The following is a 42,982-nucleotide window of genomic DNA, read 5'->3' on the forward strand; positions in this document are numbered from 1 at the left end:
GGCCCCGTGTGTCGGCGATCCCGGCGGCCGGTCCAGAGACGTTCCGAGGAGACAGCATGACGATCGGGCGCGCCGCCCACCCCGAAGGCCCCGCGTCCGCCGCGGCGGTCGGGCTGCGAGGGGTCGGTCACGCCTACGGCACCGGCTCCAGGAGCGGCCCCGGTCACACGGTGCTGCGCGACGTCGCGCTCGACATCTCGCCCGGCGAGATCGTCGCCCTCCTGGGGCCGTCAGGATGCGGCAAGTCCACCCTGCTCAGGCTGGTCGCCGGGCTGGAGACGCCGGGGACCGGCACGATCACGGTGGACGGCCGCCCCGTCACGGGCATCGACGAGCGATGCGCGGTGGTCTTCCAGGAGCCCCGGCTGCTGCCCTGGCGCGACCTGGCCGGGAACGTGGCGCTCGGCCTGCCCCCGGGCACCGGCCGGGCGCGCGGCGCGCGTGTCGTCCGGCACTGGCTCGACGTCGTCGGCCTCGACGGCTTCCACCGGCACCGGCCCCGGCAGGTGTCCGGCGGCATGGCGCAGCGGGCCGCCCTCGCCAGGGCGCTGGCCAGGGAGCCGGGCGTGCTCCTGCTGGACGAGCCGTTCGCCGCCCTGGACGCCCTCACCCGCCTGCGCATGCAGGACCTGCTGTCCGACGTGCAGCGCGACGCCGGCACCACGGTCCTGCTCGTCACCCACGACGTGGACGAGGCCCTGCACCTGGCCGACCGCGTCGTCCTGCTCGGCGCCGAGCCGGGCCGCCCCGGCGCGACCGTGGTGACCGTGCTCGGTGTCGCCAGCCCCCGGCCGCGCGACCGCGCCCGCCCCGATCTCGCCTCACTCCGCGCCGACCTGCTCGAACGTCTCGGCGTGCCCCGTCCCACCCGTACCGAGGAGCCGGCTCCGTGAACCACCGCCGTCCTCGGCCCCACCTGGCCGAGGAGCCGCACCCCATGATCCACCGCCGCACCCTGCTCGCCGCCACCCTGCTCGTCCCGCTGGCCGCCTGCGCGCCGGGCGAGGGCGGCACCGCCGCCGCGGGCCGCCTGCGCCTGGACTACGCCTACTACAACCCGCTCAGCCTCGTCGTACGACGGCAACGCTGGCTGGAGAACGAGCTCAAGGACACCACGGTGACCTGGGTGCTGTCGGCCGGCAGTAACAAGGCCAACGAGAACCTGCGCGGCGAGAGCATCGACGTCGGCTCCACCGCGGGCGCGGCGGCGCTCCAGGCCCGCGCCAACGGCACCCCGATCAAGACGATCGGCGTCTACACCCGTCCGGAGTGGACGGCGCTCGTCGTGGCCGGGGACTCGCCCGTCACGCGGGTGGCGCAGCTCAAGGGCCGGAAGGTGGCCGCCACCAAGGGCACGGACCCGTACTTCTTCCTGCTGCAGGCGCTGCGGGAGGCCGGGCTCGGGGCCACGGACGTCGAGGTCGTCAACCTCCAGCACGCCGACGGCCGGACCGCGCTCGAACGCGGCGACGTGGACGCCTGGGCGGGCCTGGACCCGCTGATGGCGCAGAGCCAGGTGGAGGCCGGCGCCAAGCTCCTCTACCGGAACCCGGCCTTCAACTCCTACGGCTTCCTCAACGCCCGCGAGGGCTTCCTCGCCGAAAGTCCGGACCTCGTCCAGAAGGTGCTGGACGCCTACGAGCGGGCGCGCGCGTGGATCGCCGCGAACCCCGACGAGGCGGTCCGGCTGCTGGCCGCGGAGGCGAAGCTGACGCCCGAGGTCGCCACGGTCGTGCTGCGGGAACGGACCGAGGTCGGCATCAGCCCGGTCCCGGGGGCCGAGCAGCGGGCGGTGCTGGAACGCATCCTGCCGACGCTGGTGGCGGAGAGCCAGGTGCGTTCGGAGCAGGAGGCCAGGGCCGCCCTCGACTCGCTGTTCGCGCCGGAGCACGCCGAGAAGGCGCGGGCGGCGTCGTGACCGGGCAGGCCGTGGAGCGGGCGCCGGCGCGGGCCGCCGGGGACGAGGAGCGCGCTCCCGCCGCCCGCCGGCTCCGGCCGGGCCGGCGGGCCGCCGGGCTGGTGGTGCCGCTGGCGCTGCTGGCCGCCTGGCAGCTCGCCTCCGGCGGCGGCCTGTTCACCCCGGCCCAGCTCCCCTCCCCGTCGGCCGTGCTGGCGGCGGTGGCGGAGCTGATCCGGCGCGGAGAACTGTGGCAGCACGTCGCGATCAGCGGGCAGCGCGTGCTGCTGGGGTTCGCGGCGGGCGCGGCGGCGGGGCTGGCGCTGGGCGCGGCGGTCGGCCTGTACGGTCCGGTCCGGGCGCTGCTCGCGCCCAGCGTGGCGGCCCTGCGCGCGGTGCCGTCGCTGGCCTGGGTGCCGCTGCTGGTGCTCTGGCTGGGCATCGCCGAGGCTCCGAAGATCGTCCTGGTGGCGATCGGCGCGTTCTTCCCCGTCTACACCACCGTCTCCACGGCCCTGGCCCACGTGGACCCCCACCTGGTCGAGGCAGGCCGGGCGTACGGGCTGCGCGGGGTGGGCCTGCTCACCCGCGTCCAGCTCCCGTACGCCGCGCCCGCCGTCGTCGCCGGGCTGCGGCTGGGCCTGGCGCAGGGGTGGCTGTTCCTGGTCGCCGCGGAGCTGATCGCCTCGTCGATGGGGCTCGGGTTCCTGCTGATCGACAGCCAGAACACCGGCCGCACCGACATCCTGCTGCTGTCGATCCTGCTGCTCGCCCTGCTGGGCAAGGCCGCCGACGGGCTGCTCGGCCTGGTGGCCGGCCCGCTCACCCGGCGCTCCGGGTGAGCGGGCGACCTCTCAGAACAGGCCGTTGACCGGCGGCTGCGCGCCGGTGAGGCGGTAGGCGCCGACCACGGCGGCCTTCCAGGCGCGCGGGTTGTGGTTGGTGACGGTCCTGGCGTTGCGCCAGTGCCGGTCGAGGTTGTGCCGGCGGGCCACCGCGGAGCCGCCGCCCACGTCGAACAGCAGCTCGGCCGCGCGCAGCGCCGACTCGGCGGCGACGTACTGGGCCTGCGCCACCTCCACGGCCGCCTCGGTGAGCAGGTCGGGCGCGAGCTCGCCGGCCCAGGCCCGGTCGATGGCCGCCGCGGCGCGCAGCACCGCCGCCTCGGCGGCGTAGGCCCGTGCCGAGATCTCGCCGACGGCGTGCCGCACGTACGGGTCGTCCACGGAACGGGCGGCGTCGCTGTGCTGGATCGGCCGGGAGCGCTCACGGGCGAAGGCCACGGCGTCGGTCAGCGCGTTGCGGGCGATCCCGGCCTGTACGGCGGCCAGGTAGAGCTGCATGAACGCGCTGACGGGCGAGCGGCCCGCCGAGCGCGGCGGCGGCTTGGCGAACTCGCCCGGGTGCACCTTGACCCCGTTGAGCCGGGTGGTCCCGCTGGCCGTGAGCCGCTGGCCGATGCCGTCGAAGTCGTCGACCAGCTCCAGCCCCTCCCGGTCGCGGGGCAGGGTGAAGAACACCTTCTCACCGGAGTCGTCCACGGCGGCGGCGCTGATCCAGTCCGCGTACAGCGCGCCCGTGCTGTAGTACTTGCTGCCGTTCACGACGCCGTCGGCGTCGATGCGGGTGCGCACCTCCCCGCTCGCCCCGCCGACCTCCCACCCCGCGTTGCCGAACACGTCGCCGGCCAGGAAACGCGGGAACCAGCGCTCCCGCTCCGCGGGGGAGGCGGTGAGCAGGTGCTCCACCCGGCCGAAGCCGGGCCGCAGCGCCTGGGCGATGTTGGAGTCGGCGGCGGCCAGGGAGACGAGGAAGTCGAACACCTCGGCCACGCCGGCGCCCGCCCCGCCGTCGGCGACGGGGATGCGGAAGGTGAGCAGGCCGGCGGCGGCCAGCGCGCGGATCTGGGCACGCGGCAGCTCGCGGGCGAGCTCCCGGTCCCCGGCCCCGGCCGCCAGCTCCGGCAGCAGCTCGGCGGCACGCCGCCGCAGCTCGTCGAGCCCGCTCATCGGCCCTCCACCGAAGCACCCATCGGGCTCCGCGCAGGGCCGCTCCTCGGGCTTCGCATCCGGACGGTCATCGGGCTTCGCGTCGGGCCGTTCACCGGGTGCCCGCCGCCGCGAACGGGACCCCGACGGGCGCGGCGGGCGCGGGGTCGGCCGGGTGCCGCCACAGGCCGCGCTCGCGCAGGATCGGCAGCACGCCCTCCCCGAACCAGTACGCCTCCTCCAGGTGCGGATACCCGGACAGCACGAACTCGGTGAGCCCGAGCCGGTGGTACTCCTCGATGCGGTCGGCGACCTCGGCGTGGCTGCCGACCAGCGCGGTGCCCGCCCCGCCGCGCACGAGCCCGACGCCCGCCCACAGGTTCGGGTAGATCTCCAGGTCGTCGCGCTTGCCGCCGTGCAGCTCCAGCATGCGCTTCTGGCCTTCGGACTCGCTGCGCCCCAGCCCCGCCTGCACCTTCGCGACGGTGTCCGGGTCGATGCCGTCGAGCAGCCTGCGGGCCTGCGCCCACGCCTGCTCGGAGGTGTCGCGGGTGATGACGTGCAGCCTGATGCCGTGCCTGAGCGTACGTCCTTGCGCGGCGGCCAGCCCGTTGACCCAGGCGATCTTCTCGGCCACCGCGGCGGGCGGCTCGCCCCAGGTGAGGTAGGCGTCCACGTGCCGGGCGGCGACCCGGCCCGCGGCGGGGGAGGAGCCGCCGAAGTAGATGTCGGGCACCGGCTCGGGCAGCCGGTTGAGCCGGGCCTGCTCGACCTGGACGTGCTCGCCCGCGAAGCTCACCGTCTCGCCCCGCCACAGGGCCCGCACCACGTGCAGGAACTCGTCCGTACGCGCGTAGCGGGTGTCCTTGTCCAGGAAGTCCCCGTACGCGCGCTGCTCGTGGCTCTCCCCGCCGGTCACCACGTTGAGCAGCAGCCGTTCGCGCGAGTGCCACTGGAAGGTGGCCGCCATCTGCGCGGCCAGCGTGGGGGAGACCAGCCCGGGGCGGAAGGCCACGAGGAACTTCAGCCGCTCCGTGGTGTCGGCCAGCATGGCGGTGGTCAGCCAGGCGTCCTCGCACCACGCGCCGGTGGGCGTCAGCGCGCCGACGAAGCCGGTCTGCTCGGCGGCCTGCACGATCTGCCGCAGGTAGGACAGGGTCGCCGGGCGGGCGCCGGAGGCCGCGCCCGCCGGGAGCCCGTGGCCGCCGCCCACGACGTCGCGGCTGTCGCCGTACGTGGGCAGGAACCAGTGGAACGTCAGGGTCATCGTCGTCTCCTAGAGCAGGCCGTGCCGCGGCGGGAGCTGGCCGTTGAGTACGTAGCGCCCGATGTGCTGGATCTTCCAGCGCGCGGGGTCGTGCAGGGTGTGCGTGCGGGCGTTGCGCCAGTGGCGGTGCAGGTTGAGCCCGTTCAGGCTGGACCGGGTGCCGCCCAGCTCGAAGATCGCGTTGCCCAGTTCCACGGCCACCGGGTCGGCGAACGCCTTGGCGGCGGCCACCGCGATCGAGGCGGAGGCCGCCGCCTCGTCGGTCAGGTCGCCGCGCGCCGGGTCGCCGGCGGCGTCGAGGGCCGCGGCGGCGGTGTCGAGCAGCGCCTCGGCGGCGCGCACCTTGACGGCCAGTTCGCCGGCCCGCTGGATGACGAGGGGGTCGTCGGCCGCGCGCTCGTGCCCGCTCTCGAACCACGGCCTGGCCTTGGCCCGGACGAACTCCAGCGCCTCCTCCAGCGCGCCCGCCGCGATGCCGACGTCGATCGCGGTGTGCAGGAGCTGGGCGAACGCGCCGTGCAGTTGCGGCCCGGCGAACGTCAGGTGGTGCGGCACCACCCGGTCGCCGGGCACCTGGACGTCCTCCAGGCGTACGGTGCCGCTCGCGGTGGTGCGCTGGCCCATGCCGTCCCAGTCGTCCACGACGGTCACGCCGGGGGCGTCGCGCGGCACGTACGCCACGTGCAGCGTGCCGTCCGCGCGGCGGGCCAGCACGGGGATCCAGTGGGCGAACAGCGCGCCCGTGCTGTAGTGCTTGACGCCGTTGAGCAGGAAGCCGCCGCCGGGGGCGGCCGTCAGCGCGGTCCGGTAGTCCTGGACGTGCTTGGTGCCGGCCTCCGACTGGGCGTTGCCGAAGCGTCTGCCGTCGAGCACCTCGGCGAAGAAGAACTTGCGCTGTTCGGGGGTGCCCTGCCGGCGCAGGACGTTGACGTAGACGAAGTGGCTCTGCGGGATCTGGGCGATGTTGGGGTCGGCGGCGGCCAGCAGCCGGAACACCTCGGCGACCGTGCGGGCGCTCACGTCCGCGCCGCCGTAGGCGCGCGGCACGGTGATCGCGAGCAGGCCGCGCTCCGACAGGCGGTCCAGCTCCGGTCCGGGCAGGCGGCGCTCGGCGTCGCGGGCGGCCGCGCCGGTCGCGAACCCGGCGGCCAGCTCGCGCGCCGCCGAGAGCGCCTCTGCGTCGTCGGCGATCACGTTGGTCATGTTGTTTCGTCCGTTCTGCGTGTTACGTTATGGTTCACCGTAATCCCTGCAATGCAGGTAGGCAATACCTGTTAAGGACCTCCCATGCTCACCCGCTCCACCACGCTGCTCGTGGCCGCCCTGCTGGCGGCGACGCTGACCGCCTGCGGCACGAACGCCGCCCCCACCACCACCGGCGGCGGCACCGGCCCGAAGTCCGGAGGCACGCTCGTGCTCGGGGAGAACGCCGACGAGCCTGCCTGCCTCGACCCCCACCAGCTCTCCACCACGAACACCACCGTCGTCGGCCGCCCGATCTTCGACTCCCTGCTCCGCCAGGACGCCGACGGCACGCTCAAGCCCTGGCTGGCCTCGGCATGGCAGGTCTCGGCCGACGGCCTGACCTACACCTTCACGCTGCGCGAGGGCGTGCGCTTCCACGACGGCTCGGCCTGGGACGCCGAGGCGCTCAAGCTCAACCTGGAGCACATGCGCGCCCCGGCCACCAAGTCACCGCTGGCCGCCGCCTACATCGCGCCCTACGAGGACGCGAAGGTCGTGGACGAGCGCACCCTCGAGGTCCGGCTCGCCTCGCCCTACTCGGCCTTCCTCAACGTGCTCGCCCAGTCGTACCTGGCGATGATCTCGCCCAAGCAGCTCAAGGAGGACCCGGCGAGCACCTGCGAGCACCCGGTCGGCTCGGGGCCGTTCGTGTTCGACGCCTGGGCCAAGGGCCAGGGCATCACCTACCGCAGGAACCCCGACTACGCCTGGGGGCCGACCCGCACCGGACCCGCCCACCTGGAACGCCTGGAGATCCGCTTCCTGGCCGAGGACGCCACCCGCTACAACGCGCTGCTCGCCGGCGAGGTGGACGTGATCGACAACACCCCGCCGGCCAGCGTCGAGGACGTCAAGGCCAACCCCGCCCTCGCCTTCACCTCCCTCGACCGGCCGGGTCACCCGTTCTCGGTCTGGCTCAACACCGGCCGCGCCCCCTTCTCCGACGTCAAGGTGCGCCAGGCGCTCACCCGCGCGGTGGACCGCAAGGCGATCATCGACAGCGTCTCGTTCGGCCGGTGGACGGTCGCCACCGGCTTCCTCACCCCCTCCACCCCCGACCACGCGGACGCCGGCGGCCTGGCCCACGACCCCGCCGAGGCGGCACGGCTGCTCGACGAGGCCGGCTGGCGCGAGAAGGGCGCGGACGGCATCCGGGTCAAGGACGGCGAGCGGCTGACCGCCACCGCCCTGGACACCGGCGTGAACCCGCAGAACACCCAGATCCTGGTCCAGACCCAGGCCGCCGCCGCCAAGGCGGGCATCGAGATCAAGATCGAGAACGTCCCGGCGCAGGTCTCCTCCGAGCGCACCGCCAAGGGCGACTTCGACGTCTCCGTCGGCATCTGGACCACCAACACCGCCGACGTGCTGTGGATCCAGTACGCCTCCGGGAACATCACCACCTCCGAGCGGCGCGGCCAGAACACCACCCGGCTCGACGACGACAAGCTCGACGACCTGCTGGAGCGGGCCAGGGCGAGCACCGACGCCGCCGGCCGGGCCGCGATCTACGGCGAGGCGCAGGCCCGGCTGCTCGGCCTCGCGCCCGCCATCCCCCTCTACGACCGCCCGAGCCTCGTCTCCTCCAGCACGAAGGTGCACGGGCTGACCTGGGACCACGCCTACGGCGCGGTCACCTTCCAAGACGCGTGGGTGAGCTGACACATGACCAAGACCCCCCTCGCCCTCCTCACGGCGGCCCTGCTCGCCGTGTCCCTGGCGGGATGCGGCACCACGAGAGACGCCACGGGCGGCACGACCACGACCCCGAAGTCCGGCGGCACGCTGGTGCTGGGCGAGAACGGGCAGGAGCCGCCCTGCCTCGACCCGCACGGCAACTCCAGCTCCGACGGCCCGGTGAGCACGGTCCCGGTGGCCGACTCGCTGGTCTGGTTCGACGCCGACGGCACGATCCAGCCCTGGCTCGCCGACAGTTGGGACATCTCCGACGACGGCCTGACCTACACCTTCACGCTCCGCCAGGGCGTGACATTCCATGACGGGGCGGCCTGGAACGCCGAGGCGCTCAAGGTCAACTTCGAGCACATGCGGGACCCGGCCACCAAGTCACCGCTGGCCGCCGCCTACATCGCGCCCTACAAGGACGCGCAGGTCGTGGACGAGCACACGCTGAAGGTCACCCTCAGCTCGCCGTACCGGCCCTTCCTCGACATCCTCGCCCAGGGCTACCTCGGCATGATCTCGCCCAAGCAGATCAAGGAGTCGCCGCAGAGCATCTGCCGGCATCCCATCGGCTCCGGCCCGTTCGTCTTCGACACGTGGGCCAAGGGCCAGAGCATCACCTACCATCGCAACCCCGACTACAACTGGGGCCCGAAGGGCGCCCGGCACACCGGGCCCGCGTACCTGGAGAAGCTGGAGATCCGCTTCCTCACCGAGGACGCCACCCGCTACAACGCGCTCGCCTCCGGCGAGGTGCACGCCATCGACTTCACCCCGCCGCAGAACGTCGAGGACGTCAAGGCCAACCCCGACCTGGGCTTCCTCAGCGCGATCAGGCCGGGACACCCCATGGCGTTCTGGCTGAACACCTCGCGGCCCCCGTTCGACGACGTCAAGGTACGGCGGGCGCTGCTGGCCGCCGTGGACCGGGCGTCCATCATCGAGGGCGTCTCCTTCGGCCAGTACCAGGTGGCCCAGGGCTTCGTCACCTCCGCCACGCCCGGCTACGCGCGGGGCCTGGAAGGCGCCATCACCCACGACCCCGCCCAGGCGGACAGGCTGCTCGACGAGGCCGGCTGGAACACCAAGGACAAGGACGGCATCCGGCTCAAGGACGGCAGGCGGCTGACCGCGTACTTCCCCATCGCGGCGAACTTCCCCGCCCAGCGCATGCAGATCGCCGTCCAGACCCAGGCCGCCGCCAGGAAGATCGGCCTGGACATCCAGCTCCAGACGCCACCCGAGCAGGAGCTCACCGACCGCACCGTCAAGGGCGACTACGACCTGAGCTCCGGGCTGTGGGCCACGAACACGGCCGACGTGCTGTGGATCCAGTACTCCTCCAAGAACATCACCACCCCCGAGCGGCGCGGCCAGAACGCCGCCCGCCTCAAGGACGCCGCGCTCGACGACCTCCTCGAGCAGGCCAGGCGGGCCACGGACCCCACCGAGCTGTACAACCGGGCGCAGGCCAGGCTGCTCGAACTCGTCCCCGCCATCCCCTTCTACGACGACCCGCGCCCGGTCGCCTACCACCGCAAGGTCCGCGACCTGGCCTTCACGCCCGCCTACCCGTCGCCGTACTTCTACGACACCTGGCTGGACGAATGACCACCCTGAGATTCATCGGCTGGCGCCTGCTGGCCGGGGCCGGCGTGCTGTGGGGTGCGGCGACCCTGACCTTCCTGGTGGTGCACTTCACCCCCGGAGACCCGGCCGAGGCCGTCGTCGGGGGCGAGGGCGCCGCCCCGACACCGGAGGTGCTCGCCCAGGTCAGGGCCGAGTACGGGCTCGACCTCCCCTGGTACCAGCAGTACGCCGCCCACCTGTGGCGCATCGTGCGCGGCGACTTCGGCACCTCCTACCGCCTGCACACCCCGGTCACCCAGGCCATCGGCGAGCAGGCCGCCGCCACCGTCGAACTGGCGCTGGCCGGGGCCGCCACGGGCCTGACCCTGGCCGTCGCGGTCGCGCTGGCCACCGCCAGGCGCCGCCGCTGGCTGCGCGGCCTGGCCTCGGCCGCGGAACTGGTGGCGGCCTCGACGCCGACGTTCTGGCTGGGCATCGTGCTGCTGACCGTCTTCTCCTTCGGACTGCGGCTCTTCCCCGCCACCGGCGGCCAGGGCCCGGCCTCGCTCGTGCTGCCCGCGCTGTGCCTGGCGCTGCCGATCGCGGGCGTGCTCGGCCACGTGCTGCGCGAGTCCCTGGAGGAGGTCCTGGACGAGCCGTTCATCGTCAGCGCCCGCGCCCGGGGCCTGGGCGACGCCGCCGTACGGGTGCGGCACGCGCTCCGGCACGCCATGACCCCGCTCGTCACGATGACCGGCTACTGGGTGGGCGCCCTGCTCGGCGGGGCCGTCGTCACCGAGACCCTGTTCACCCGCCAGGGCATCGGCCGGCTGCTCGTCTCGGCCGTGAACGCCAAGGACCTGCCGGTCGTGCTCGGCGTGGTGCTGCTGTCGGCCCTGGTCTACGTCGTGGTCAACCTCGTCGTGGACCTGCTCTACCTGGCCATCGACCCCCGGCTGAAGGAGGCCGCGTGAAACGCGCGGGCGTGTACGCCGCCGCCGCCGTGCTGGCCGTCCTGGTGCTGGCCGCGCTGGCGCCGGAGCTGTTCACCGCCCAGGACCCGCTCGCCGTGGACAGCGGCGGGACGTTGCGCCCGCCCAGCGCCGGGCACCCGCTCGGCACCGACGAGAACGGCCGGGACGTGCTGGCCCGCATCGTGCACGGCACGCGGACCTCGCTGCTGCTCGGCTTCGGCGCCGTCGCCGTCGCGCTGGTCTTCGGCGGGCTGCTCGGCCTGGCCGCCGGGCTGGGCAACCGGCTGGTCGAGGGCGTGGTCATGCGGCTGTCCGACGTCGGGATGGCCTTCCCCGAGCTGCTGCTCGCCCTGGTGGTCATCACGGTCGCGGGCGGCGGCACGTCCAACGCCGTCCTGGCCATCGGGGTGGCCGGCATCCCGAACTACGCCCGCCTCGTACGCGCCCAGACCCTGGCCATCCGCCGCTCCGGCTACGTCGAGGCGGCGCACGCGCTGGGCCTGTCCGCGCCGCGGGTGATCCTGCGGCACGTGCTGCCGAACGCCGTCAAGCCGGTGCTGGTGCTGGCCACCGTCGGCGTCGGCACGGCGTTGGTGGCCGGCTCCGCGCTGAGCTTCCTCGGGCTCGGCACGCCGCCGCCGGAGCCCGAGTGGGGCTCCATGCTGTCCACCGCCCGCAACTTCATCTCGCGGGCCTGGTGGTACGGCGTCTTCCCGGGCGCCGCGATCACGCTGACGGTGATCAGCGTGACCGTGGTCGGCCGGGCACTCAGACTGCGATCGGAAGGGAGGGCCTGGTGAGCCTGGTGAAGGTGGACGACCTGCGGGTCGCCTTCGGGGCGACGCCGGTCGTGCGCGGGGTGTCGTTCGAGATCGGGGCGGGGGAGTGCCTCGCCCTGGTCGGGGAGTCGGGCTCGGGCAAGAGCGTCACCGCCCGCACCCTGGTCGGGCTCACCGGCGAGGGCGCGCAGGTGAGCGCGGCCGGGCTGGCGTTCGACGGGCAGGACCTCACCCGGCTGCGCGAGCGCGGCTGGCGGCGGCTGCGGGGCGCCCGGATCGGCTTCGTGCTCCAGGACGCGCTGGTCTCGCTGGACCCGCTGCGCAAGGTCGGCAAGGAGATCGAGGAGGTGCTGACCGCCCACACCGCCCTGTCCGGGAGCGAACGCAAAGCCAGGGTGACCGAGCTGCTCGCCGCCGCCGGCGTGCCGGAGCCCGGCCTGCGGGCCGGGCAACTCCCGCACGAGCTGTCCGGCGGGCTGCGCCAGCGCGCCCTGATCGCCACCGCGCTGGCCGCCGACCCCGAGCTGGTCATCGCCGACGAGCCCACCACGGCCCTGGACGTCACGATCCAGGCCCAGGTGCTCGACCTGCTGGCCGGGATCAAGGCCCAGGGCAGGTCGCTGCTGGTGATCAGCCACGACCTCGCGGTGGTGGCCAGGCTGGCCGACCGGGTGGCGGTCATGAAGGACGGCGTGATCGTCGAGCAGGGGCCGACCGGCCGGGTGCTGGGGCAGCCCGCCCACCACTACACCAGGCGGCTGCTGCGCGCGATCCCGGCCGAGCACACCAAGGGCACCCGGCTGTCGGAGACCGGGCCGCGTCCCGTCCCGGCCGCGCCCCGGCGGGCCGCCGGCGACGTCGTGGTGCGGGCCGAGGGCGTCGGCAAGTCGTTCGGCGGCCGGCCGGCCGTCCAGGACGTGTCGTTCACGCTGCGCGCGGCCGAGACCCTCGGCATCGTGGGGGAGTCCGGCTCCGGCAAGACCACCACCGCGCGGATCGCGCTCGGCCTGACCGCCGCCGACACCGGGACCGTGGAGGTGCACGGCCGGCCGTGGACCCGCAAGGACCGGGCGCTGCGCCGCGACGTGCAGATCGTCTACCAGGACCCCCTGGCCGCCTTCGACCCCCGCTACACGGTGGCCAAGGTGCTCGCCGAGGCTCTGGCCGTGGCCGGCGTGCCGCGCGGACGCCGCCGCGAGCGGGCCGTCGAGCTGCTGGAGCTCGTCGGCCTCGGCGCCGAGCACCTCGCGCGCCGCCCGCTGCGCCTGTCCGGCGGGCAGCGGCAGCGCGTGGCCATCGCGCGGGCCCTGGCCCCCGAGCCGTCGGTGATCGTGTGCGACGAGCCCGTCTCGGCGCTCGACGTGTCCGTCCAGGCGCAGGTGCTCGACCTGCTGGAGGACGTGCAGCGGGAGACGGGCGTGGCGTACCTGTTCATCTCGCACGACCTGGGCGTGGTGCACCACCTGTGCGACCGGGTCCTGGTCATGAAGGACGGCCGCGTGGTCGAGGAAGGCCCGGTCGGGACCGTCTTCCGCGAGCCCGCGCACCCGTACACGAAGGAACTGGTGGCGGCGGTCCCGAGACTGGCGGCGGCGTGACATGGCACATGTGATCAAGACCGACGACGAGGCGATCGAGGTCGCCCGCGAGCTGGCGGCCGGCTTCGCCGAGGGGGCCGCCCGGCGCGACGCCGGGCGCGTCCTGCCCGAGGCGGAGGTCGCGGCGCTCTCGGACAGCGGCCTGCTCGGCATCACCGTCCCCGCCGCGCACGGCGGCGCGGGCGTGCGCACCGCGACGCTCGGCGCGGTCATCAGGGAGCTGTCGGCGGCCGACGGCAGCATCGGGCAGATCCCGCAGAACCACTTCTGGTACGTCGACTCCCTGCGCGAGCACGGCGCCCCGGACCTGCAGGAGTTCCTGTACGCCGAGGTGCTGGCCGGCCGCCGCCTCGGCAACGCCGCCGTGGACGCCCGCGGCCCCGGCGGGGAGCGCGAGCGCGTCACCCTGCGCCCGCACGAGGACGGCTACCTCGTCTCCGGCCGCAAGATCTACTCGACCGGCGCGCTGTTCGCCCACTGGATCCCGGTGACCGCGCTCGACGAGGGCTCCCACCGCGTCGCCTTCGTGCCGCGGGACGCCCCCGGCCTGACCGTCGTGGACGACTGGGACGGCTTCGGCCAGCGCACCACGGCCAGCGGCAGCGTGCTGCTGGACGACGTCTACGTGCCGGCCGGCCGCGTCATGCCGGTGCGCCGCGACGGCGTCACCACCTTCCGCAGCTTCGGCCTGCTCATCCACGCCGCCATCGACACCGGCATCGCGGAGGGCGCGCTGGCCGACGCCGCCGCCTTCCTGCGCGGCTACACCAAGGGCGGCTGGCCGGGCGCGCAGGCCGAGAAGGTCGTCGAGGACCCGGTCGTCGTGCAGCGCTTCGGCGAGCTGGCCGTGCTGACCAGGGCGGCCAGGGCGCTGCTGGAAAGCGCCGGCGACGCGGTGGACCGGGCCCGCGCCGCCGCCCCCGGCGACTTCGAACGGCTGGCGGACGAGGCGGCCGTCGCCATGGCCGCCGCCCGCGCGCAGGCCGACCGGGCCGCCCTGCGCGTCACCGGCGAATGGTTCGAGCTGGCGGGGGCGAGCGCCGTCCGTGCCCCGCTCGGCCTGGACCGGCACTGGCGCAACGCCCGCACCCACACCGTCCACGACCCACGCCGGGCCAAGGTGCACGACGTCGGCAACTACCACCTCAACGGAATCGCCCCCAGGAGCCACCCCCGATGAGCGGCATCATCCACTTCAACCTCTTCGAGATGAACTGCGTCGGCCACATCCAGCACGGCCTGTGGACCCACCCCGCCAACAACCGTCACCGCTACACCGACCTGGAGTACTGGACGGACCTGGCCAGGCTGCTGGAGCGCGGCCTGTTCGACGCCGTCTTCCTGGCCGACGTCGTCGGGGCCTACGACCGCTACCGCGGCGGCCCCGAGACCGCCGTCCGCGAGGCCGTGCAGATCCCCGCCAACGACCCGCTGCTCGTGGTGCCCGCCATGGCGGCCGTGACCCGCCACCTGGGTTTCGCCGTGACGTTCTCCACCACCTACGAGCCGCCGTTCGCGCACGCCCGCCGGATGTCCACCCTCGACCACCTCACCAAGGGCCGCGTCGCCTGGAACGTGGTCACCTCCTACCTGCGCAACGCCGCCCGCAACTTCGGCCTGGCCGACGAGGTCGAGCACGACCTGCGCTACGAGATCGCCGAGGAGTACCTGGAGGTCCTGTACAAGCTGTGGGAGGGGAGCTGGGAGGACGACGCGGTGCTGCGCGACCGGGAGCGGCACGTCTACGCCGACCCCGCCAAGGTGCACGCCATCGACCATGTGGGCCGGCACTTCCAGGTCGCCGGGCCGCACCTGTCGGAGCCGTCGCCGCAGCGCACCCCCGTCCTCTACCAGGCGGGCAACTCCGATCGCGGCAAGGAGTTCGCGGCCCGGCACGCCGAGGCGGTCTTCACGGGGGCCGCCTCCCTGGAGGCGCTGCGCGACGACATCGCCGACACCCGCCGCCGGGCCGCCGCACACGGCCGCGACCCGGCGCACATCACGTTCTTCCCCAGCGCGTCGGTGATCGTGGCCCGCACCCAGCGGGAGGCGGACGCCAAGGTCGCCGACCTGCAACGGCACATCAGGCCGGAGGGCTTCCTGGCGCAGCGGGGCAGCGGCATCGACCTGGCCGCCTACGACCCGGGCGAGCTGATCGACGACATCGTGGCCCGCGGCGGCGACTTCACCGAGCGGGCCGTGCGCCCGCTGGTGGGCCGGGGCCTGCGGGTCGGCGACGTGCTCGGCTCCGTCGGCCGGATCGGCGGGGGCGGCCCGTTCTTCGTCGCCGGCCCGCCGGAGCGGGTCGCGGACGAGATCGAGCGCTGGGCCGACGAGACCGGCGCGACCGGGTTCAACCTCATGCAGTACCTGTCGCCGGGCACCGCCGAGGACTTCGTCGAACTGGTCGTGCCCGAACTGCAGCGCCGGGGCCGCTACCGGACGTCGTACGAGGACACGACGCTGCGCGAACGCCTGCTCGGCCCTGGCGTGCACCGGCTGCCCGGCGGCCACCCCGGCGCCGCCTACCGCCGGGCCGGGAGGGCCGCCCTGAACGGCGCCTGATAGGCCCACTGCCAGGCCAGTTCGAGCGGCCCGCGCTCGAACCGGCGCAGCCACAACGACGACAGGACCATGAACAGCACGCAGATCCCGGCCCAGCCCACCGGCACCCACCAGGGCCGCAGCCCGTCGAGGCGGGCGGCCAGGCCCAGGCCCCAGCCGTAGCAGAGCACGCCGGCGGCCAGGTTCTGGAACACGTAGCAGGACAGCGCCGTGCGGCCCACCCCGGCCAGGCCCCGGCGCAGCACGCCCGGCGCGCCCTTCATGCCGAGCACGATCGAGGTGACGAGCGCCAGCAGGCCCAGGGAGACCAGCGGCGCCACGAGGTAGCGGTCCACCATGAACCAGGCGGGGCCGGCGAAGGAGGTGAGCAGGTTCAGCGGCACGCCGAGGCCGAGCCCGGCCGCGATCAGCCGGCCGCGCAGCCGGGCCCCGCGCTCGTCGAACACGCCGGCCCGCAGCAGGCGGGCGCCGAGCAGGAACAGCACCACGCCCATGGGCACGATGAGGATCAGCTCGGCCCGGAACACCACGGCGTTCTCGAGCCGCAGGCGCACCTGCTCCGTCCACCCGCCGGGGTGGACGGGCGGCGCCCCGGCCGGTCCGGACGGTCCCGCCGTCGTCAGCGCCAGGGTGGCCAGGCCCACCAGCGACAGGTGCAGCGCGCCGGCGGCGGCCATCCAGGCCGTGACGGCCCGCTCACTCCTGCCGATCAGGTAGGCGACGATCATGGAGGTGAGCGCGTAGCCCATCAGCACGTCGAACTCGAAGACCAGGACGAAGTGCACGGCCCCCTCGGCCAGCAGCAGCGCCGCCCGCCAGAGGTAGCGCCCCGGCCAGGTCAGGCCCCTGCGCACCGCGCTGCGGTACTGCAGCTCCAGGCCGACGCCGAACAGCAGCGTCAGCATGCCCAGGAACTTGCCGTTGGCCAGGAACCGCAGGAAGGTCTCCACCGCGCCGCCGGCCGCGGCGGAGCTGAGGAACGCGGAGGGACCACCGGGATCGGTGAAGATCCAGATGTTGGTGCCCAGCGTGCCGAGGATGGCCACGCCGCGCAGCACGTCGAGTGCGCCGATGCGGTCGTTCACACCTTCAACTGTGCGGGCGGGCGGGCCCGCCGCGATCGTCCCGGGGAGCGAAATCGCCGGTACATCGATGGATGTACGGCCCGCGACTTCGGTCGCGCGGACGGCCCCGGGACGTGTCCTCGGAGCCGCCCGCGCGGGGGGTCACGCCTCCACGCCGGACTCCTTGGCGGCGCGGTCGATCGCGGCCAGTTCGTCGTCGGAGAAGCCGAGCCCGTCCACGGCCGCCACGTTCGCCTCGAGCTGCTCGGGGCTGGAGGCGCCCACCAGCACCGAGGTGATCCGGGGGTCGCGCAGCGCCCACGCCAGCGCGAGCTGCGCCACCGTCTGGCCGCGCGCGGCGGCCAGCTCCGACAGCGCCCGCACGAACGCCAGCACCTGCGGCGTCACCCGGTCGGGCGTCAGGAACCGGCCCTCGGCCGCCCGCGAGCCGGCCGGGATGCCGTCCAGGTAGCGGTCGGTCAGCAGGCCCTGGGCCAGCGGCGAGTACACCACGCAGCCGACGCCCTCCTCCTCCAGCACGCCCAGCAGCGACTGCTCGATGCGCCGGTTCAGCATGGAGTACGGCGGCTGGTGCACCAGCAGCGGGGTGCCGAGCGAGCGCAGCAGAGCGGCGATCTCGGCGGTGCGCTCGGGGGAGAAGTTGGACACGCCGACGTAGAGCGTGCGGCCGGTGCGGACCATGTGGTCGAGCGTGGCGGCCTGCTCCTCCAGCGGCGTCTCCTCGTCCTCGCGGTGCAGGTAGAAGATGTCGACGTAGTCGAGGCCGAGCCGGGTCAGCGAACGGTCGAGGGTGGCCAGCAGGTGCTTGCGCGAGCCGCCCACGCCGTACGGGCCGTCCCACATGGGGTTGTAGCCCTTGGTGGTGACCACGACCTCGTCGCGCAGCGAGCGCGGGAGGAGCCGGCCGAAGGCGGCCTCGGCGGCGCCGATGGGCGGGCCGTAGCGGTCGGCGATGTCGAAGTGGGTGATGCCGAGGTCGAAGGCCTTGTGCAGGATCGCGCGCTGGCTCTCGAGCGGCCTGCCCTCGCCGAAGTTGTGCCACAGGCCCAGCGACACCGCGGGCAGGAGGAGTCCGCTGCGGCCGCACCGGCGGTACGGCTGGCGTTCGTAATCCAAGGGGGGACCTTCCACAGAGAGCGTAATGAAACGTTTTACGACCCCAAGTTAAGCACTTTCTCCACCACGTCCGCCGCCGCCGGAGCGCCGCCCGCCCTGGCGATCTCCGCCCGCATCCAGCCCACCCGCTCGCGCACGGACGCGTCGGCCGCGACCTTCTCGACCGCCGCCCACAGCTCCTCCCCGGTCACGCCGTCGCCGGGCAGCGCCCGGCCCAGGCCCAGTTCGTCGATGCGGTCGGCGTTGGCCCGCTGCTCGGCCATCTGCGGCACCGCCACCATCGGCACCCCGAAGTGCAGGCTCTCCATCGTGCTGCCCATGCCCGCGTGCGTCACGAACGCCCGCGCGTGACGGAGCACCGCGAGCTGGGGCGCGTGCCGGTGCACCTCGACGTTGGGCGGGATCGGGCCGAGCGTCGCCGGGTCCACCTCGCCGACGGCCAGCACGACGTGCCACGGCCGATCCCGCGCGCCGCGCAGCACCTCGCGGTAGAAGTCGGGACGCTTGTTGTAGCCGGTGCCGAGCGAGACCAGCGCCACCGGCAGGCCGTCGCCGGGCGGCTGCCAGCCGCCCTGGTAGGCGCGCTCGGTCAGGCCGGGCCCGACGAAGACGTAGCCGTCCCCGAACGTCTCGCCCGCGTACTGGAAGGCCCTGGGCAGCGTCACGAGCCGGGCCGCGGCCCGGTCACCGCGCAGGAACGCCTGCACGTCGCGGAAGCCCTCCTTGCGCAGGAAGGAGGCGAGCCGCACGGCCGCGCGCAGGAAACCGAGGCTCAGCCCGTTGACGGTGGTGTACTCGTCCTGCATCGACCAGTGCGCGTTGCTCACCAGGTTCGGCCAGTTCTCGACCGAGGGGACCTGCCAGCGGGCCGCCAGGATCCGCCCCCACCAGCACATGGTGCCGTCGTGCACCACCAGGTCGGGGCGCTCACCGCCGTCGAGCTGCGCCAGCGCCGACCTGGTCTCGTCCAGCAGCATGCCCATCGCCTTGACCAGGCCCTTGCCGTGCATCTGCGGCACGTCGTCCAGCCCCAGCGCGTCCCACGACGAGGTCCAGGGGATGATCTCGGCGCCGGTCTCGGCCACCCGGCCGGCGTTGGACTCGGTGGTGGCGTAGGTGACGCGGTGACCGCGCCGGACCAGTTCGGCGGCCAGGCCCAGGGTCGGGTTGACATGACCGGCCCCGATGGGGGCGTGGAACGCTATTGTTGCCATACCGCTGTATTATAATACAGCGGTATGAACAAGGAGGGCCATGCCGAAGAAGGTCGATCACGAGGAGCGCCGCCGCCACCTCGCCGAGGCCGTGCTGCGCATCGCCGGGCGCGACGGGCTCGGCCAGGCCAAGCTGCGTGACGTCGCGGCCGAGGCGGGCGTGTCGCTCGGCACGGTGCAGCACTACTTCGCCAGCAAGGACGAGATGCTCCGCTACGTGGTCGGCTACCTGGGCGAGGCCGTCGCCCAGCGGATCATGACGGGCATGGCGGAGCCCGCCGGCGGACGTCCGGCGGGCTCGTTCCTGCTCTCGATGGCGGTCGCGGTGCTGCCGCTCGACGACCGCCGCCGCGCCGAGCGCCGTGCCGGACAGGCGTTCGCCGGCCTGGCCGCGGGCGTGCCCGAACTGAACGAGGATCTGCGCCGCGGCGACCGGTGGCTGCGCGGCCGGATCGCGGAGCTGATCGAGCAAGGGACGCGCGACGGCGAACTGCGCGACGGCCTCGACCCCGCGCACGAGGCCGTCGTGCTGATCGCCCTGATCGACGGCCTCGCCTCCGGCCTGCTGACCGGCGTGCGCGAGCCGTCGCAGGCGCTCGACGCCGTCCGCTACCACCTCGACCGACTCGCCCGCCCGGTCTGAGGTGGTGCGGCCTGAGGTGGTGCGGCCGGACTCGGTCGCTATTTCCAGGTGGCGTCGATCGTCGTGGCCGAGGAGCCGGTCGTGTGGACGCGGTTGCCGCCGCTCTCCCAGGTCACGTTCCCCGAAGCGTCCTTCTTGATGAACTTGTACTCGAAGGAGGTGTTCGCCGGCAGCGTCACCGTCGCGCTCCACACCGGGTACCCGGCCGACGACAACGGGACGGCCTCGCCGGTGTTCCAGTTCTTCAGCGCGGGGATCGAGCCGACGAGGTAGACGTTGGTGCCCCAGGTGGTGGTGGCGTTGACGTTGAAGGTGACCGGAACCTGGTCGGGCGGGGTGGTGGTGCCGCCCGCGACGATCGCGACCGCGCCCTTGGCGGGCACCGTCACCGTGGCCTGGCCGCTGCCGTTCACGCTCACCGCGCCGGTGCCGGTCACGCTGGCGTACGTGCCGGCGGGCAGGCCGGTGGCGAACGTGCCCGCGTACGAGCCGGAGCCGTTGTTGATCGCGATCCAGCCCTTGGCGCCGCGGCTGAAGGCGATCACGTTGCCGTTCGGGGAGTTCCAGCCGGTGACCCCGGTGCCCCTGACCGCGTTGTGGAAGCCGACCATGCCGGTGACGGCCGGGTCGCGGTGCAGGCACTCCCAGCCGCTGCCGCACACGGCGTCACGGACGAACCCGTTGGAATGGGGCGGCCCCGCCTCCCTGTCGCTCCAGGTGAAGCCGTCGTACACCTGTGGCGTGCCGTAGTTCCAGGCGAGCTGGAACACGGTGGCCAGCCGGTAGGCCGCGCCGTCCTTGTAGCTCAGCGCGCTACTGCCGCGTTCGGTGTCGTGGTTGGCCACGAACGTGACGGACTTGCCCGACGGCTGCATGCCGCCCCAGCTCTCGCCGAACGTGCGCAGGTCGGAGATGTTGCCGAGGAACTTCTCGCGCAGGTAGCGGCCGTACTGGAACTCCAGCACGTCGCCGATCCCGGTGTACTGGGACGGCTGCACCGCCTCGCCGGCGCCGTAGATGACCTCCTGGTAGATGTACGGCGAGCCGTTCAGCCTGCGGTAGACGTCGCCCAGGTCGGCGGGGCTGGTGTGCTTGGCGGCGTCCACGCGGAAGCCGTCCACGCCGAGGCCGATGAGCTTGTTGAGGTAGCCGGCGATGGCGCCCCGGACGTAGTCCTCCTCGGTCTCCAGGTCGGAGAGGCCGACGAGTTCGCAGTTCTGCACGTTGCGCGCGCTGGAGCCGTAGTCGCCGTCGTGGATGAGGTTGTCGGAGTTGCCGCAGTCCTCGGAGTAGTAGTGGAAGTCGGCGGCCGAGTACAGGCCCGGGTAGGCGTACTTGGCGAAGCTGGTGCCGCCGTAGCTGGTGCTGCCCTGGCCGGTCATGTGGTTGATGACCGCGTCCGCGTAGACCTTGAGGCCGGCGTCATGGCAGGCGCGCACCATGGCCGCGAACTGGCTCTCGTTGCCGAACTTGCTGGTCAGCGTGTAGTTGGCGGGCTGGTAGATGTCCCACCAGACGGCGCCCGCCCTGGTGAGCGAGTCCTGGGGCGGCGAGACCTGCACGCCGCCGTAGCCGGCCGGGCCGAGGTGGTCGGTGCACTCCCTGGCCACGGAGTTCCAGTTCCAGCTCCAGAGGTTGGCGATCACGTCTCTGTCGCCGGGAGGGGCGGCCTGCGCCGCGTCGTTGCCCACGAGGAGGGCCGCCATGGTGCACAGGGCGGCGATGCCTGCCTTCAGTCGTTTCATCGCGCACTCTCTTGAGTGTCGGGGGGATTTCCCGGAAATTACCCAGCGCCGTCCGGCATTGCAAGAGCTTTGCTGAAACTTTCTGCAAAGCTGCAGGGCGGGGTGCGGAGAGCGCGGTCAGTCAGGTAGCAGGCGGCGCTGCTCCTCCTCGATCACCTGCCGGGCCAGCGACTGCTCCGACACGTCCACCGCGTCACCCGACGACTCGGCCAGGTCGCTGCGCCGGGCGTAGGCGTCGAACAGCTTCGTCTTGCGGCGCAGGATGTCCAGCAGGCGCTGGTCCACCGAGTCCACGGTGAGCAGCCGGTGCACCTGCACCCGCCGTACCTGCCCCATGCGGTGCGCCCGGCCCACGGCCTGCGTCTCCATGCTCGGCTTGACCTGCGGCTCGCACAGGATCACCACCGACGCCGCCTGCAGGTTGAGCCCCACCCCGCCCGCCTGCACCTGGCTGAGCAGCACCGCGTGCCCGGCGGCGGCGGAGAACTCGTCCACCATCCGCTGCCGCCGCTCGGCGGCGACGTCCCCGGACAGCGGCCCGTGCGCCCGCCCGTCCAGCGCCGCGCCCACGGCGGCGAGCACCGCGCGGAAGTACGAGTACACCACCACCTTCAGCCCGTTGGCCTCGGCGTCCGCCACCAGTTCCAGCAGCCGCTTCAGCTTGGCGGAGGTGGCCGGCTCGGCGTACGCGGCCCGGCGCATCGCCATGAAGTTGCCCGCGGCCACCGCCCGCCGGTACACCTCGAAGTCCGACCCGCTGAACTCCACCCACTCGTCGGCCTCCACCCGCTCCGGCAGCTCCGACAGCACGTCCTGCTGGTTGCGCCGCAGGTAGACGGGCGCGACCGCCTTGCGGAAGGACTGCGCCCCGGCCACCACGTCGCTGCTGCGCAACCCGGCGGCCAGCTCGGGCCGCAGGTACGCGATCAGCGTCCGGAACTCCTCCACCCGGTTCTCCATGGGCGTGCCGGTCAGGAACAGCACCCGCCGCGCCCGGCCGCACCAGGCGGCCACCGCCCGCGACCGCTTGGCCTCCGGGTTCTTGACGTAGTGGGCCTCGTCCACGACCAGCATGCCCACCTCCGGCTCCGGCCCGCCGGAGTCCGCGCCGAACCGGGCCAGCCCGTCGAGCGTGGCCACCGCGACGCCGCCCCGCCGGGCCCACTCCTCCTGGGCCGCGAGCCGGTCGGGCCCGTGCAGCGGATAGGCCCGCAGCGTGCTGCGCGCCCCGATCTCCCGCACCCAGTTGATCAGCACGCTCGCCGGGCAGGCCACCAGGAAATGGCTCTCGCCCTGTGCCCGCAGGTGCGCCAGCGCCGCGATGGCCTCGATCGACTTGCCCAGCCCCATCTCGTCGCCGATGATCACACGTTCCTGGGCGAGCGCGAACCGGGCCCCGAACGCCTGGTAGCCGCGCAGGGACACCCGCCGGTGGGTGTCGTCGAGCGGCTGCGCCGCCACCTTGGCCGCCAGATCGTCGGGCAGCAGCCCCCGCTCGGTCCCGATCGGCTCGCCGGCCAGCTCCGCCAGCAGGCCGAAATACTCGGGCGAACGGGACTCGAAGTCCGCCCACGCCTCGAAGTCGCGGGCCGCCGGGCGCAGCAGGTCGGTCGTGACCTGGGCGAGCAGCAGCCGCGTCCCGTCGGAGGCGGGCAGCAGCTCCTCGATCGCCGCCACCGCCTCGCGGGCCCGCCGCCGCCGCGCCGGCAGCGTGAACATCATCCGCAGCCTGCCGCGCGCGGGCCGCGCCTGGTGCAGCAGCGGTCCCAGCCGCCCGGCCAGGTCGCGGGCGGCGTCGAGGGCGCGGGGCAGCTCGGGCCCCACGCTCACCAGGCGGTGCAGCGCGACCACCAGCTCCGTGGTGTGGTGATCGGGCCGGTCCACGTCGAGCCGCAGGCTCGCGGCCTCGGCGGCGGCCCGCTCGATCTGCCGGGCCGCCGCGTGCAACTGCCCCGCCGTCCGCGCGCCGATCCCGGGCAGCGACTGCAGCTCGTACGGCGTGGCCTCCAGCACCTGCCGCACCGTCGCGAACCCGGACCGCTCCAGCGTGCCCACCCGCAGCCGCCCGTCGGTGACGTCCTTCAGCCGCGAGACCGGCACCGCCGCCAGCCCCGCCCTGGCCACGTCGCGGCGCAGCGCGTCGAGGGCGGACACGGCCATGGCGCGGACCGAGTCGTGCTCGCCGAGCAGCCCGCGTGCGTCGGCCAGGAGCAGGTCGGCCTTCCCGAAGTCCATCGGACCTAGGATGCCCGCACACCGGCCGGTCGGACAACGGGCGAGCGGCCGGCTCACCCGTCACGACGGGTCGAGCCAGTGCTGGATGCGTTCGATGAGATGGTCGGCGTCCACCGGTTTGGTGACGTGGTCGCTGGCCCCCGCCGCCAGGCTCTTCTCCTGGTCACCCGGCATCGCCTTGGCGGTGACCGCGATGATCGGCAGGTCGGCGTACTGCGGCATGGCCCTGATCGTCTCCGTCGCCGTGTAGCCGTCCATCTCCGGCATCATCACGTCCATCAGGATGAGGTCGATCTCCGGGTGGGCGGTCAGCGTCTCGATGCCCTTGCGGCCGTCCTCCGCGTGCAGCACGTTGATGCCGTGCAGCTCCAGCATGCTGGTCAGCGCGTACAGGTTGCGGGCGTCGTCGTCCACCACCAGGACGGTGCGCCCGGCCAGCGCGTTGTCGATCTCGCGGGCCGCCGCCGCCCGCACGGTGCCGGGCCTGACCAGGGGCAGCACGTCGCCGGGCTGGCCGACGGACAGGTGCAGCGCGATGCGCTCGCGCAACTCGTCGAGGCTGGACAGCAGCTCCAGCGGCTGGCGCTCCAGCCGGACCTCGCGCTGCGCGTGCGAGCGCCAGCTATCGTAGGCGAGCACCGGCACCCCGTGCAGGCGCGGCTCGCGGTCCATCGACTCCAGCAGCCGGTACGCCGCCCCGTCCGGCATGCTCAGATCCAGCACGATGCAGTGCCAGGGCTCCCCGGCGAGCACGGCGGCGGCCTCCTCCGCGCCCGCCGCGGTGACCACCTCCATCGTCCCGTCGTGGTCGCGGGCGCCCACGACGCTCTCGGAGACCAGCGACAGCAGCCCGTTGCGCCGCTCCTCGATGACCAGCAGCCGCCGCCCCGCCACCGGTGTCCGCTCGACCGGCGGCGCGGGCTGCCCGCATCCGGCGGTGCTGACCTCGAAGCCGGGCCGCGCCACCGGCAGGTAGAGGGTGAACACGCTGCCCTGGCCCGGCGTGCTGCGCACGGTGATCGCGCCGCCCAGCAGGTAGGCGATCTCCCGGCAGATCGACAGGCCCAGCCCGGTGCCGCCGTACTTGCGGCTGGTGGTCCCGTCGGCCTGCTGGAACGCGCCGAAGATGGCCTCGAGCTGCTGCTCGGGGATGCCCACGCCGGTGTCGACGACGCGCAGCGCGATGACCGGCCCGTGCGGGCGCACCGACGCCGGCGGCTCCGACGGCGGGGCCGGCTCGATGCGCAGCTCCACACTGCCCGTCTCGGTGAACTTGACCGCGTTGGACAGCAGGTTGCGCAGCACCTGACGCAGCCGCGAGTCGTCGGTGAGCAGCTCGGACGGCATGCCGGGCGCGGTCGTGACGCGGAAGGCCAGGCCCTTCTGGCTGGTCATGGGCCGGAAGGTGGCCTCGACGTAGTCGAGCAGCCCGCGTAGCTGCACCCATTCGGGGTTGATGTCCATCTTGCCCGCCTCGACCTTCGACAGGTCGAGGATGTCGTTGATGAGCTGGAGCAGGTCGGAGCCGGCCGAGTGGATGATCCCGGCGTACTCCACCTGCTTGGCGGTGAGGTTGCGCGTGTGGTTCTGGGCCAGGAGCTGGGCCAGGATGAGCAGCGAGTTGAGCGGGGTGCGCAGCTCGTGGCTCATGTTGGCGAGGAACTCGCTCTTGTACGTGGAGGCCAGCGAGAGCTGGTGCGCCCGCGTCTCCAGCTCCTGCCTGGCCTGCTCGATCTCGAGGTTCTTGGTCTCGATGTCCTGGTTCTGGCGGGCCAGCAGGGTGGCCTTCTCCTCCAGCTCGGCGTTGGAGCGTTGCAACTCCTCCTGCTGGTTCTGCAGCTCCTCGGAGCGGGCCTGGAGCTCCACGGTCAGCCGCTGCGACTCCTGGAGCAGCTCGTCGGTGCGCGCGTTGGCCACGATCGTGTTGAGGTTGACCCCGATCGTCTCCATGAGCTGGTCGAGGAAGGCTCGGTGCACCGGCGTGAACGCCTGCACCGAGGCCAGCTCGATCACGCCGAGCACCTGCTCCTCGACCACGATGGGCAGCACGATCACCGACGTGGGGTCGGTCCGGCCGAGCCCGGAGGAGATCGTGATGTAGCCGGCCGGCAGGCCGGTCATCGCGATCGTCCTGCGGCTGCGGGCCGCCTGCCCGACCAGCGCCTCGCCCACTCTGAACCGGGACGGCCGCCGCGGGTCCACCGGGAAGCCGTAGGCGCTGATGAGCTGCAGCTCGCTCTCCTCGGCCAGGAAGAACGCGCCGTACTGGGCCGAGACCAGCGGCGCCAGCTCGTTCATCACCAGCTCGGCCACCATGGCCAGGTCGCGGTGGCCCTGCATGAGACCCGACATGCGGGCCAGGTTGGACTTGAGCCAGTCCTGCTGCTCGTTGGCGCTGGTGGTCTCGCGCAGCGACTTGACCATCGAGTTGATGTTGTCCTTGAGGTCGGCCAGCTCGCCCTCGGCGTCGACGGTGATCGACCGGGTCAGGTCGCCGGAGGTGACCGCGCTGGTCACCTCGGCGATGGCGCGCACCTGGCGGGTGAGGTTGCCGGCCAGCTCGTTGACGTTCTCCGTCAGCCGCTTCCACGTGCCGGACACGCCCTCGACCTCGGCCTGCCCGCCGAGCCTGCCCTCGCTGCCCACCTCGCGGGCCACCCGGGTGACCTCGGCCGCGAAGGAGGAGAGCTGGTCGACCATCGTGTTGATCGTGGTCTTCAGCTCCAGGATCTCGCCCCGCGCGTCCACGTCGATCTTGCGGGTCAGGTCGCCGCGCGCGACGGCCGTGGTGACCTGGGCGATGCTGCGCACCTGGTTGGTCAGGTTGTCGGCCATGGAGTTGACGTTGTCGGTGAGGTTCTTCCAGGTGCCGGCCACGTTGGGGACGCGGGCCTGCCCGCCGAGCTGCCCCTCGGTGCCGACCTCGCGGGCCACCCGGGTCACCTCGTCGGCGAACGCGGACAGCGTGTCCACCATCGTGTTGATCGTCTGCGCCAGGACGGCGACCTCGCCCTTGGCCTCGACGGTGATCTTCTGCGACAGGTCGCCGCGCGCGACGGCGGTGGCGACCTGGGCGATGCTGCGCACCTGGTTGGTCAGGTTCGAGGCCATGACGTTGACGTTCTCCGTCAGGTCCTTCCAGGTGCCCGACACGCCCCGGACCGTCGCCTGCCCGCCCAGGTTGCCCTCGGTGCCCACCTCGCGGGCCACCCGGGTGACCTCGTCGGCGAAGGAGGAGAGCTGGTCGACCATGGTGTTCAGGGTGTTCTTCAGCTCCATGATCTCGCCGCGGGCCGAGACCGTGATGCGCTGCGACAGGTCGCCGCGGGCCACGGCGGTGGCCACCTGGGAGATGTTGCGCACCTGGTCGGTGAGGTTGCCGGCCATGAAGTTCACCGAGTCGGTCAGGGCCCGCCAGGTGCCGGCCACCCCCTTGACGTCGGCCTGGCCGCCGAGCCGGCCGTCCGTGCCGACCTCGCGGGCGACGCGGGTGACCTCGTCGGCGAAGGAGGAGAGCTGGTCGACCATCGTGTTGACGGTGTTCTTCAGCTCAAGGATCTCGCCCCGGGCGTGCACGGTGATCTTCTGCGACAGGTCGCCCCGCGCGACCGCCGTGGTGACCTGCGCGATGCTGCGCACCTGGTCGGTCAGGTTGCCCGCCATGGCGTTGACGGACTCGGTGAGGTCCTTCCACGTGCCGGAGACCGCGGGCACGTCGGCCTGGCCGCCGAGCCGTCCCTCGGTGCCGACCTCGCGGGCCACCCGCGTCACCTCGGAGGTGAACAGGGAGAGCTGGTCCACCATGCCGTTGAAGACGGAGGCGATCTCGCCGAGCAGCCCGTCGGCCTCGTCGGGCAGCCTGGTGCGGAAGTCGCCGTCCCTGACCGCGGTCAGCCCGGCCAGCAACCGGCGCAGCTCCGGCTCCTCACCCGCCTCCGCGCCGCGCTTGCCCCGCGGTGACGGCGAAGGGGACGCGCCGCCGGTGGAGTCGCCCATGATCGGTCCTCCGTACTCGCCCGGACTTGCTCAGGTAGCGGAGACACTAGCCGGACGCGCGCCGCCCGCACCCTAGCCTCAGGTTGTCATCTACCTATCACTCGTCGTGAACGCGCGATGCGCGACCGGGCGGCAGGGAGGTGACGGGCACGCTGCGCCGGGGCGTCACCTCCCACGATCGGTCCCCCCTCGGGACCCCCGCTCAGTGCTCGGCCGCCGCGGCGCGCTCGCGGGCCAGCCGCTCCTCGCCCGACAGCGTGTTGAGCGGCTTCTCCTTGATGAACAGCACCGCCACCAGCGCCAGCGCGGTCAGCGGCACGCCGATGAGGAACAGCTCCGCCGTCGCCGTCGCGTACACGTCCTGGATGACGCGGACGACCGGCGCGGGCAGCTTGGAGATGTCCGGCACGGCGTGGCTCTCGCCGCCCCCTCCGGCGGCCATCGGGCCGAGCTTCTCCGTCATGAGCGTGGTGATCCGGTTGGCCAGCACCGCGCCCAGGGCGCTGACGCCGACCGCGCCGCCCATGCTGCGGAAGAAGGTCAGCACCGAGGTGGTGACGCCCAGGTCGTGCGCGGCCACGTCGTTCTGGGCGGCCAGCACCAGGTTCTGCATCATCATGCCGACGCCGATGCCGAGCACCGCCATGTAGACGCCGAGCAGCACCGTGCCGGTCTGCCCGTCGATCGTGCTGAGCAGGCCCATCCCGCCGAGCATGATGACGCCGCCACCCACCAGGTACGCCTTCCACCGGCCGTACTTGGTGATGAGCTGGCCCGCGACCGTGGAGGAGACCAGCAGGCCGAACACCATCGGCAGGCTCATCAGGCCGGCCACGGTCGGCGACTTGCCGAGCGCCACCTGGAAGTACTGCGACAGGAAGACCGTCCCGCCGAACATGGCCACGCCGACCAGCACGCTCGCCACGGTGGCGAGGGTGACGGTGCGGTTCCTGAAGATGGACAGGGGGATGATCGGCTCCTCCGCCCGCGACTCCACCCAGACGGCCAGCGCGAGCACGATCACGCCGCCGCCCACGAGCCCGGCCGTCCACCAGGAGCCCCACGGGAACTGGTTGCCCGCCAGCGACGACCAGATCAGCAGGACGGACACGCCCACCGTGATGAGGCCGGCGCCCAGGTAGTCGACCTTGACCTGCTTGCGCACGACCGGCAGTTGGAGGGTGCGCTGCAGCAGCACGATGGCCACGATCGTGAACGGCACGCCGAGCAGGAAGCACCAGCGCCAGCCGAGCCACGAGGTGTCCACGAGCACGCCGCCGATGAGCGGCCCGGCCACGGTGCCGACGCCGAACACGGCGCCGAAGATGCCGGCGTAGCGGCCGAGCTCACGCGGCGGGATCATGGCCGCCATCACGACCATCGACAGCGCGGTCATGCCGCCCGCGCCGATGCCCTGCACGACGCGGCTGACGATGAGGATCTCCACGTTCGGCGTGAGACCCGCGATCAGGGAGCCCACCACGAACAACCCCAGCGAGAGCTGGATCAGCAGTTTCTTGCTGTAGAGGTCGGCCATCTTGCCCCAGAGCGGCACCGTGGCGGTCATGGCCAGCAGCTCGGAGGTGACGATCCAGGTGTAGACCGTCTGGGTGCCCTGCAACTCGGTGATGATGCGCGGCAGGGCGTTGGCGACGACGGTCGAGGCCAGGATGGACACGAACATGCCCACCATCAGGCCCGACAGCGCCTGCAGCACCTTTCTTCGCGACGTCGGCGTCGCGGCCACGGGATCGGGCTGCGCGCTGGTGGTTGTCATCTTTCCTCGATTTCTCGGGCGGGAGCCCGCGCTCGCGGAACTCCCCGCGGACTGCGGGTTCAGAAAAGAGTTCGATGGGTGACCGGAGCGGTCACGGATTGGGCAGGCCGGCGGCGAGCTGGGCGAACGCCTCGTCCGCCAGGTCGGTCAGCGCAAGCCGTCCGCCCGCGGCGCTCCAGCGCGTCATCGCCACCCGGACGGCCACCAGGGCCGCTCCGGTGGCCAGTTCGGGATATCCGGTCGTGCCGGGCTCGACGCCGCACCGGCGGGCGACGGCGGCCATCACCACCTGCTCGGCCTCGCTGCCGCTGGAGACCAGCTTGGGCAGCAGCGACGGGTTCTGCTCGTAGACCCTCAGCCGCAGCATCCACTGCTCGGGCCGCTCCTGGACGCGCTCCAGCTCGGAGCGCGTGATCAGCCGCAGCGCCTCCAGGACGGGCACCTCCGCGGGCACGGCCTCCAGCTTCGCGCGCAACTCGGCGGCCGAGGCCGGGCCGGGCCCGATGAGAGCGTCCTCCTTGGACGGGAAGTAGTTGAAGAACGTGCGCGAGGAGACGTCCACCGCCTCGGCGATGTCCTCGACGGTGACCGCCGCGAGGCCGCGCTCGGCGACCAGCGTCAGGGCAGCGTGCTCCAGGGCCGCGCGGGTCTCGAGCTTCTTGCGATCCCGGCGACCCAGTTCGTCAGCACTGTCGACGATGGTCACGTTGTCGAGGTTAAAGCAAAAATTTCAGGATCTGCAATGTTTCAGCGCCTGAAGTGCCGCAGATCACAGCCCCGCGAGCGGCGTCTCGGCCGCCCCCGCCGCCCGGGCGGGCAGCCCGCGGGTGCGCCTGGTCACGGGAGGCCAGGGCGGGTCTGAACGGGCATTCCACCACCTTAGGGGCGCGCGGGTGCTCGACGTGAAAGGTTAGCCTTGCCTATATTCGGGGTCGTGAATCCTTCTGAGATCCGTACGGTGACGACCGAGGCCGAGCTACGGGAGATCGTGAAAGAACCGCAGCAGACCATCTGGGACAAGGACATCGCCCGGATCGACGAACACGCCCGCACGATCATCGCCCACTCGCCGTTCGTGCTGCTCGCGACCGCGAACACCGACGGCATGTGCGACGTCTCGCCGCGCGGCGACCCCGCCGGATCGGTGCTGGTCATCGACGACCACCGGCTGGCGCTGGCCGACCGGCCCGGCAACCACCGCCTCGACAGCTTCCGCAACGTCCTGCTCAACCCGCACGTCGGGCTGCTGTTCCTCGTGCCCGGGATGAACGAGACGCTCCGGGTGAACGGCCGCGCGTCGATCGTGTCGGACGCGCCGTTCTTCGACGACCTGACGGTCAAGGGCAAGCGGCCCCAACTGGCCATCCTCGTCGAGGTCGAGGAGCTCTACATGCACTGCGCCAAGGCGTTCCTGCGCTCGTCCCTGTGGCAGCCCGAGACCTGGCCGGACCGCAAGGGCCTGCCCACGCTCGGACAGATCGCCAAGGACCACATCGGCATCAAGGGCGTGCCCGCGAAGGTGATCGACGCCGGGCTCGCCATGGACGCCAAGATGAACCAGTACTGAGAAATCGGGCTCGTGGTGAGCGGTCGTTCCGTCGGGACGTCAAGGCGGGCTGCTACGTGCGCGCGGAGTGTGGGACGCATGTTAAGGGCGCAGGGCCGGCCGGGGTGCAGCGGCAACACAGCTCAGTCGGGAGCCATGGGCTACCGCTGTTGTCCGCGGTCGGTGGCTCGGTCAACGCCCTTGTGCACCCGCACCGTGCGGTCGATGAGCTCGCGCAGCGCGCTCTCGTCGACGTTGTCGAGCCGTTTCAGGTACAGGCATCCCTTTCCGGTTCTGTGCGGACCGAGCCGGGCGAGCACTGATGCGTGCCGCTCCTCGAACCCACCCACCAAATAGACGACGAGGTGCTGCTTGCGTGGCGAGAAGCCCGCCAAGGGCCAGTCATTGGTGCGCCCACTCGTGTAGGTGTAGCGGTAGCTGCCGAAGCCGACGATACTGGGGCCCCACATCACCGCAGGCTCACCGGTCACCTCGGACAGAATCGCGCGAAGGCGCTCCGCGTCGCCCCGCCGACGTTCGTCGGAGACCCCGGCCAGGAAATCGTCCACGCTGACGTCAGTCGGGACCGTCGCCGGCTGTTTCGAGGTCACCATGACGTCATGCTCCCACACCGGTGCGACACATAGCGGTGGGCGCAGGGGAGCCCCGATCCCGATCCCGGTCGTCGCGAACCTCAGTATTACGGGCGCACACCCTGCTGCCAAGATCGTAAAGCGAGGACGAAATCCGTCAGCTCCACCTGAACGCCGACATGAGCACCAACCACTGCACGCGAATACCCGACGGCTTCAACCGCACCTGAAAGTGTCGGCCGCCGCGGTTCTCACCATCGGTGGAGCCCTACAGGTCAGTAACATTGACGCACAAACACGTCAGAATGATCAGGCGCGTCATGTGCGGCAAAATGGGCGTGGAGACGTGTGGATGAGCATGTATGCCCGCACGCGCTCGGGGGCGATCGACGGTCCCTTGGCCCTCACCCTGGATCACCGCCTGGGACCGAGTCGGGTTCGCCCTGGCGGAGGCGATGAGCCTGCGGGAACGGTGCACCCGCGCCGCCCCGGTTGCCCCGCGGCCGTCGCGCGACATGTTGTCAGGTCAGGAGGATCCGCACAGCCTGTCGAGCTCCGCGGCGTCCGTATTGATGTCCGCGATCACCTGGTTGGGATCGCCGCCGGTCATGCCGGTCAAGCGGAAGCCGAGCTCCTGGAATTCGGCAGCCAGCCGGCTGATCTTCGCCCCCACCACTCCTTGCGCGTCGAGGACCGCGCCCATCAGGTCGCGGTACGTCTGCTGAGCCGCGGCCGCCTGGCTGCTGCGGACGGTCCCGGCATTCTCGCGGTATGCGGTCAGCGCCGCCGCCGCCTCGTCGCAACCGCCGGGGCGGATCGCCGGCAGCGTTGGGGACGAGACCGGGAGCGTTCGCGTGGGTCTCGGTGGTTCAGGCGTGCCGGCCTCAGGTGATGGACTCGGGGTCGGCGAAACACGGGAGATGACCGGATCCGCTGACGACGACTGCGGGGCAGGAGTGGGGACCACCGTGCCGGCCTGAGGCGGGGTCGGCGGCACCAGGTAGGCGACCAGCGCGACGGCGGCCGCGATCGCCGCTGCCAGGGCGCTCACCGCCGTCCAGTTCAAGCGCGAGCCTGCTGCTTCGCCCACCGTGGGCGGCTGCGCTGATCCGCTTCTCGTCATGCCCTCATCGTGGCCGAGCCGCCAGGCCCGGTCCAGGATGCCGGCGTTCGCGAGCGTCTCCCTCATCGTCGGCCGGCTGCCGCACCCCGGAGACCGGCCGCTCGTTCGCCCGCCATGTTTGCGGTAACTTCCCTGAAGTCATGAGCGTCCGATGACGGCAGGGAGAGAGCGTGCCGGAGCACACGACACAGGAGGCCGACGAGGTGCGCGACACGCTGCCCGACGAACTGCGTGACACGCTCGACCGTTTTCGCGCGACGGCGGCCGAGCGCGGTCTACCGGCGGAGAACGTCGAGCGGTGGCTGCGTACCGCCCGCCGTAGCGCGATGTTGTACCCGGAGGCCGACGGCCCGGTCGTCGGCCGGCTCGGCGGCCCGCTGATGCTGCCGCCCGGCATGCCCGTGCCCGGAACCTCGGATCCGGAGGACCCCGTCGCCCATCAGCTCATCGCGACCATCGACCTGGCCGCCATCCCGGAAGGGACGACCGACCTGCCTCTGCCGTCCGACGGTCACCTGCTGCTGTTCGCGGTTCCCGAACTGGCACTGGAGGTGGAGCTCGCCGGCAGCGCGGTCCACCTCCCGGCCGGAACCCCCGTCGAGGAACGCCGGCAGGACCTCGACTACGAACTGTACGAGTACGACTCGCCCGAGGACCTGGACGCCGACCTGCGTGGCCACGGTGAGCTGCGGCTGGCGCGCGCGGTGTCCCTCCCTCTCCACGGCGGGTACCACGACCTGCATTTCCGATCGGACCTGGCCCGCGCGTGGGACGAGGCCGCGGCCGTGATGCGGCCGGCCCGGCACGTGCCACTGCAGATCGGTGGGAACGCGGCGGACCACGAGGGCTGGGGAGACCCTGTCCGTGGGTCCGCCACCGCGCTGGAGGACGAGGAGGGAGCCCCGGACGCGCCGGGGCCTGAGGACTGGGTGCTCCTCGCGCAGTGGGAGGGCCTTCCGATGGCCACGGTGTACTGGACGATGCCCCGGCAGGACCTCGCGGAGCTGCGCTTCGACCGGGTCCTCGTCCAGATGTACGCCAACCCCTGACGTCAGGCGGTGCTGCCGCGCCTCGGTCCGGGCCCGGTCGCGATGCTCGTCATGTCGGCCGGGCGGCGAGCAGGACGATGAGCGGCGACGGCGGTCGACGTCAGCCACCTCGGCGTCACCGACGACCAGGCGCGCGACCCCTTCAGGCTCGGCGCGGCGGCCTGCGCGGGTGAACTCTCGATCACTTCGCGAACGAGGACGACTTGGTCGCGCTTGCCGCCGCCGCTGGTGCTCCGCACGGGCGAGGGGCGGCCTGCCGCAAGATCGTGCCATTCGTCCATCGGGCGGCGGGTGTTTCCTTGGCGCGCGCGCGGCGCGGCCCAGGTGACGTGGGACGGGGCACGGTGTCAGCACGGTGCCGGGTTGGTGCCGGGTTGGTGCCGATGCCGTGATTCCCGTGCCTAGTGCCTCGAAGCCCGTCGGAGCATAGGCTGGCGTGATGACGGACCGGGAAGATCATGCGGCCTCCCCTCTCGACTCCAGCCCTGCCAATCCTCCTGCGACGGACGACACCGGCCAGCCCGCGCTCAAGCGAGTCATGGGTCCCGGACTGCTGCTGCTGTTCATCATCGGCGACATCCTCGGAACCGGCGTCTACGCGCTCACCGGCCAGGTCGCCGGTGAGGTGGGCGGAGCCGCCTGGCTCCCGTTCGCCATCGCCTTCATCGTCGCGTCGATCACCGCCTGCTCCTACCTCGAACTGGTCACCAAGTACCCGCAGGCCGCGGGCGCCGCACTCTACGTGCACAAGGCGTTCGGCCTGCACATCGTGTCCTTCCTCGTGTGCTTCACCGTGATGTGCTCCGGCATCACCTCCGCCTCGGCGGCCTCGCGGGCCTTCGCCGCGAACCTCGCCGCCGGCTTCGGCCTCGACGTCGGCAACGGCGTCATCCTCGCGGTCGCCCTGGGCTTCATGCTCCTGGTGCTGGCGGTCAACCTCCGCGGCGTCGGCGAGAGCGTCAAGATCAACGTCGTGCTCACCGCGGTCGAGCTGTCGGGCCTGCTGCTCGTCATCCTGCTCAGCCTCTTCTTCATCACCGGCGGGAACGCCGACTTCTCCCGTGTCGTCGCCTTCGAGACCGCGGCGGACAAGAACGTCTTCCTGGCCGTGAGCACCGCGACGTCGCTGGCCTTCTTCGCCATGGTCGGGTTCGAGGACTCGGTCAACATGGCGGAGGAGACCAGGGAGCCGGCGCGGATCTTCCCGCGCATCATGTTCACCGGGCTCGGCATCACCGGGCTGATCTACATCCTGGTGTCCATCTGCGCCGTCGCCGTCGTCCCCGTCGGGGAACTGGCCGCCAGCGAGACGCCGCTGGCGCTCGTCGTGCAGACCGCCACCCCAGGCTTCCCGATCGCCGACCTGCTGCCGTTCATCTCCATGTTCGCCGTCGCCAACTCCGCGCTGATCAACATGCTGATGGCCAGCCGGCTCCTGTACGGGATGAGCAGGCAGGGCGTACTGCCGTCCTTCCTGTCGAAGGTGTCGGTCACCCGGCGCACGCCGGGGGCGGCGATCGTGTTCACCACCGCCATCGCCATCGGGCTCATCACGTTCGTCTCGCTCGACCCGGAGAGCCCCGTCGTGTCGCTGCTGGGCGGGACGACCTCGCTGCTGCTGCTCGCCGTCTTCGCCGCCGTCAACCTGGCGGTGCTCGTCCTGCGCAAGGACCGGCAGGAGGTCAAGCACTTCAACGCGGGACGCGTGCTGCCCGTGGTGGGTGTGATCACCTGCCTGTACCTCGTGCTGCCCTGGTCCTCCGGGCGGCCGGCCGGCCAGTACGAGATCGCGGCCGTGCTCCTGGCGCTCGGGCTGGTCCTCTGGGCGGTCACCTGGCTGGCCCGCCGGAGGGAGAACACCCGGTAGCAGGCGGTCGCGGCCCGGCCGGGCCGCGACCGGCAGGGGCGGCTCGCGCGCACATGAGGTGCCGCAGCCGCCCCTTCGCCTCCACCCGGAACCCGTGCTGCGAGCGATCCAGCAGGCATGGAACCCCACTTCATGAAGGTGTTCTCATCGACGGCTCATGTTGGTCCAACCATGGCGGATCAAGGTGGGACACAACCGAGAGATGAGGGGTTCCCGGTGCTGGGTGGATTGCGGTGGCGACTGCCGACTCTCGCAGTCGTTTTCGTGCTCGCTGTCGGCTCCGTGCCTGCCATCTGGCAGGGGTGTCGTCCGATGCCCATGCCTGCTGTGGCGCACGTCGCGGCCTACGCCGACAGCGACGACGACGATGACGATGATGATGACGACGAGGGCGGCGCCAACGATGCCCGGCTGCGGCGTCCCGACCGAAATCAGCCCTTGGGCGGAGCGAGGGCCGGCAGTGGCACGGGCGCGCGGAGCACCGAGCCGCCGGAGAGAAGGGCCGACTGGCATGACGCCGGCGCCTCCCAGAGGGAGCGGACGCTGGAACCCGGCGGTGCTCGCGGCGGCGACGCCGGCCCGCAGCCGCGCGTCGTCTCCGACAACGGTGGGGTCCCCAGCACGAGCAGCAGCCAGGAGGTAGGTGGCACGTCCCGCATGGGTGGTGGTACAGCGGGCACCGGCGGCAGCCCGGCGTCCAGCGGCGCGCTGACCACCAGCCCAACGGCGACCCCCAGCGAAGCACCGAGCGACGGCGGTGATGTCACCTCTGGCGCGCCGCCGGGCAACGGCGGTGCCTCGACGTCCGGCAGCAGCATGGGCAATGGCAGCCGCCCGACATCCAGTGGAGTGCCGGGCGGCGGCACCTCCGTGGCATCCGGTGGAACGTCGGGCGACGGCAGCGAAGCGGTATCGGGCGGTACGTCGGGCAACGGCAGTGTCGTGGCGCCGGGCGGAGATCCCGGCGACGGCGATCGGGCGGAGCCGGGCGACCTCCGTGACGAGAGCGGCGACGCGGCCCCCGGCGGCGTCGATGGCGATCGCGACGGATCGGTGCCCGACGAAGGCGAGGTGGCCGCGTCCGGAGGCTCGCTCACCTCGTCGATCCAGGGCGATTTCACCGGCGGCCAGCAGCGGACCAGCCTCATCGCCCTGACCGCCATCGTGGGCACGGCGGCTGTCGTGGGAGCCGCGTACTGGCTGTTGGCCAGATACGGCCTGCAGTCGATCCCACCGAGGACGTCGCCCGCCTTCATACCCGCCGCGATTCCACCCTCCATGCCCCCACTTCCCGACAGCTTTATGCCGACACCGGAGACGAGCCATGAACACCCCCCTGACAGATCAGCGCCGGCGACGACGGAGATCAACCATCTCGAGCCCCTCGACGCGACCACGACCGCTCAGGAAGGCGACGCCCGGTCCCGTGCCGAGACCGTGACGGCTGAGCCGAGTCACCTCCAGCCACCCGACGAGACCACCACGACCCAGCCCGTGCGAATCCAGGAGCTCGACGCCCCGGCAACTGCCGAGACCGGCCAGGTCCAACGCTCCGACGCAGGTTGGCGATGGCAGCAACCATCATGAAACAGCACCCAGCAGGCACTTCGGGCCGCTTCGGACCTTGTTCCCTTCCCCGCCGGACGGCCGATCGGACGAACACCCGGGCAGCGCCCAAGCGAACGGCTCATTTCAGGGTCCCGTTGACCAGCAAGAACGACAGCACACCGGTCGACAGCAGAGCGGCGTACAGCAGGATCATGCCGACGATCAGGAGGAAGCGCCGCCATCCGCCAGGCCGGGGCGGGGGCGGAGGCGTCACGCCGTGCTCCGCTCCGTCTGACATGCTCTGACGCTAACAGGCGGCTCGGGCTTATCCGCTGAGGTCAGAGTGTGCGGCGTCCGGCCAGACGCACGAAAGACCGAGCGCCGCACACCCCGGGGACTGCCGTCCCCCTCCCTTGCCCGACGGGCATATTCCTATCAGGTAAGCGAACGGTCACGCTAGGTAATGCTCAGATCAAGTCCGGGGAATCGCGTGCGGGCGGAGACCCCGGGCTCCGCCCGCACGTTCCAGGGGCCGTCAGGCGACGACCAGCGACTCGGCCCGGAACTCGCGTCCGGCCACGATCTCGGAGACGAACCCGTCGGGCCCGACGGGGCGATCGCCGATCAGGGTGACCCGGTGCAGGGTTCGCCGGACGTCGAGGTGGTCGAGGTCCGTCGGGGCGAGATGGGCGGTGGCCCGGTTGTCCCAGAAGGCGAGGCTGCCCGGCTGCCAGCGGAAGCGGACGGTGTACTCAGGGCGGGTGATGTGCTCGTAGAGCAGGTCCAGGAGGCGTCGGCTCTCCACGGGAGACAGGCCCACGATGTGATCGGTGAACCCGGGGTTGACGAACAACACCCGCTCCCCGGTCTCCGGGTGCACACGCACCACTGGGTGGATCGACACGAGCAGGTTGTCGTTGATCCGCCGGACGAGCGTGTCGTCCCCGTCGGCCGGCCGGTAACCGGCCAGGAACCGGTGCTCGGCGCGCAGGCCGTCCACGAAGCCGCGCAGTGGCTCCGACAGCCCCTCGTACGCGGCGGCCAGGTTGGTCCACTGGGTGTCGCCGCCGAACTCCGGCACGGTCTCGGCCCGCAGGATCGAGGCGGCCGGCGGGTTGACGGCGGCGGTCACGTCGGTGTGCCAGCCGGAGTGGTAGGAGTACTGCCGCCTGCGGCGTTCGCGCTGGTCCGCGCCGTAGCGGGCCTCGTAGCGGCGCGGGTCGATGGTGAGGATCTGCGGGTGCTCCTCCGGCGGGGCGTCCTCGTGCGGGTGGGCGTGGGTGAGCTCGCCGAACTGGCGGGCGAAGGCGATCTGGGTTCCGTGGTCGAGGGTCTGGCCACGGAAGAAGAGCGCCTTGTACGTGAGCAGGGCGTGGCGGATCTCCTCGACCGTGCTCGGGTCGAGGGAGTGGGAGAGATCGACGCCGGTGATCTCGGCGCCGATGTGCCCGGCGACGCGCTTGATCGTGAGAATGGACATGCTGCAGCGCTCCTGAAGGATGGAGTGTGAAAAGGGGAGGCCGGGGATGCGGGACAGGTCACCGCGTGGCACAGAGGGCGCTCGCCTGCCGCCGGAGGTCGACGTGGAGGCGAGCCACCAGAAGCTCGCTGCTCTTCACAACGCCGATCTTGCGCGGGATTCCCTACAAATGCAATAGGGATTTCAAGATTCATGCATATTAGGTAGGAAATGTTGGCTTTTTGGTGAGTGGCGGCGCGCGGACGACTGCGGATGCGTGCCGATGGGGCACCAACGAACGCCCACCGCAGCGCGGCCTCGGCCACCACCACGACATGATCCCGCCGAGCCCCAAGCACCATCGCCACTCCCACCCGCGCACCCACATGCCCACGCCCGCGCCCGCCTGCGCCTGTCCGTTCTGGCCCACTCGCGCCTGGCCCCCACGCCGTCGGACGGCCCGCGAAATGCCGCAGCCATCCACGCCGATGCAACGCACGTCACCATCGCTTCCACGGCGGTCATCTCCGCAACCGCCACGCCGCCGCCACCGGGACCGGCGCCGGCGCTGGCAATGCTTGTCCGCATTCGGTGGCCCCTCCATGTCCGCGATCATCCGGTTGCGGCGACAGCGCCCCAGGTCGAGCCGGGACGCTACGCCCCGGCGGGGGCCTTGTCACCGCAACGGGAGCCCGTCAGAAGGCCCGCCGGCGTCCGGGATTCAGTCGCGCAGTAGCGGAAGGAGTTGGTTGCCCTGCCGCTTGATCTCCGGCAGGTAAGGGGTGTCGGAGAGGACGAAGTGGGTGATTCCGAGGGCCTGGTAGTTGCGTAGCGACTTCGCCACGTCCTCGGCCGAGCCGACCAGCCAGGTGGTGCCCGCGCCGCCCCCGCCGTACTTGCCGGGGGTGGTGTAGAGGTTGTCGTCCAGCACCTCTCCCCGGGCGGCCAGGTCGAGCAGCCGCCGCTGGCCGACGGCGGCGCGCCAGTTCGGGTCGCGGGAGACGGCGCCCTTCGCCATCTCCGCGACCTTGGCCTCGGCGTCGGCCCAGGCCTGTTCGGTGGTGTCGCGTACCAGGGTGGTGATCCTCAGCCCGAACTCCAGCGGTGGGTGTTCGCGGCCGAGATGTTCGCTGAACTGCTTGAGGCGCGCGATCCGCGCGGCGACGCCGTCGAGCGGCTCACCCCAGAAGAGCTGGACGTCGGCCTCGGTGGCGGCCACCCGCTCGGCGGCCTCCGAAGCGCCGCCGAAGTACAGCCGGGGGTGCCTGCGCCCGCCTCGCACCACGGGGCGCGGCACCACGGTGGACCCGGTGACGCCGAAATGCTCACCGTGATGGGTGACGTCCTCCTCGGTCCACAACCTGCGGACGATCCGCATGAACTCCTTGGTACGGCCGTAACGATGCGCCTGGTCGCCCTCGGTGTCGCCGTACGCCGCCAGGTTGTCCTTGCCCGACACGATGTTGATCAGCACCCGCCCGCCGGTGAGGTGGTCCAGCGTCGCGGCGGCGGAGGCGAAGTTGGCTGGACGCCAGTAGCCCGGCCGAACCGCGATCAGCGGCTGGAACGTCGTCGTCCGCGCGGCCAGTGCGGTCGCGACCGTGAAGGTGTCGGGACGGCCCCAGCCGGTGCCGATGAGCGCACCGCCCCATCCGTGCTCCTCCAGGGCCTCGGCGTGGTTGCTGAGAGTTTCCAGGCTGTTGTGGCCGATGACGGTGTCGTCTCCGCGATGGCCAGGCTTGGCCTGGTTCGGGATGTACCAGAGGAACTGGAGGCTCATACGCGTCTTCCTGTTCTGTCCGGGTTTGCGAAAACCTATTCTTCCTATAGGAAAAGTATAGTTTCTCGCGCGGCGGCGCTCCAGACAGCCGGGCGAGGGCGCGGAAGGTGCCCTTGCGTAAGGCGTCGGACTGGTGATGACGGCAAGGCGGTGCCGTTCGCGGGTGGTCGGCGGGGCCGATGGGCATCGTCGAGCGGGGATTCGTTCACTCGTGCCTGGGATGTGCCCTCGTTCGCGAGGTCGGCGTCTGTGGCCGCCGCAGCCGTTCCGCCTCGGCTCTTGCACCGGAGAACTGCCGTCGCGGGACGCTCGGAACGCCCGTCAACTGTTCAGGCGATCCCCGGCAGGCGGCGGGACGAGCAGCGACAACATCGTCCTGATCAGCACCGGCTCCACCTCCTCGGGAGCGAGCCGGCCCGCCTCCCGCTCCTGCGCGGCGCTGTGGATGATCGAGAAGAACGTCGTCACCAGCCACGGCAGGGGCAGGTCGTCGCGGAAGTCGCCATCGCGCTGCCCACGTGCGATGAGGCGCTCGACCCGCCGCAACGGGGCCTCGTGGTGCTCCCTGATCCGTTCCGTGGCCAGCACGCGATCGGCCGCCACGAACAGCCGGCGATGCCGGTCGAGGACCTCCCAGGACGACCGCAGCAGCCCTGCCATGGCCTGCGGCGCGGGCTCGGTGTCGAGCGAACCGTCCGCGAGCACGTCGTCCGCCATGCCCACCGCGTGATCGAGCACAGCGTCCACCAGCGCCTCGCGTGAGGGGAAAAGTCCGTACAAGGCGGCCCGTCCTACCCCGGCGGCCTTGGCGATGTCGGCCACGCTGGCGGCGGGGTCGGCGCTGAGCAGCCGCGTCCCGGCTTCGAGGATCGCGGCGATGTTGCGTTCGGCGTCCGCGCGTCTGGCGGGCACCGGCTCTCGTCCCGCGGACTTGACCATGCGATCACCCTACGACGCACGGTCCCCACAGCCCGGGAAGGACGCCCGGGTCGCGAGCCTGCGACCGGCCGATTTTCGAAGCGGCCCGCGTGTCTCCGCAAGGACAGACCGGGACGAACGGCTTCCGCTGGAACGAGAAGGTCGCTCTCGGAGCGGCTGAATTCTCCGGCGAAGACGCCGGCTTGCACCTGACGTGGCGTCAGGACCTAGCTTTACTGACGTGCTCGGCGAGCGGGCACGGGGCGCCTTCCTCATGACCGTCTCGCGCGCGACCGGCCCAGCCGACCTCTTCGCGACCGCAGTGTTGCGGGGACGCGCCGGCCAGCGGTCGATCGCCTGATGGCTGATCGGCATGCCGTAGCCATACCGCGTTTCGCTAGAAAGGAAGGCTTCATCGATGTCCTGTGCTCGAAAGGCTCACGCATGCACGACGTGCTCCCACCGCTGCTGGTCACTCCACCATGGGAGCGGAATCTGCCGCTGGTTCACGGGCTGCTGCCGCCCAGCGAGCGGGTCGTCGACTGGCAACCGGGTGAACGCGAGGACTGGCAGTCGAGGCAACCGAACACCCGGCCCACCTTCACCGCCGCCCTCAGGGAGACCTATGGGCTGGAGGGATGGGAAGGGGTGGTGCGGGCGTATCTGGACGGGCAGATCACCCGCGAGCCCGCCCTGTTCTCCCTGTTCACGTACGGCCCCGAAGAACTCGTCCGGCCGTTGCTGGCAGACTGGCACCCGACGCTCAGCCGCGGCTCCGACTTCTCGATCCTGCGGGCCGTCACGCTGCGGTTCGGGGCCGACGCCCACCACGTGGTGTTCCCCAATGCCAAGGCACACCGGTCGGGCTGGGCGCTGATGCCCTTGCGCGACGTCGAGGTGGCCCGGTTGATGGCCGCCTGGCTCGGTATGGCCGCCGTGCGTCACCAGGCGTGTGCGTGGCTCGATCGGCACGGGCCGGCAGCGGTGCCGTTCCTGGTGCCGGACGCGCTCGGCGTGAGGCGCACGCTTCGCGACAAGGCCGGGCCGGCGCTGCTGCGCATCGCGTCCCGGTGCGGCGACGCGGGTGTGGTGGAGGCGGCCGGCCGGTATGGCGATCACGCCGCGTACGCCGTCGAGCAGCTTCTGGACGGCGGGGGGCCTGTGGGAACGCCGCGCAAGGTCCCCTGGCTGGACATCGAGGTGCTGCCCGAGGTGCGCCTGTGGGGCGGCCGGGCGCTCCCTCGCGACTCGGTGAAGCACCTGATCGGCGCGCTCACCCTGTCTCCATGCGTCCAGCGGGACGAACTGGCCGAGAGCTGCCCGGGGCTCGTGGACGCCCTCGACCATTGTGACCCCGCGTCGCTGGCGGTGTTCGGCTGGGCCGTCGTCGAGGCGTGGAAGGCGGCCGGGATGCCGTCCGGCGACCAGTGGGTGCTCGACCAGCTCATCTGGCTGGGAGACGACGACACCACGCGACAACTCGGGGCCTTGGTGGCGAACTGTCCGGTGAGCCTGGCCAAGCACATCCCGGAGGTGCTGGGGGAGATCGGCACCGATGTGGCACTCGAACAGTTGGAGCGCATCGCGGCGCGCGCCGACGCAGGGGTGTCTCGTGCTGCCAGGAAGCGACTCGCCTGGGCCATCGAGCAGCGCCAACTCGCGATGACGTCGGTCGAAGGGGAAGCCTGACGAAGAACTCCGGGGCTTGACCATCGGGGGGGGC

At 72.0% G+C, this 42,982-nt stretch carries 35 protein-coding genes; 16 read left to right on the top strand and 19 right to left on the bottom strand.

Annotation, left to right across the window (positions count from 1 at the left end; all coding sequences use genetic code 11):
• Window positions 1-56 precede the first annotated feature (56 nt).
• The 3 genes from FAF44_RS24760 to FAF44_RS55915 are packed head-to-tail and all read left to right on the top strand — an operon-like array spanning window position 57 to window position 2,739.
• Window positions 57-893: an ABC transporter ATP-binding protein gene (locus FAF44_RS24760; protein ID WP_237105636.1), complete on the top strand. Its 837-nt coding sequence runs from the start codon at window positions 57-59 to the stop codon at window positions 891-893.
• On the top strand, window positions 890-1,918 hold the full coding sequence (locus FAF44_RS24765; RefSeq protein ID WP_237105637.1) for an aliphatic sulfonate ABC transporter substrate-binding protein: 1,029 nt from the start codon (window positions 890-892) through the stop codon (window positions 1,916-1,918). Before FAF44_RS24760 ends, FAF44_RS24765 begins: the two co-directional genes overlap by 4 nt.
• The gene (locus FAF44_RS55915) at window positions 1,915-2,739 is read left to right on the top strand and encodes an ABC transporter permease (RefSeq protein ID WP_237105638.1); all 825 of its coding nucleotides are present in this window, start codon (window positions 1,915-1,917) and stop codon (window positions 2,737-2,739) included. The genes FAF44_RS24765 and FAF44_RS55915 overlap by 4 nt, the downstream gene beginning before the upstream one ends.
• A 12-nt stretch (window positions 2,740-2,751) precedes the next feature.
• On the opposite strand, the gene FAF44_RS24775 is transcribed toward FAF44_RS55915, so the two are convergent.
• The 3 genes from FAF44_RS24775 to FAF44_RS24785 all read right to left on the bottom strand — a co-directional run bounded on the left by FAF44_RS24775 (window position 2,752) and on the right by FAF44_RS24785 (window position 6,355).
• Window positions 2,752-3,906, bottom strand: coding sequence for an acyl-CoA dehydrogenase family protein (locus FAF44_RS24775; protein ID WP_237105639.1), 1,155 nt, complete (start codon window positions 3,904-3,906; stop codon window positions 2,752-2,754).
• 91 nt (window positions 3,907-3,997) lie between these two features.
• Window positions 3,998-5,152, bottom strand: a complete 1,155-nt coding sequence (locus tag FAF44_RS24780) for an LLM class flavin-dependent oxidoreductase (RefSeq protein WP_237105640.1) — start codon at window positions 5,150-5,152, stop codon at window positions 3,998-4,000.
• Window positions 5,153-5,161: 9 nt separating this feature from the next.
• On the bottom strand, window positions 5,162-6,355 hold the full coding sequence (locus FAF44_RS24785; protein WP_237105641.1) for an SfnB family sulfur acquisition oxidoreductase: 1,194 nt from the start codon (window positions 6,353-6,355) through the stop codon (window positions 5,162-5,164).
• An 84-nt stretch (window positions 6,356-6,439) separates the two neighbouring features.
• On the opposite strand from FAF44_RS24785, the gene FAF44_RS24790 reads away from it, so the two are divergent.
• Genes FAF44_RS24790 through FAF44_RS24820 form a run of 7 tightly spaced genes read left to right on the top strand, consistent with a single transcriptional unit; the run spans window position 6,440 to window position 15,565 of the window.
• Window positions 6,440-8,059, top strand: a complete 1,620-nt coding sequence (locus tag FAF44_RS24790) for an ABC transporter substrate-binding protein (protein WP_237105642.1) — start codon at window positions 6,440-6,442, stop codon at window positions 8,057-8,059.
• A 3-nt stretch (window positions 8,060-8,062) separates the two neighbouring features.
• On the top strand, window positions 8,063-9,691 hold the full coding sequence (locus tag FAF44_RS24795; protein ID WP_237105643.1) for an ABC transporter substrate-binding protein: 1,629 nt from the start codon (window positions 8,063-8,065) through the stop codon (window positions 9,689-9,691).
• Window positions 9,688-10,623, top strand: a complete 936-nt coding sequence (locus FAF44_RS24800; RefSeq protein ID WP_237105644.1) for an ABC transporter permease — start codon at window positions 9,688-9,690, stop codon at window positions 10,621-10,623. Before FAF44_RS24795 ends, FAF44_RS24800 begins: the two co-directional genes overlap by 4 nt.
• Window positions 10,620-11,423: an ABC transporter permease gene (locus tag FAF44_RS24805; protein WP_237105645.1), complete on the top strand. Its 804-nt coding sequence runs from the start codon at window positions 10,620-10,622 to the stop codon at window positions 11,421-11,423. The genes FAF44_RS24800 and FAF44_RS24805 overlap by 4 nt, the downstream gene beginning before the upstream one ends.
• Window positions 11,420-13,000: an ABC transporter ATP-binding protein gene (locus FAF44_RS24810; RefSeq protein WP_237105646.1), complete on the top strand. Its 1,581-nt coding sequence runs from the start codon at window positions 11,420-11,422 to the stop codon at window positions 12,998-13,000. Before FAF44_RS24805 ends, FAF44_RS24810 begins: the two co-directional genes overlap by 4 nt.
• A gap of 1 nt (window position 13,001) precedes the next feature.
• Window positions 13,002-14,180, top strand: a complete 1,179-nt coding sequence (locus FAF44_RS24815; RefSeq protein ID WP_237105647.1) for an SfnB family sulfur acquisition oxidoreductase — start codon at window positions 13,002-13,004, stop codon at window positions 14,178-14,180.
• Window positions 14,177-15,565 carry an LLM class flavin-dependent oxidoreductase gene (locus FAF44_RS24820; RefSeq protein WP_237105648.1) on the top strand — a complete coding sequence of 463 codons (1,389 nt, stop codon included), beginning with the start codon at window positions 14,177-14,179 and terminating at the stop codon, window positions 15,563-15,565. Before FAF44_RS24815 ends, FAF44_RS24820 begins: the two co-directional genes overlap by 4 nt.
• Here FAF44_RS24820 and FAF44_RS24825 read toward each other — a convergent pair.
• From FAF44_RS24825 to FAF44_RS24835, 3 genes are all read right to left on the bottom strand, one after another.
• Window positions 15,526-16,650 (bottom strand): DUF418 domain-containing protein, encoded by a 1,125-nt coding sequence (locus tag FAF44_RS24825; protein ID WP_237105649.1) that lies wholly within the window; start codon window positions 16,648-16,650, stop codon window positions 15,526-15,528. The two genes, FAF44_RS24820 and FAF44_RS24825, sit on opposite strands and share 40 nt — an antisense overlap.
• 141 nt (window positions 16,651-16,791) lie before the next feature.
• Window positions 16,792-17,766, bottom strand: a complete 975-nt coding sequence (locus FAF44_RS24830; RefSeq protein WP_237105650.1) for an aldo/keto reductase — start codon at window positions 17,764-17,766, stop codon at window positions 16,792-16,794.
• Between the two features lie 35 nt (window positions 17,767-17,801).
• On the bottom strand, window positions 17,802-18,980 hold the full coding sequence (locus FAF44_RS24835) for a macrolide family glycosyltransferase (protein ID WP_237105651.1): 1,179 nt from the start codon (window positions 18,978-18,980) through the stop codon (window positions 17,802-17,804).
• 40 nt (window positions 18,981-19,020) lie between these two features.
• Between FAF44_RS24835 and FAF44_RS24840 the strand changes: the two genes are divergently transcribed.
• The gene (locus tag FAF44_RS24840) at window positions 19,021-19,623 is read left to right on the top strand and encodes a TetR/AcrR family transcriptional regulator (protein WP_237105652.1); all 603 of its coding nucleotides are present in this window, start codon (window positions 19,021-19,023) and stop codon (window positions 19,621-19,623) included.
• Between the two features lie 38 nt (window positions 19,624-19,661).
• Here FAF44_RS24840 and FAF44_RS24845 read toward each other — a convergent pair whose 3' ends face one another.
• The 5 genes from FAF44_RS24845 to FAF44_RS24865 form a co-directional block, all read right to left on the bottom strand.
• Window positions 19,662-21,368 carry a carbohydrate-binding module family 20 domain-containing protein gene (locus tag FAF44_RS24845; RefSeq protein WP_237105653.1) on the bottom strand — a complete coding sequence of 569 codons (1,707 nt, stop codon included), beginning with the start codon at window positions 21,366-21,368 and terminating at the stop codon, window positions 19,662-19,664.
• 117 nt (window positions 21,369-21,485) lie between these two features.
• Complete coding sequence (locus FAF44_RS24850) at window positions 21,486-23,603, bottom strand: DEAD/DEAH box helicase (RefSeq protein WP_237105654.1); 2,118 nt, start codon at window positions 23,601-23,603, stop codon at window positions 21,486-21,488.
• Window positions 23,604-23,663: 60 nt separating this feature from the next.
• Window positions 23,664-27,599: a HAMP domain-containing protein gene (locus tag FAF44_RS24855; RefSeq protein ID WP_237105655.1), complete on the bottom strand. Its 3,936-nt coding sequence runs from the start codon at window positions 27,597-27,599 to the stop codon at window positions 23,664-23,666.
• Between the two features lie 202 nt (window positions 27,600-27,801).
• On the bottom strand, window positions 27,802-29,376 hold the full coding sequence (locus tag FAF44_RS24860; protein ID WP_237105656.1) for an MDR family MFS transporter: 1,575 nt from the start codon (window positions 29,374-29,376) through the stop codon (window positions 27,802-27,804).
• Window positions 29,377-29,467: 91 nt separating this feature from the next.
• The gene (locus FAF44_RS24865) at window positions 29,468-30,082 is read right to left on the bottom strand and encodes a TetR family transcriptional regulator (protein ID WP_237105657.1); all 615 of its coding nucleotides are present in this window, start codon (window positions 30,080-30,082) and stop codon (window positions 29,468-29,470) included.
• Window positions 30,083-30,310: 228 nt separating this feature from the next.
• On the opposite strand from FAF44_RS24865, the gene FAF44_RS24870 reads away from it, so the two are divergent.
• Window positions 30,311-30,943 carry a pyridoxamine 5'-phosphate oxidase family protein gene (locus FAF44_RS24870; RefSeq protein ID WP_237105658.1) on the top strand — a complete coding sequence of 211 codons (633 nt, stop codon included), beginning with the start codon at window positions 30,311-30,313 and terminating at the stop codon, window positions 30,941-30,943.
• Window positions 30,944-31,083: 140 nt separating this feature from the next.
• Here the strand turns inward: FAF44_RS24870 and FAF44_RS24875 are convergent, their stop codons facing one another.
• Both FAF44_RS24875 and FAF44_RS24880 read right to left on the bottom strand, forming a co-directional pair.
• Window positions 31,084-31,536, bottom strand: coding sequence for a DUF1801 domain-containing protein (locus FAF44_RS24875; protein ID WP_237105659.1), 453 nt, complete (start codon window positions 31,534-31,536; stop codon window positions 31,084-31,086).
• Between the two features lie 505 nt (window positions 31,537-32,041).
• Window positions 32,042-32,704, bottom strand: a complete 663-nt coding sequence (locus FAF44_RS24880; RefSeq protein WP_237105660.1) for a hypothetical protein — start codon at window positions 32,702-32,704, stop codon at window positions 32,042-32,044.
• A gap of 104 nt (window positions 32,705-32,808) precedes the next feature.
• Between FAF44_RS24880 and FAF44_RS24885 the strand changes: the two genes are divergently transcribed.
• Window positions 32,809-33,687 carry a DUF1963 domain-containing protein gene (locus FAF44_RS24885; RefSeq protein ID WP_237105661.1) on the top strand — a complete coding sequence of 293 codons (879 nt, stop codon included), beginning with the start codon at window positions 32,809-32,811 and terminating at the stop codon, window positions 33,685-33,687.
• A gap of 2 nt (window positions 33,688-33,689) precedes the next feature.
• On the opposite strand, the gene FAF44_RS24890 is transcribed toward FAF44_RS24885, so the two are convergent.
• Window positions 33,690-33,968: a hypothetical protein gene (locus FAF44_RS24890; protein ID WP_237105662.1), complete on the bottom strand. Its 279-nt coding sequence runs from the start codon at window positions 33,966-33,968 to the stop codon at window positions 33,690-33,692.
• A gap of 158 nt (window positions 33,969-34,126) precedes the next feature.
• Between FAF44_RS24890 and FAF44_RS24895 the strand changes: the two genes are divergently transcribed.
• Together FAF44_RS24895 and FAF44_RS24900 are read left to right on the top strand one after the other, a co-directional pair.
• Complete coding sequence (locus FAF44_RS24895) at window positions 34,127-35,554, top strand: APC family permease (RefSeq protein WP_237105663.1); 1,428 nt, start codon at window positions 34,127-34,129, stop codon at window positions 35,552-35,554.
• Window positions 35,555-35,881: 327 nt separating this feature from the next.
• On the top strand, window positions 35,882-37,141 hold the full coding sequence (locus FAF44_RS24900) for a hypothetical protein (RefSeq protein ID WP_237105664.1): 1,260 nt from the start codon (window positions 35,882-35,884) through the stop codon (window positions 37,139-37,141).
• A 100-nt stretch (window positions 37,142-37,241) separates the two neighbouring features.
• Here the strand turns inward: FAF44_RS24900 and FAF44_RS24905 are convergent, their stop codons facing one another.
• The 5 genes from FAF44_RS24905 to FAF44_RS24920 form a co-directional block, all read right to left on the bottom strand.
• Window positions 37,242-37,400, bottom strand: a complete 159-nt coding sequence (locus FAF44_RS24905) for a hypothetical protein (protein WP_237105665.1) — start codon at window positions 37,398-37,400, stop codon at window positions 37,242-37,244.
• A gap of 237 nt (window positions 37,401-37,637) precedes the next feature.
• Window positions 37,638-38,582 carry a TauD/TfdA family dioxygenase gene (locus FAF44_RS24910; RefSeq protein ID WP_237105666.1) on the bottom strand — a complete coding sequence of 315 codons (945 nt, stop codon included), beginning with the start codon at window positions 38,580-38,582 and terminating at the stop codon, window positions 37,638-37,640.
• 58 nt (window positions 38,583-38,640) lie between these two features.
• Complete coding sequence (locus FAF44_RS56420; RefSeq protein ID WP_368857770.1) at window positions 38,641-38,721, bottom strand: putative leader peptide; 81 nt, start codon at window positions 38,719-38,721, stop codon at window positions 38,641-38,643.
• Between the two features lie 561 nt (window positions 38,722-39,282).
• Entirely contained in the window at window positions 39,283-40,341 is a 1,059-nt protein-coding gene (locus FAF44_RS24915; protein ID WP_237105667.1) for an LLM class flavin-dependent oxidoreductase, read from the bottom strand.
• Window positions 40,342-40,662: 321 nt separating this feature from the next.
• Window positions 40,663-41,280 carry a TetR/AcrR family transcriptional regulator gene (locus tag FAF44_RS24920; RefSeq protein WP_237105668.1) on the bottom strand — a complete coding sequence of 206 codons (618 nt, stop codon included), beginning with the start codon at window positions 41,278-41,280 and terminating at the stop codon, window positions 40,663-40,665.
• A gap of 423 nt (window positions 41,281-41,703) precedes the next feature.
• Here FAF44_RS24920 and FAF44_RS24925 point away from each other — a divergent pair, with 423 nt between their 5' ends.
• Entirely contained in the window at window positions 41,704-42,948 is a 1,245-nt protein-coding gene (locus FAF44_RS24925; RefSeq protein ID WP_237105669.1) for a hypothetical protein, read from the top strand.
• Window positions 42,949-42,982: the final 34 nt, after the last annotated feature.

Source organism: Nonomuraea sp. MG754425 (assembly GCF_021699195.1).
In the GTDB taxonomy this organism is placed as follows: domain Bacteria; phylum Actinomycetota; class Actinomycetes; order Streptosporangiales; family Streptosporangiaceae; genus Nonomuraea.

What these genes read in the sequence shown, in the direction of transcription:
- FAF44_RS24760 (WP_237105636.1), top strand. Translation starts at nt 57, where the DNA reads ATGACGATCGGGCGCGCCGCCCACCCCGAAGGCCCCGCGTCCGCCGCG.
- FAF44_RS24775 (WP_237105639.1), bottom strand. Translation starts at nt 3,906, where the DNA reads ATGAGCGGGCTCGACGAGCTGCGGCGGCGTGCCGCCGAGCTGCTGCCG.
- FAF44_RS24780 (WP_237105640.1), bottom strand. Translation starts at nt 5,152, where the DNA reads ATGACCCTGACGTTCCACTGGTTCCTGCCCACGTACGGCGACAGCCGC.
- FAF44_RS24785 (WP_237105641.1), bottom strand. Translation starts at nt 6,355, where the DNA reads ATGACCAACGTGATCGCCGACGACGCAGAGGCGCTCTCGGCGGCGCGC.
- FAF44_RS24790 (WP_237105642.1), top strand. Translation starts at nt 6,440, where the DNA reads ATGCTCACCCGCTCCACCACGCTGCTCGTGGCCGCCCTGCTGGCGGCG.
- FAF44_RS24795 (WP_237105643.1), top strand. Translation starts at nt 8,063, where the DNA reads ATGACCAAGACCCCCCTCGCCCTCCTCACGGCGGCCCTGCTCGCCGTG.
- FAF44_RS24800 (WP_237105644.1), top strand. Translation starts at nt 9,688, where the DNA reads ATGACCACCCTGAGATTCATCGGCTGGCGCCTGCTGGCCGGGGCCGGC.
- FAF44_RS24815 (WP_237105647.1), top strand. Translation starts at nt 13,002, where the DNA reads ATGGCACATGTGATCAAGACCGACGACGAGGCGATCGAGGTCGCCCGC.
- FAF44_RS24820 (WP_237105648.1), top strand. Translation starts at nt 14,177, where the DNA reads ATGAGCGGCATCATCCACTTCAACCTCTTCGAGATGAACTGCGTCGGC.
- FAF44_RS24835 (WP_237105651.1), bottom strand. Translation starts at nt 18,980, where the DNA reads ATGGCAACAATAGCGTTCCACGCCCCCATCGGGGCCGGTCATGTCAAC.
- FAF44_RS24840 (WP_237105652.1), top strand. Translation starts at nt 19,021, where the DNA reads ATGCCGAAGAAGGTCGATCACGAGGAGCGCCGCCGCCACCTCGCCGAG.
- FAF44_RS24845 (WP_237105653.1), bottom strand. Translation starts at nt 21,368, where the DNA reads ATGAAACGACTGAAGGCAGGCATCGCCGCCCTGTGCACCATGGCGGCC.
- FAF44_RS24850 (WP_237105654.1), bottom strand. Translation starts at nt 23,603, where the DNA reads ATGGACTTCGGGAAGGCCGACCTGCTCCTGGCCGACGCACGCGGGCTG.
- FAF44_RS24855 (WP_237105655.1), bottom strand. Translation starts at nt 27,599, where the DNA reads ATGGGCGACTCCACCGGCGGCGCGTCCCCTTCGCCGTCACCGCGGGGC.
- FAF44_RS24860 (WP_237105656.1), bottom strand. Translation starts at nt 29,376, where the DNA reads ATGACAACCACCAGCGCGCAGCCCGATCCCGTGGCCGCGACGCCGACG.
- FAF44_RS24875 (WP_237105659.1), bottom strand. Translation starts at nt 31,536, where the DNA reads ATGGTGACCTCGAAACAGCCGGCGACGGTCCCGACTGACGTCAGCGTG.
- FAF44_RS24880 (WP_237105660.1), bottom strand. Translation starts at nt 32,704, where the DNA reads ATGAGGGAGACGCTCGCGAACGCCGGCATCCTGGACCGGGCCTGGCGG.
- FAF44_RS24890 (WP_237105662.1), bottom strand. Translation starts at nt 33,968, where the DNA reads ATGGACGAATGGCACGATCTTGCGGCAGGCCGCCCCTCGCCCGTGCGG.
- FAF44_RS24895 (WP_237105663.1), top strand. Translation starts at nt 34,127, where the DNA reads ATGACGGACCGGGAAGATCATGCGGCCTCCCCTCTCGACTCCAGCCCT.
- FAF44_RS24905 (WP_237105665.1), bottom strand. Translation starts at nt 37,400, where the DNA reads ATGTCAGACGGAGCGGAGCACGGCGTGACGCCTCCGCCCCCGCCCCGG.
- FAF44_RS24910 (WP_237105666.1), bottom strand. Translation starts at nt 38,582, where the DNA reads ATGTCCATTCTCACGATCAAGCGCGTCGCCGGGCACATCGGCGCCGAG.
- FAF44_RS24915 (WP_237105667.1), bottom strand. Translation starts at nt 40,341, where the DNA reads ATGAGCCTCCAGTTCCTCTGGTACATCCCGAACCAGGCCAAGCCTGGC.
- FAF44_RS24920 (WP_237105668.1), bottom strand. Translation starts at nt 41,280, where the DNA reads ATGGTCAAGTCCGCGGGACGAGAGCCGGTGCCCGCCAGACGCGCGGAC.
- FAF44_RS24925 (WP_237105669.1), top strand. Translation starts at nt 41,704, where the DNA reads ATGCACGACGTGCTCCCACCGCTGCTGGTCACTCCACCATGGGAGCGG.